A 57,671-nucleotide genomic window follows, 5' to 3' on the forward strand; every position below is an offset into this window, starting at 1 on the left:
CATGCTATAAGATTTATCGCTGGATGATGCGAGAAGACGGTTGTAGGAGTTGTCCTTATCTGCAGTTGATAGAGTATACCGGTCTCTTGATACTGCTTGCTTTGGTGGTATCAGCGTTTGTGACACCCTATTTGGGGTGCTTGTTTGCGGCATTGTAGGTATCAAAAAAAGACATGTTATGAATGGACTCATAACATGTCTTTTTGCTTTTATCTATCTTTATCGTTTCATCTTGGCCTGTCGGGCAAACTCGAATAGTTCGATAGGCAGGTGACAATAGCCTTGCGGATTTTTGTCTAGGTAATCTTGATGGTATTCCTCTGCCTTATAAAACATCTGTAGTGGCTCCACTTCTACGGCAAGCGGTTCGTCGTATTTGGCTTGGATGTCGTCGTAGACCTTACGTATCACCGGTAGTTCTTCGGCCTTGGTGTAGTAGATTCCGGTACGATAACGTGTGCCGACGTCGTGTCCTTGTTGGTTTACGCTGACCGGATCGATGGCCGCAAAGAACATCAGCGTGAGGAATTCGAGACTTACTACTTCAGGATTATAGACGATGTGCACGGCTTCGGCGTAGCCTGTTGAGTCGGTATATACCTCTTTGTACGATGGGTTGACGATGGTCTTGTCGCCATTGGCAAATCCAACTTCGGTGTCGATGACACCTTCTATCTGTTTAAAGAAGTGTTCGGCTCCCCAAAAACAACCGCCTGCTACATATAAATCTTGTGTCATATACGGAATATAATCATTATTTATTGATGTGTTTCAAGCGGTTGACAGTCTTCAAAGCCTCATTTCTTACTTCGGGTTTGAGACTGTTGTCGCGGCTCATCTCGTCGGCACATTTGTCTATGGCAGGCACTTGATAAGACAGCGTGTGCCATCCCAGCATTTCGAGCAAAGCCACTTGAGCATCGGGTTGAGCCTGTGTGCGGAGGTAGTTGAGTATCTCCGGGATACGATGGTGAGGACAGTAGTTACGCAATCCGCGTATGGCGCTGAGACGTTTTTTGGCGGTTGTGTTAGGTGAAACAGCCATGTCTACATACTCGCTCCACTTCTCTGTGGCTGCTACAATGAGGTTCTCATATCGCTTACCAGTCTTCTCTTTGTCGATTAAGCGAAGAGATGGGGCGTTGAACTGGCGTTGGAATTCGGCCAACAGTTTGTCTTTGGGGAAGAGGGTGAGAGCATTCATCGCGTTGAAACGGCAACGCTCGGATAGGCTGTTGGTCATATTTGCCGCGATAATAGTGGGGATTAAAGCATCGTTTCCGCTCTCTCCAATCAGGTGAAGTGCCGTGCGTTGTACCAATTCATAGCTATCGTTGGCAGCCAATTTCAATGCTTCGATGAAGTTGGCATCGTCGTGTTCGGCCAGAGAATAGAGTGCTTGGAGGCGTACGAGAGCCTCGTCCGAGTTACGGAAGATGGCTAATAGCTCGGCAGAAGTCATCTTATTATCTCTGTTTAAGCGGTCTATGGCTATACATTTCACATCGGCATGGGCATCGGTCTTGAGCAGTTTGCGCCACGCAGCATCGTTATTACCAGCTAATAGAGCTGAGATGTCGGCCGATTTTTGCGATGGTATGAACGTAAAAGTCGGATCGCCGATGACGTGCGACTCCATATAATAAGAGAAACGAGCCAATTCGCCTACGCTGGCACCAAGCCCTAATAAGCCCATATAGCGGTCGCTCCATTTGTTTTGCAGCACGTTGACGGTGTTGGCAATGACAGCTACGGTACGTCCGGGGCTGAAAATATACTCGTCGGCAATGCAATCTTCGCGATGGAACGAGCCGTTGAAGCAGGCATCAATCATGATAACGCGACAATTCGGAGTGTAGTTGTATTTGGCAAAGTCGGTAGTATGCAGGTCGAGCAAGTCGTTGTCGAGTGAATCTTTGGCCACAATCTTCGGGTCGAAAGTATTCTCTAACCACGTATGAGGAATATCCAGACGCTTCTCGAAAGCTGCCATCACGCTGTCGGCATTCTGTCCTCTGTCCTTGGCATCGCGTGTCTTGCTGCGGAAGAATTGCTGAATGAAGGTCTTAGCCTCGTTCACATTGTTCGGTGAAGGGATTCCGTTGAGGTACTCAGTGTTCCATGCGCCGTGGTGATGGAGTATCGCGAAGTCGAGATCTTGGCGCATAAGTTCGTTCATCAGTTTGAATTTGACGTTGCGGTATTGCAAATGACTGAGGTAACTGATGCCATTTTGTTGGCGTTTCAACCATGGGAAGTGTTCGTAAAGTCCTTCTTTCTCGTCGACACGGGCAACAAATGACTGCGAGATATAGCCATGTCCTTCAAAATAGAACATCTTGTTGAGGCTGCCGGCAGCACGCTTTTCGCGCACAACCTTGGTCAGATAGTTGCGCAACTTGACGTATCTAGACGTCCCACCAACGTCTGTTGGGCGGATACGGCCACTATATAGCGTCGGATTTAGTATTTGTGGCGACTCCGCAGTGAGCGAATAATAGTAGTATGGAGCATCGTTGTCGTGTCCAAGTGGCTTGAATTTCAGGTTGAAATCATCGTAATAGCGGTCTGAAGGGATAGACGATTGCTTGCGATTGGCCTTTTGGTTCATCTTAAAAGCACTCGTGAAATGCTGTGCATCGCGTATCATTGCTATCGGAATATCGCCTATAAAGACAGCTCCTTCGATAGGATTTTGGCGCAAAGCATGTAGACGTTGCAGTTCTGTACGAATGGAATCGGGCACTCCCCAACGATCGATGACGGTGTAGACGTGCAGGTGTTGCATGTCTTCGATGGCCTTGGCATAGGCTTGAATTTCGTTTTTCGCCTCGTTATAGCTCTTTTTATCTACGACGATAGCGAAGCCGCGACCTGCCAATGCCTGCATGGTTGACAGCAGGCAGAGGCTTATCATTACTAAAATTTTCTTCATAACTCTTGTATAATATGATTGTTTAATAACTAGAATTTGAGACTTACGCCGGCGTTGATGGCTGTCCTAGACCTCGAATCAAACATCTTTGAGTAGACGGATTCTTCGTTGTAGAATTTGCAAGCAACGTTGGCAAAGAGCCCAAACCATGTATTTGTCCCATAAAGTTTTACCGGGAAATCGGCTGATAAGTGTGCTTTGAAACCTGAACTCTTGGCTGATAAGTATTCGAAATAGGGGGCAGCGTATGATTCACGAGTCGATGCTTGAATGAAATCGGCCTGCTTATCACCAATGCCGAAGCTGGTATAGCCATCTAATATGCCCTGCATGCGACAGCTGCCTAGCATCCAATACTTGCCAATTTCAAGGTCGATGGTGCCTGTAGTGTACTTCTGTTCGGCCATCTTGGCTTGATATTGTTTGATACGCATGCCGTTGATGCCGGTCGAAACTTTCACGGTAAAGTCGGGAAGTCCATTCTTGAGCATGTCGAATCGGTAGCTCGCACCGCCTTCATAGTACGAAGCGTCGTGCACTTTCGACTCGTTTAATATCTCGTAATAGCTGATGTTACCATGTTCGGTATCGGTCTTTTTGCGTTGGTCGTACCAATATCCCTTGCCTTTATAGTAGCTGAAGTTAGCCGTAATATTATGTACGAAGCGGTCGGATGATGCCAAACGCAATCTATCGGCAATGCTTATACCGCGCTTATCGTAGTCTCCAGCCTTGAAAGTGTAGGCTGCTCCGCCGTCTTCCGCATTTTCATTAATGGACGATAGTTCCACTTCAAAGATATTGGAGAGGCTCGATGATGCCGGTGCATACACCCATTGAAGAGCTCCTTTCAACGTATTACCGCTGTAGTCGCGCGGATATCCGGCCAAATCGCTGTTGGTTCGCGTGATATAATCGCCTGAACCTTTCATCAAGAAGTACATGTAATTGGTGTAACTATTGATGACTGTGTGGGTCAGTTCGGAATTAAAGAGAGCCAATGTGGCCGAGAAGCCAAGTCGATGTGCGCTTCCCAATCTAAGCTCTACGCCCGGATTGATAACAAATCGAGACGAGTTGACCTTCGGACGAGGGTCGGTTTGGTCGGCACTGCTGCCTACTTTGTAGGCCAACTTAATGGCTCCAACGAAGAGAGGATTCCATTCATAGGCTGCTCCTACAGACATATTGAACAGTTCGGTGGTTACATCACTGGCGATAGAGTCGCCAATTACGAATGGATTGGAGCGAGTCAAGAAGAGCGTAGAGTTCCATTTACGGTTGTAGTCTTTGCAGTTTACATAGCCAATTTGGCCTTCCAGACTGAGTTTCTTGAATCGTTGTAGACCGTAGAGCGATGCATTCAAGCTGTTATTTTTGCTTCCGGCATCGACTTGGTGGAATGCTCCGCGCTCGAAATGTCTGAATACCGAAGCGTCGGTTACGGTGCCTACGCGGTTGTAAGCTAACCCTACAGGTGTAGACATGCCTTGATATAGGTTGTCGATATAATTGTATTCCTTGTAGAAGAAATGCTCGTTGGTTTTGTCCATCTTGCTCTGTGCAAGGACGGTACCGGTGCTGATGGCAGCCAAAATCAGCAGCGCCACTCGCTTACCTATTATATAATGGTGTGTCATTCTTAACATCTTAGCGTTCTGTTTATTCATTATTGATCTACTGAAGTGGGAGTCTGACCCGGCGTAAGTTCCTGATTGTTCAAGAAATCATTGGCCGAATTGTTGGTATCTTGGTAGTAAGCACGCCCGTCGACAATCTTCGTTACCTTGCGACGGATACACTTTCCGGCATTCGCAGTGCTTGCCAAGATACCTTGTGCATCGTCTTTTGGCAAGAAAGTACCATAATTATTGGTTCTCTTATTATTCCATATGTCTACGGCATCCAGCACATATTTGCTTGGAATCATGAGATATTGAGTCTTTGAAAGAGTTCCCGGCATAGTCATGATGTTCTTGGGATCGGCTGCAAACTGCTCCGGAGTCATGCCGTTGGGACACTTAGCTATGAGGTAGGAACGCCCATTGACTCCTATACCAAAGGCTCTAATTCTAGTGTTGTTTGTAAATATTACCTTCACATTAGGAGTTGGATAATCTACCTCTCCTTTGACATTCTTGATATAAATTTCCCAATCTGCTTTCGAAAGATCAGGGCAGTGGTTGCCTTTCTTGGCTTCCGTAGAATGATTGATAGGGTCGTTGGCCAGCACAATGCTTTGTCCCGGTTGCAATGGATGTTCTTTTCCAGAGCCGGGAAAGGCTATTACCAGTCCTTGTCCGCATGCGTAGAGGTCGGGATAACCATTGGCTTGCCATGCATTCTCTTTTGTTTGTCCACCGGCAGGAGCAGATAATATCAGGCCATCTAGATATTGTACCTCGTCAGAGTTGTTTACTATCTCAAAGTATTGGTCTAAGATATAACCCTGCTGTCCGCCTGTTGTGTAGATAGACTTGAAGATAATGGGTGACTTTATAATCTTTGATAGGTTGATAGTTGATGTAGTATTGGCGAAGAGGATAGTCTCTGTATTACCTGAAACATAGGCAGCGGCCTCATCTGTCACTTTTCCCGACAGTACTAAAGTGTACTGTCCTTGCAACAAATTGATAGTAGTATCGCCCGAAAGAGTAAACTCTTGTGATGTTCCATTGTCGTTGGTGGCCACCAACTTCAACTTTGATAGTTTGCTGCCGACTAAGGCTTCCTCCGGATTCAAGGCTATCTTCAGGTTGTAATATTGCGGTATGCTTGCTTCGTCTCCGCATGATACCATGAATATTGCGGCTGTGAAGAGCAGTAGATTGATTATCTTTTTCATCTTATATCTTTTGTTTCGTTTAGAATTTGAATTTCACTTCGGCTCCGAAATAGTTGTCGGGATAGATTTGCGACTTCGCCAACGTATTTCGATTCACGTGCCATCTTGATGTATTCAAGAAGTTATTAGCGGTGAACGATAGCTCGCATATCTTTCCAAGTTCCTTGGTGAAGCGGAAGTTGAGCATGACCCAAGGGTTCACATGGTCGCTGTTGAAAGCGTAAAGTTTGTATTGGTCAACCATCAGACTGTACTTATTGTCCTTAGCATAGTCCGGTTTCCACTCCGTATAGCTACCGTTGTTGCTATAGAAGCCTAACGGTTGCACTTCGTAAGTCTTACCGTCGGCCGACAATGTGTACTTGCTACTGCCGTCGGGGGTCTCGTATACGGCACGTGTATTCTCATACCAAACCACCTGTACCGTCGTGGTAAATATCATCTTTACGGCAGGTATGTGGGTGATGAAGCGGAAATTAGTGTTCACACGGTCGCTGATGGTACCGTATCCGGCTGGCATCATGGGCACATAATCGTATGTAGAACTGATGTAGTTCAGGTAGTTTTTCTCGTTGATACGCTTGATGTGGAACCATGCACCATCGATATTGAGTGATGTACGCAATGGTTTGAACACGCCAAGATCCAAAGAATACTCGATACCGTGCTTGTTACTGCGCGATGTATTGTCGGGCATCGACCACAGTGCATTCTGTGTGGCGATGGTAGAGGTAGCAGTCTGCTTCTTGCCATTGAGCGTATAAGACAGTTGTGAACCGTCGAAAGCCAAATCGGCTGCACCATGTGGTACGTTGAAACGAGGATACTGCATACCAAGGAATACTGATGAGAAACCATATTCGTGGCGGTTGCTCTCGTTGAAATAATTTACATAGCCTTTCACACGACCGATCTTGAAGTTCACGCCTACCTCCCATTTGCGGTTGTTGGTGGGCTTGATGTTTGGGTTTTGTGTGTTGGTGATGGCTTGAGTCTGGATGAGTGCCAGTGAAGATTGTTCTCCGATGTAACTCAAACTCACGTTGTCGAAGTAGGCATTATCGGGATAGAGGTAGAGCAGGGTAGGCATCTTGTTGGAGATACCGAAGCCACCGCTGATGCTCAATTGGTCGAAGAGACTGTTGTTGTGCTTGTCTAATAGGTTGTATTCTGCATTGATACGTGGCTCGGCAACGAATATATTGCTACGTCCACTCTTGCTTTTGTTCAAGAACATATTGCTCACACGGACACCCGCAACGAGGTTTAACCATGTCTTACCGATGCTTACTCGTGTGTTGTCTTCGATGAAAGCGGAGAGATTATTGAGTGCCGGGATAGAGCTAAATGAGCGTGGACGCAAGGTTTGAGAGCTACTCGATTTCGGCGGATTGTTCATGTTGAACGTTAAACCTTTGCCTGCATTGTCGTCGAAACGATAGTCTACACCAGCTTTGATATTGGTGTAGTCTAGATCGTTCAGCTGGATATACTTGTTGGCCTTGACTTGAGCGAAGATGTTAATGGGCACCCCTTCTATCTTATAATCGCTGAAATAAGCCTTGGTGAGGAATTGAGCCTGAGCTATTCCGGTCTTCATGTTGTCGGTAACGACGCCGTCTGGGGTTGCAATCCAGTTGTGATGCGTATCCACAGTGCGTGAAATCTGAGCCGAGAAGTCGTAGTTGATGGCCGTAAGCCAATTGTTCATGCGTATGTTTCCGTTTATCGAGAGGCGTCCACCGGTGTTCTTGTTCTTGTAGTTCAGCTCCAATTCCGACATCTGTGGGTCGGTCTTGCGATTGTTCACGTTCGAGTAAAGCGAGCTGCGGAGATTGAATGTGATCGGATGGGCTCCTTTTGCGTTGAATACATTCGAATATCCCAGCGATAGGGTGAGTCGGTCGTAGCCCATATAGTGGCGACGTGTGTCGGAATAAGATTGTGACCAATCGAGTCCAAGGTTCAATGCGCCACCATGACTGAAGTTGAATCCCTTGCCCACGTAAGCCAACTTAGAATAGGGATCGGCTTTGAATTTTACTTCGAGCGGAGTGTGTCCGGCTTTGGTCTTGACAATAACGACACCCGAAGTCAAGTTGCCATATTCCACAGAGGGGATGCCTCGAATCACTTCTACCGATGCGATATTGTCTACACCGATGGTTCTTAGGTCGCTACCTTTGCCGGCTGTGGTCTGATTGCGCATGTCGTCGGCGTTCGACGACGAACTATTTCCGTTTCTTGTGGGCGACAATGCCTGCAGGTTACCGTCGTTGCTGAGGGGGGAGCCATCGAGAATGACGCTTGTACCCAGCGCATTGTTGTGGTCACTACCAATCTCTCTAAGATTGGCTTGTGCCAAACTGTTGAGGGTAGGATTGGTTGTTATGTTGCCCGGTAAGAGTTGTAAGATATCTGAAACGCTCTTGGGTTGGATGTGACGGATGGCGTCTTGCCCGATTTCCGACTTTGAACCAATGGCCGATTGGCGTGCCGTTACGGTGACTTCTTTCAATGTCAACGCTTGTTCGTGGAGCTTAATGACCAGTCGTTCGCTGCCCGTGGATACCTTGAAGCGACCTTTAGCAGTCTCAAACCCGATGCAAGAAGCCGTATATTCGAACTCACCTGCCTTGACATTGCGCAGTTGGAACTCTCCTTTCTCGTTGCTCATGGCCGTAATGGCATTGTTGAACGAGATGTAGGCTACGTCGATGGGCTTACCATTGTCATCGGTGACAGTACCTTTAATGGTGAAAGAACCGTCCGAAGTCTGGGCTATAGCCGGAGAAAATACGGTCAACGCCACTACGAGCGTGACCCAAATGAAATTTATTCTTTTTGGTTTCATAATCTAATGATGCCTATTTTTTAATACCTTATTATATATATGGTGGTGGAAGCAGTATAGTCTCTGTTTGCTGCAATGGTTTCGCAAGTTTGCTGTCTAGTCTAGGCAGCGTTGCTGACCGGACTTAGCAGCATCGTTGCAAGGGCTTTGCAGTGCCCTGTCGGAAAAACACTTGATTTTCTACTTAAATATATGAACACTGCAAAATTAATGATTTTTAAGTACATGATCAATACCCTAATGTTGGTATTTTTAGGTTATTTTAGATATTTTCTTTACTTATAATTTGTCTATAAAATCGGAATTAGATATTCGGATAGTAATTGTCGTAGCTTCTAAAGTTGTAAATTAGTATCTTTTGTTGCATAAAACAGGAATAAAACACAAATCTTTGCAAAAAATAGAAAATTCATTGGAGAAAATTATGAAGTTTGAAATTGATTTCGTAACTTTGCCTGTGTAAAACTTTAAGAGTTGGTTGAGTCCACTCTTTTTTACAATGGAATAGAATTATAGTTATGTCCAGATAGATTATAAATTTTGAGTTAATTACTGTTTTGTAGGGGGAATGGTTTCGTGAGAAAGTGTTCTCTCTTTTTTTATACTTTTTTCTGAACATATTTTTATTGCCCGATAGGTTTAGTATTCTATTTATTCCGTATCTTTGCACATATAAGAATCGAAAGAGTAGACAATGATAATGGCAGATGAGTGAATCGGCCTGAAACTCTTACCGACAGCAAACAAATCTACATTATTACAAATCAAACATTTCAGACATGGAGAATAAGAAGTATGGGCACTTTGATGATGCCAACCGAGAGTATGTCATTACCGACCCAAAGACACCGTGGCCGTGGATCAACTATCTTGGCAATGAAGATTTCTTTTCGCTTATTTCCAATACAGCCGGGGGCTACAGCTTCTACAAAGATGCTAAGTTCCGTCGCTTAACGCGTTATCGTTACAATGGTGTACCGATGGATGCGGGCGGTCGCTATTTCTATTTGAAAGATGGAGATACGGTGTGGAATCCCGGATGGAAGCCTTGTAAGACATCTCTCGACTTCTATGAATGCCGCCACGGTATGAGCTATACGCGTATTATGGGGCGTAAAAACGATATTGAGGCCAGCGTGCTTTTCTTTGTTCCGCTGCATACTTGGGGTGAGGTGCAGAAACTTTCGCTGACCAACCATTCTACAGAGACGCGTCGACTGAAGCTCTTCTCGCTGGCAGAGTGGTGTTTGTGGAATGCTGCTACCGACATGGAAAACTTCCAGCGTAACTTCTCTACAGGCGAAGTAGAGGTGGAAGGAAGCACACTTTATCATAAGACGGAGTACCGCGAGCGTCGCAACCACTATGCTTTCTACCATGTGAATGCGCCTATAGATGGGTATGATACCGACCGGGAGACGTTTGTAGGGCTCTATAATGGGTTTGACGAGCCTGAAGCCGTGACTGAGGGAAAGGCACGCAACAGCTTCGCTCATGGCTGGAGTCCGATAGCTTCGCATTATATAGAGGTGGAGTTGCAGCCCGGAGAGAGTCGCGACTTTGTCTTCCTTTTGGGGTATGTGGAGAACGAACAAGCTGATAAGTTCTTGGCTCCACAAGTAATCAATAAGCAGAAAGCACACGACTTGATAGCCCGCTTCGACACTGTGGACAAGGTGGATGCCGCTTTTACAGAACTCAAGAACTATTGGGAGCGTCTGTTATCGGTGTTTGTATCGCATACCGGAAACGATAAACTCGACCGTATGGTCAACATTTGGAATCAATACCAGTGTATGGTGACATTTAACATGTCGCGTTCGGCGAGCTTCTTTGAGAGTGGTATCGGGCGTGGTATGGGATTTCGCGATTCCAACCAAGACTTGATAGGTTTCGTACATCTGATACCTGAGCGTGCCCGTGAGCGTATTATCGACATCGCTTCCACGCAGTTTGCCGATGGTGGATGCTATCATCAATACCAACCGCTGTCTAAACGCGGCAATAATGATATTGGTGGAGGATTCAACGATGACCCCTGTTGGCTGATATTCGGTACGGTGGCTTATATCAAAGAAACGGGCGACTTTTCTATTCTTGATGAGATGGTGCCATTTGATAACCAAGTGGGTACGGAGGTTACGCTACTAGAACACCTGCGTGTGAGTTTCAACCACGTGGTAGAAAATCTCGGTCCGCACGGATTACCGCTTATCGGGCGTGCCGACTGGAACGACTGTCTGAATCTGAACTGCTTCAGTTGGGATCCCAACGAGAGTTTCCAAACCACCGAGAACAAGACAGAAGGCTCGAAGGCAGAGTCGCTGATGATAGCCGGACTGTTCGTTGTGACCGGTCGAGACTATGCTGAACTGTGCCGACGTATCGGTAAGGACGATGAGGCCGAGCGTGCTTTGAAGCATGTGGCCGATATGGTGGAGGCTGTAAAGCATCATGGTTGGGATGGCGAATGGTTCTTACGAGCTTACGACTTCTATGGAAATAAGATAGGTAGTGATGAAAATGAGGAAGGCAAGATATTCATTGAGTCGCAAGGATGGTGCACGATGGCGGGTATCGGACAGGAAGACGGACTCGTGGACAAGGCACTGGACAGTGTGAAAGAACGTATGGATACCGAGTTTGGTATCGTGTTGAACAATCCGGCCTTTACTACTTATCATGTGGAATATGGCGAGATAAGTTCTTATCCGGAGGGTTATAAGGAGAATGCAGGCATCTTCTGTCACAATAATCCGTGGGTGGTTATAGGCGAAACGGTAGCCGGTCGCGGTGACGATGCGTGGAACCACTATACCAAGATACTGCCTTCTTATGTGGAAGAGCGTTACAGCCTGTTGCACAAAGTAGAGCCCTACGTGAATTGTCAGATGGTTGCGGGTAAGGATGCAGCGCGTCCCGGTGAGGGAAAAAACTCTTGGCTCACGGGTACGGCGGCTTGGATGTGGTATACGGTATCGGAGTTTATTCTTGGTATCAAGCCCGATTACGATGGTCTGCTCATTGACCCATGTCTGCCATCTACAGCTAGAGAGTATACGGTAAGTCGTAAATTCCGCAATGGTATGTATCAGATAACGGTGAAAAACCTTGATGGACGTGCTAAAGGTGTGCGCCAAATCACGGTTGACGGTAAAAAAATAAGTGGCACTGTAGTACCACTTATGGAAGGAAATCACATGGTGGAAGTCACCATGTGATATGACTTGAATCTCTTATACCAATGTTGCGACAATCTCCTCACGTGTGCCCGGAAGCATATCGATGACGGGGATTTCGGGCATGGTGTAGCATCCGGGTTGCAAGCGGAACGATGCACGAGCCACATTGACCAATACCTGTGCCGTAAGAGCAGGGTTGTTGATGCTCATATTGAACTCAAGACGCTGGTTGGGAGTCTGTCCGCTTACGCCCTTACGAACGAGATTAACACCATGACCCATGTCGCGAACATCGTCTACCGATGCTACTGCGAACACGTGGGTCTCATCATGAGCGAAGTAGGGGTCTGCTTTGATTTCAGCAGTTACATCTTCTAACTTTGCATCCTCTTCCAGTTCGATGTAGACCATGCGGCGATGAATGCCTTCGCCCAATGGAATGGTGACAGAAAGTGCATTTTTTACACCCTTCTTACCGCGTGCACAAACAGAGTGTCCCATTGACATGCCGGGGCCAAAGTTGGTATAGGTGAGTCCCTTGGGAGCAAGGCTCTGCATGAGGACACGTACGATAGAATCGGATCCCGGATCCCATCCGGCTGCGATGACACTCACTTTGCCTGCCTTGACACAATTCTCGGTTTGCTGTTTGCGGTATTCCAAGATGGAGGTATGGATGTCGAAGCTGTCTACTGTATTGATGCCAAGAGCTACAATGCGGGCAGCATATTCCGGACAAGAGCGTGTAGGAGTGGCCAAGATAGCTACATCTACATCTTTGAGTTTGGTTATATCGTCTACTACTTCGTAGTTGGTAAGTTCTAGTGGTTTGTCTTGTGCTCCGTTACGACGCACGATTCCTGCGATTTCAAAGTCGGGTGCAGCTTCTAAAGCCTGCACTGTGTAATGACCAATGTTGCCAAAACCGACAACGGCTGCTCTAATTTTCTTCATAATCCTGATATTTACTATTTGTTCAAACTTTTATTGTTGTACGTTGCAAAAATACACTTTTCCAACCAAATCAAACTTTTTTGACTATATTTTTTGCATTAAATAATGAAAAAATGAATTTAGGTCAAGAGGGGGATAGATTCTTAATAGAATGTGTCGTTGGGACAAAATGGATGCCTGATCGTAAAACCGTAAGCTAATATTGAGAAAATTAGATAGTTGATTCTGTATCATAATTAGTATAAAACTTGTTGAAGTCGTATAAAAATCTTATTTTTGCAACAAACAATATAAGCTATGGCAACTCTCTTTCCGGTACCAATTTCTAAGCCTTTTGACCCTTCTACATTGAAGATAGAAGTGAGGAATACAACTGTTTCAGCTCTCTGTGAAATGTTGAAGAATGATTTTATAGACTTACAACCGGACTTTCAGCGCCATGCAGATTTATGGAACAAGAAAGAAAAAAGTTGTTTGATAGAGTCTATTATTCTTGGAATTCCATTGCCGAGTTTTTATTTTTATAAGGATGAGAAAGCTAAAAGATGGGTTGTCATCGATGGTTTGCAGAGACTATGCTCGCTTAGAGACTTCATGGTAGAGAAAAAAATGAAGTTGGAAGGGCTTGAGTTGTTGGCAGATACACATGAGGGTTTGATGTTTGAAGATTTCAGCTTTTACGATCAAGTAGAGATGGTAATGCGTACAGTAACCCTAAATATTATTATGGGGGACAGCCTACAAGAAGCGAAATATACCATCTTTCAGCGTATCAACTCAAAAGGAACGCCACTTCAACCAGCTGAGATAAGGAATGCCCTCTTTCATGGCAAGTCGATGGACTTGGTTAAGAAGTTGGCGCAAAGCGAATGTTTTAAGGAAGCAACGCTCAATGGTGTGTCGGAAAAAAGGTTGTTGCATTTTGATTTTGTAGCCCGATTTATAGCCTTCTATTTGCAAGGCTATGAAGCATATCAGAACATAAGGCAACTTCGGAAAGGTTCAAAAATGGCCAATGACACTACTATGGATATTTATATTGGTAATGCATTGGAGACACTGAATGGGGTAGATGATGAGAAGGTCTTTGTGGAATTGGAAGCAGTATTCTATCGTTCTTTGACTCTTTGTCATGCGCTATTGGATAATCAGGTGTTCAGTAATCCTAGACGAGACAATAGGCGAGAGAAGATTTCCATAACTCTATTTGAGGCAACAATGTGTGCTGTGGCTAACTTGACTAAGGCAGAAGCTAACTTGATGATAGAACGAAAGGATACTTTCCGACGCCATTATGAAGAATTGTTCTACAATGAAAGGTTTTTAAGAGCTCTCTCTAACGGTACGAATCAATATGTTTCGGTGAAGACGAGATTTGAATGTTTAGCCTCTATAGTAATAAAAACACTTAACGATACGGATAAATGATACAGCGATATACTATCAATAATTTTAAGAATCATGCCCATTCGATATTCGAGTTTAGCAATTTGAACATTTTGACAGGTATTAATGGAATGGGTAAATCGTCTGTTATGCAGTCGATGTTGTTGCTTCGTGACTCTTTCTCACGCAACCAAATGATGGATAGATTGTTCTTAGATGGAATTTCATTTAAATTAGGTGGAAGTGTGGAACTGCTGAATCGAAATGTAGAAGAAGAGCCAGATAAATTGTGTTTGTGTATTGATACGGAAAATAAAGAGCTTAATTTTCGCTATGTTTATCCTCTGGTTGACTCTTCGGAATTGGAGATTGATGGTGAAAATCCTACTATAGAGGATTTGAAAGAAATCTCATTGTTCAACGATAATTTTCAATATTTGAGTGCTTTTAGATCGGGACCACAAGATTTTTATGACTCTGATGCGAGTTTGGTAGATAGGCATCGGCAAGTATCTAAGAATATGGGAGCTGGTGAATTGGCGGTATATTACTTGAATAAGTTTGGAAATGAAGATATTGTTATTAGTGAACTGCGCCATCTAGATACCGTCTCCTTGTCTCTTTATTCACAAGTTGAAGGATGGATGAAGGAGATTTCTAATGGTATTCAACTCAAGATAGACCAGAAAGATAAGCGCATAGAACTGAGCTTTGGATATGAAAGACCGGGGCGTTCAACGACATATCATCGTGCAATGAATACCGGATATGGAATCTCTTTTGTGCTTCCGATTATAGTGGCAATACTGTCTGCCAAGCCCGGTGCCTTGATATTAATAGAGAATCCTGAAGCTCATATCCATCCATCTGGGCAAGCTGCACTGATGAGATTGATTACGCTGGCAGCTGAACATGGTGTACAAATCTTAATAGAAACACATAGCGACCATATTATTAATGGTGCATTGGTGAATGTAAAACAAAATAATCTATCGAAAGAAGCACTCGCTATTTATTATTTTGACCATGATGAAGAGTTGAATGCAAGTCCTGTGAAATTGAATATAGGGCACAGTGGTCGTATTCAAGATGCTCCTAAAGGATTCTTTGACCAAATGAGTATTGACCTAAAAGTGTTGTATGGGCTGTAGAGTAAAATACCATGAACAGATTGTTTCTATTATTTCCGGCAGCAACGGAGGAGAGTGCTGGTGCGGATGTGGCCTATCTTAGAGTATTGGGAGAGGTTACCAGCGAACACATTATCAATCTTTTTAGTCTCATAAATCGAAGTAGAGGGATGATAACAGAAGAAGATGTGGTCTCGTATTATGATGAGAGGCATCTTCAGGCATTGTTCTCTAAGGTGGAAGAAAATTGTGAAATGCCACAGCTAGAGAATTTATTGTCGACATTGACTGACGTAGATTCTATTCAAAATGCAGGGTTGAAAAATGAAATGTTGACGATTAATGGCATTCAAATAGAAAGTGGACTTTTGAATTCTTGGGCAGCTTCTAGTGAAAAGGAGTTTGATGCATTGGTAGATTTGGACGCTTTAAACTCTAAAATAAGAGATATAGATGCAAGGAAGGAGTCGGGGGAGAAACTTGATGTAGTGGTGTTACCTGCTGTGGAAGAAGATGTCTATAAATGGTTGGTGGATAGACGGAATCCCCCAAGAGTATTGGATGCCGATTATGAAAAGCATACCCAAGTTGAGAAAATAGGTAAAAAAGGTGTGAAGATCTCTGCAATGAATTATCCGAAAGAGCGAGTAGAGGATTTCTTAAAGCGAGCAGTGCCTGCTAAAAAAGGTTTGAGAGAACTCTATTTTAAAGATATTGAGGAAAATAAAATCATTATCTTTTTTGATGAGAACTTGTCTACACCAACGTATCATTGTTTTGAAGTGTCTGCCGATGATGCTTTAGAGTTGCATAAGATAAGCCAGCGAGGTGGAAGAAATTTGCAAGAGAGAATAGAAAAAAGCGCTCGTATCGTGTAGTCTATACTATAACTCATATTGCTTCTACTAAAATCCAACAGCTTCATCACAATAAAATATTTCTATTATTCGTTATATTTTATAAAAGAGAATCATTATTATAAAATAGTCTATGATAGAATATATTAAGGGTGAATTGACCGATTTAACCCCCGTACAGGCTGTTGTGGAAGCCGGAGGAGTAGGATATGCAATGAATATTTCGCTGACTACATACAGTGCAATACAAGGGAAGAAAGAGGTAAAACTATATATCCACGAGTCGTTGGTGACAGGCGGACGAGATGATAGCTACACTTTCTTCGGCTTTGCAACGAAGCAGGAGCGCGAACTTTACCGTATGTTGATTACCGTTTCGGGCGTGGGAGCCAATACAGCTCGCATGATGTTGTCATCAATGTCGCCATCCGAGTTGTGTAATGCCATTGCCAATGGCGATGATAAGATGATTAAGAACGTCAAAGGAATTGGGTTGAAAACGGCTCAACGTGTCATCGTCGACTTGAAAGATAAGATTGTTGCCAGTGGAATAGCAAATGAATTCCACGTTTCAGCCAGTGCTAAGGAGACGCTGGTCAACTCTCCTGTGAAAGACGAAGCACTGGGTGCCCTTACCATGTTGGGCTTTTCGCCTGCACCAACAGCCAAGATTGTCGTAGCCATATTGACCGAAGATCCATCGCTCAGCGTCGAAGCTGTGGTGAAAGAAGCATTGCGAAGGATTAAATAAGTAGCGTGTGAGAATAACGAATCGTCTGCAAACGATGTTCATAGGGATGCTGACTGCTACGGCGGTCAGCTATGCTATGTCGTTGCCTATGATGCAAGATGATTCTAAACGCAGCAAGAAGCAATCGCCAAAAGCGCAAAAGATAGACGTGATAGGGCAGCCGATATTGGACGAAGATACCGTTCCGGACAGCTTACTTCATCCGCGTTGGCGCATTCAGCGTACTATGCCCATTACCATTTCCGACCTTGATAGCAGTGCACTCGACCTGAAAACACCCGATAATGTGCGGCAAACTGTGGAGTACAATGACTCTTTGAACTTATATATAATAGGTAAAAAGATGGGCGGAACATATATCTCTGCTCCTATTATGATGACTCCGGAGGAATATCGGGCATGGAGTGAGAAGCAAATGCGCTATAAATATTATCGTGTTAAGAACGATGCTATCTATCAAGCGAAAGGAAAAGAGAAGTTTGACTTCTCTGATATGCACTTCGATTTAGGACCGGCTGAGAAGATATTCGGGCCGGGGGGCGTACGCATTCGTACACAGGGAACGGCTGAACTTAAGTTTGGTGGGACGCTGAAGAATGTGGATAACCCCTCACTTCCTATCCGAAACCGGAAGACAACGACCATGGATTTCGATGAAAAGGTGAACTTGAACGTCAATGGAAAGGTGGGCGACAAGGTCAACTTCGACTTGAACTATAATACAGATGCCACGTTTGACTTCGATGCACAGAACATGAAGCTGAAGTACGACGGCAAAGAAGACGAGATAATCAAACTCGTTGAGGGTGGTAATGTGTCGTTTCCATCTAACTCTTCGTTGATACGTGGAGCCAGTTCGCTATTTGGTTTGCGCACAGATATGCAATTTGGGAAACTGAAATTGCAGTTGGTAGCATCGCAAAAGAAGACAGCAAGTACCAGCGTTTCGAGTAAGGGAGGGGTGCAATTGAAGCCCTTTGAGATAGGAGCAGCGGACTATGAAGAGAATCGTCATTTTTTCCTTTCTCAGTATTTCCGGGACCATTACAATGCCGGTATGCGAACATTGCCCAATATGATGACCGGTGTACAGGTAAATCGCGTGGAGATTTGGGTAACGAACAAGACCGGAACGACAACCAATACGCGTAATATCGTGGCATTGACCGATCTTGGTGAATGTACGAAAATATCCAATTCGAGGTGGACAGCAAGTGGTATTGTACCGGAGAATGGGGCTAATAGTGAGTATGGAGAAATGGTTGGTGCCTACAATAGTGCCCGCGATATAAACCAAACATCAACGGTGCTTGATGGTGCAGGACTTATTGGAGGTACCGACTATGAGAAGTTGGAGAGTGCCCGATTGCTCTCTTCAAGTGAATACACGCTGAATACGGCACTCGGTTACGTCTCATTGAGAAGTTCGGTACAGACCGATCAAGTGGTGGCCGTGGCTTTTGAGTACACTTATGGAGGTGTAACTTATCAGGTAGGTGAGTTCGCCGGTGATCAAACAGATACCGGGAAAGCTCTGTTTGTGAAGTCTTTGAAGAATACAAGTAACCATCCCAAGCAAGGCAACTGGGATTTGATGATGAAGAATGTGTACTATTTGGCTTCGAATGTAGAGAAGGCTAAGTTCCGTTTAGACGTCAAATATCAAAGCGATACCACCGGTGTTTACCTGAATTATATACCGGAAAGCCAGGTTAAAGGCACTCCTATTATCAAGTTGTTGGGGGCAGATAGGCTTGATAACAACAACAAACCCAACAGCAACGGATACTTCGATTACGTGGATGGATATACGGTAAGCGGTGGTAGAGTGTTTTTCCCGGTGACCGAACCCTTCGGTTCTTACCTGTATGATTATCTTGTTGGCAAGGGTGTACCAGCTACTGAAGCGGCTAAATATGCTTTTACGGAACTGTATAATTCTACCAAAACCGTAGCCAAACAGACTGCGGAGAAAGATAAGTACCAATTGGTTGGACAGTTCAAAGGAACTTCTGCTAATGTCATATCACTTGGAGCATTCAACGTTCCACAAGGTTCGGTGGTGGTTACAGCGGGTGGAATGGTACTTAAAGAAGGCTCCGATTACAGCGTGGATTATAGTGCTGGTGAGGTAACCATCCTCAATCAAAGCATCTTGGATGCCGGTACGAATATCAAAGTCTCACTTGAAAGTAACACCGACTACGCACAGATGCGGAAGACAATGTTCGGTATGAATTGGGAATATGACTTCTCTAAGAACTTTCAATTGAGCGGAACAATACAGCATTTATCCGAACAAGCACTCACCACGAAGGTGAATATGGGAGCTGAACCGCTCAATAATACCTTGTGGGGTGTCAACTTGAACTGGAAGAAAGAGAGTCAATGGCTCACCAATATGCTCAATAAGATACCGCTGTTGCACCTCACTCAACCTTCCAATATATCCTTAACGGCCGAGTTTGCACAGCTGATTGCTGGGCAAGCCGGGGGCACACAAGACCATGCTTCTTATTTAGATGACTTCGAAAATACCAAGAGTACCATTGATGTATCGACTCCTACATCGTGGATTATATCCAGTGTTCCGAGCTTATTTCCCGAACATAGCGACAAGACTGGGTTGACCAGTGGGTTCAATCGCAGTTTGTTGGCATGGTATAATATAGATCCTTTGTTCACTCGAAGAAGCAGTTCGTATACGCCGGGACATATCAGGAGCGACCTCGATCAATTGAGTAATCAATATGTTCGAGAAGTTCCTACGACCGAACTTTTCCCTAATCGCAACGTAACCAGCTACACCGGAACCACCTCAATACTCAATATCCTCAATCTAGCATACTATCCTAATGAGCGCGGACCTTATAATTTCAATCCCGGCCTAGATGTGAATGGTAAGCTACCTAACCCTGCTCAACACTGGGGAGGAATGATGCGAAAGCTTGATACTAATGATTTTGATGCCGCAAATATCGAATATATTGAGTTTTGGTTGATGGATCCGTTTATCTATACCAACAAGCAAGCCGATGCATCTGACTATGGTGGCGACTTCTACATCAATCTTGGAGAGGTGAGCGAAGACATTCTGCACGACGGTCGGAAGTTCTATGAGAGCGGAATGCCGGTCGATGGATCGGCCAACTATACCACTACACAGTGGGGAAAAATACCCACATCCTCGAATATAACCTATGCTTTTGCCACATCAAAGGGTGCTCGTGCCTTGCAAGATGTGGGCTATAATGGCCTTAACGATACCGAAGAACAGCAATTTCCTACTTATCAAAGTTTCTTGACTGCCCTTCAGGGACACGTGAATCCTGCCGTGTGGGATTCTATTTGGAACGACCCTGCCAACGACGATTATCATTATTTTCGTGGAACAGACTACGATGAGATGCAGGCAAGCATCTTACGACGCTATAAATACATCAACAATCCGCAGGGGAACTCGCCCGATTCGGAGAATCAAAGAGAGAGTTATAATACATCATACAAGACCACTCCCGATGTAGAAGACATTAATCAAGACTATACTCTCAACGAGTATGAGAAGTATTTCCAGTATCGTGTGTCAATGCGTCCGGCGGATTTGGTAGTCGGCCACAACTATATCGTAGACAAACGTGAGGTAGAGCCGAAACTCAGAAACGGCAGTTCGGAACGCGTAACATGGTATCAATTTCGTATACCTGTCGACGAATACGAGCGTAGAGTGGGCAGTATATCCGACTTTTCCAGCATTCGATTCATGCGAATGTTCCTCACCGGCTTCAAACATCCGATAGTATTACGCTTTGGAACGCTCGACTTGGTGCGTGGGGAGTGGCGTGTCTATACACAATCATTGGGAAATTCGTCGGGTACGGGAACCATGTCGGTTGGCGCAGTGAGCATCGAAGAGAACAATGATAAGACTCCGGTGAACTACGTTTTGCCTCCTCGTATACAGCGCGGACAAGACCCTACGCAGCCACAGTTGGTAGAGGATAACGAGCAGGCATTGGCAATGACGTTAGACAAATTGTCTACCGGTCAGTCGAAGGCTGTGTATAAGAACACATCGGTAGACTTGCGACAATATAAGACGATGCAGTTGTTTGCCCATGCCAACGCTTTCGAGCAAAACACCACGGCTCTCGTCGACAATCAGTTGGCTTTGTTTGTGCGCTTAGGCTCAGACTATCGTAATAATTACTACGAATATGAGATACCCTTAAAACTTACTGCTCCGGGGAGATACGACAATAATTCCACAGCAAGTCGTACCATGGTGTGGCCTGAAGAGAATATGCTTAACATCCCGTTAAGTCTCTTTACCAAGTTGAAAAAGATGCGCAATAAGTCGCGTGGGCTTGGTGCTGCCTCCTATACATCGGCCTTTAGCGACTACGATGAGGCCAATCCGTCGAATAAAGTTACCATCATGGGTAATCCGACATTGGGCAATGTGAAGGTTATGATGATTGGTGTGCGTAACAAATCAGACAATCCCAAGAGTGGAGAGGTATGGGTTAACGAACTTCGGCTCAAAGGTTATAACAACTCAGGTGGTTGGGCTGCCAATGGAGTCCTCAATATGCAACTGTCTGATTTGGGAACGGTTAATATGCAAGGCAAGTATATTAGCGATGGCTTCGGTGGTTTGGAAGATGGTGTTCAAGCCCGCTCGCAAGAGACGTATAAGACCTATTCCGTCACGACAACTTTGGAACTAGGTAAGTTTTTCCCGGAGAAAGCCAAAGTTTCTGCACCACTTTATTATTCGGTATCGAAAGAAATATCCAGCCCTAGATACAATCCACTTGATACGGACATGAAGTTGGACGACGCATTATCATCGGTTGCCAATAAGCAAGAGCGCGACTCGATAGAACGTATTGCCGTGACTAAACGACTCAACACCAACTTCTCGTTGTCCAATGTACGTATAGGAATCCAGACTAAACGCCACCCTATGCCTTACGATCCGGCCAATTTCTCTTTCTCTTATAGTCATTCGCACAGCCATTCGGCCGGTGAGACTACTGTATATGAGAATGAAGACAATTGGCGAGGGGCTTTTAATTACAATTGGATACCTGTTTATCGGGCGTGGGAACCTTTTAGTAAGTGGAAGAATAAATCAAAATGGCTTGACATTCTCAAACGTTTCGGGCTTAATTGGCTGCCACAGAATGTAGCATTCAATACCGAATTAACTCGCAATTACTATGAATTGCAAGAGCGAGATATGGATGCTGTGGGGGGGGCAAAGCTTCCTGTGACTTTTAGTTCGGCTTTCTTGTGGAATCGCGAGTTCACTCTTAGGTGGGATTTTACACGAAATCTGCACATGAATTTCCAAAGTGCCACCCATGCAGAGATTGAACAGCCTTACGCTCCAATCAATAAAGACCTTTATCCCGACCAATATAGTGCGTGGAAAGATTCTGTATGGACCAGTATCAAGCACTTAGGTTCGCCACTTAATTACAACCAATCGTTCAGTCTATCGTATCAGTTGCCGCTCTATCTCATTCCGGTTCTCGATTGGATTACGGGTAATAGCACCTATAATGCTACCTATAACTGGGTTCGTGGTACCAATCTTGAGAATGGAGCACCGCTGGGTAATACCGTTGTCAACAATCGGGAGTTGAGTATCAACACCACGTTCAACATGGAGAAGTTATACAATCATATCCCATTTTTGAAAGCGACGAACGAACGTTTCAACCGTGAAGCGATGACCAATACATCTTCTCGCCGGCGTCCAAAGGTCATTAAGCATCAGAATACAAACAAGGAAGTGGACAAGCAGAGGCAGGCTTTACCACTCAACAAGAAAAGTTTTGAGCAAGAAATCACCCTTTTGCCCGATACCATATTGGATATTACACATAGCAAAAAGTCTAAACGGCTCGTAGTCAATGCCCGCACTGCCGATGGTAAACAGTATAAATTGCATTTCAAACGGCTCGACGACAACCGTATCCGTATTATGAATAAGGTGGATTCGGCATTAAAACTCAAGATAACCGTGACACCAAAAGCTCCATTGGAGAATCAGAAATGGTATCGAACAGCGCAGAGTGTGGCGCGTGTCATGATGATGGTACGAAACGTAATGGTTAACTATCGCAACCAATACTCCATGTCTCTGCCCGGTTTCATGCCTAATGTGGGTGATGCTTTCGGACAAAGTCGTGGCACCAATGCACTGGCTCCGGGACTCGGATTTGCTTTCGGACTCACCGATGACTCGTTTATTGACAAAGCACTCGACCGCGACTGGCTGCTCATCAACGACTCTATAGCCACACCGGCAGCCACCAATCAGACCGAGGATTTGCGGATACATATGTCGCTGATGCCTTTCCGCAATATGAATATTGAGCTTACGGCCAGTCGTAATCAGACCACCGCGCGTAGCATACAATATATGTATGAAGGGCGACCCACTACGCAGAGTGGTACGTTCACGATGTCTACTATCTCCATCGGCACGGCTTTTGAGAATATGGGTAATGCCAACAATGGCTTTTATAGCAAGAGTTTTGAGAAATTCTGCCGTTCGCTCGATGGTTTTCGTGACCGTGTGGAAGCCCAATATGCCCATGCTGTGTATCCCAGTGGTAGTAGACTGGCGGGTGGGACATTTGATGCTGCTAATGGAGCGGTGGACAAATATAGTGCCGATGTGATGATTCCTGCTTTCCTCTCCACTTATACGAGCATGGGAGGAAACTCGCTCAGCATCTTCCCATCTATCACCCGACTGCTTCCTAATTGGACTATGCGCTACACGGGGCTTAGTAAACTGCCTTGGTTCCGCGATATTTTCAAGAGCGTTAACCTTAACCATGCCTATCGGAGCATCTATGCCGTGGGTGCCTATAGTAGTTTTAGCACTTTTATGGAATACATGAACGGGCTTGGTTTTATTACCAATACACAGACCGGAAATCCTGTTCCAAGTAGCATGTACAATGTTTCGACGGTCAGTATCAACGAGAGCTTCTCGCCGTTGCTGGGTATTGATATGACTTTCAACAACGACCTCACGGCTAAACTGGAGTATCGTACCACGCGAGTGCTATCGTTGAGTATGACAAGCGTACAACTCAATGAGGCCATCAGTCGCGATTGGGTACTGGGATTGGCTTATAAATTGAATAATATCGACCTGTTTGGAGGACGTAACTATCGTAAAATAAAGGCCAAAGCTAAAGGTAATCTGTCGAATACCAACAAGCAAAATGCAACTCAAACAAATGGGAATAGTAGTGTAGGTCGCTCGAAGAGCGGTGTCAACCACGACTTGAATGTTCGTCTCGACGTCAGTTTTCGTCGGCAAGCATCCATTAGTCGCGACATTGCCAACATGACTTCTATGGCCAGCAGTGGCAACAATGCGTTCAAACTCTCCCTTGCTGCCGATTACACCCTATCTAGAATGTTGTCCATGACATTCTATTACGATCGCCAAAGCAATACTCCTTTGCTCTCGGCCAATAGTTATCCCACGACCACACAAGATTTTGGAGTGAGCATCAAGTTCTCGTTGACGAGGTAGAGTAGGGCTGTTTGTGTGGTGTTTTTGATGATGAAACTATTAAGATTATCCTCTTTTTACATGTCAACTCGTTTACTTGTCTACTTGTTTACTTGCCCACTAAAATACTGCTACAGCCTTGCAACATTACTGTATCGCCTGTTCAGGAATACAGAAAAGCCCTCGCAGCAATACTGCGAAGGCTTAGCAGTAATCTCATTCCGGTTCTCTTCCAAGGAGAGGGAGAATATATAGAGTTGCCAGATAGCCGAGATGTTCGTTTAAAAGTATTCGTCTTGCGAGGGCAACTCTATGCTATGTCGTCAAAATAGGGCTGTTTAGTCGTTGTCGTCGGCAAACAATGGGTCTTCAGGAACAACCATGATTGGTTTTTGCTGTTCCAATTTCAAGATGTTTTCAGGGACATATTTCTTGTCGACGACAAGGCGAAACATGTACTCATTAAACCACCGGTTGGTCATGATGTAATACCCTTGTCGACCACTATCGGTTCCCCAACTGTTTTCAACCTTCCATTTCAATGGGTTACCCTGTGCGTCGAGGTCTACGGCTGTGAGCGTCATGGCATGGGTACTACCGCTATCGAAGGTGCTTATACGGTCGGCCTTGTTCATTCCAAACGTCGTACCAAGCAAGCTAGCATAGTCAAAATTCTCGGTATCGAGGAATCCGCGCTTACGGTCGAGTTGCTTTCCTACATCGTAAGAAGAGTACATCTTGCGGCCATCTTTGAGCGAGGCGATAGCCATTTTGGCTATATCTTCTACCGGAAGGTTGATATATTTCCAGTTATGTCCGTCGTAAGTGTGGCGGTCTAGTTCCACTTCGTAAGTCTTATAATAGGGACGTCGCGGGTCGTTCATGGCCATGATGAACGTTCCGTTGATGGGGCTGCCTATCGTTTCTTTGTAGAATGAAAGCGGTGTATAGGTCTTGTTTTCGCCTACGGCCTTTCCATCCTTGTCGCGGAATGTGTATGTGAACTCCTTCACGGGTTCGCCCAAGGTGAGTGTCAGGATATGATATACGGTACCAAGCATCTCGGTCTTGCGAGCCTTGATGGCCGATGCCGACTTCTTCTGAGACACCATGGTGCGTAGTTCAAGGCCGAATTCGCGCAGTTTGCTGGACAGTAGCTTGCCCATACTACGTGTATTTTCGCTGGAGAATGTTTCGGGTTGTGCGCTCATCGGTACGAGTCCGTACTTCTCTACTAAGTCGGCCACACCGCAGAATGTACCACCATCGCCGATGGGTTGCTTGAAGAAGAATTGTACGCGTGGGTCGTCGATGGGCTTGTTGGCGCAGTCTATGACCCCTTGCAACATGAGATTGGATTTCTCTAATTGATCCCAGAAGAAGAGATAGTCGTGTGAAAATTCCACGATACGCTTTTGCTCATCGCGCAAAGCGAACATGCTACGCAACGTGTTTAGTCCGGAAAACATCCAACAACGGCCCGAACTCTTTTGATTGTGAATGCTCTGTTTAGGCGTCTCAACGCTAAAATGCGTATCAAACTCGCCTAAATTGGCATGGTTCTTGGCGATGTCTTCGATGTTATTAGAGGCTATCGCATTGAAGATAGCTTTGTTGATTGCAGCCGCCGGCTGCGATTTTTGAATTTGTTGCAGCATCTGTGATGAGATACCTCCATCTTTGGTTTGTGCCCCAACGGCTAGAGATGCTGCTATACACATACTCATGAGTACAGTTCTTTTGTTCATAATAGATAATGATTAATACTACAAAGTTAAATATTAAAAATGAAAATAAGGAGCAAAACAGCTAAAATGGTAGAAATAAGGCGTTGAGCTTACGAAAGTTTTTAGTATCTTTGCATAGTTAATCATACTATAAGTATTGATGGATAAAAGCAAATTCGGCCTGTTAGGCAACATTAAATATCCGCAAGATTTACGCAAGTTGACCGTAGACCAACTATCGGAGGTGTGCAAAGAACTTCGTGAAGACATAATCGAAGAGGTGAGTGTAAACCCCGGCCACTTCGCATCGAGTCTCGGTGTGGTAGAGTTGACGGTGGCTTTACACTATGTTTTTAATACGCCGGAAGACCGTATTGTGTGGGACGTAGGCCATCAAGCCTATGGACATAAGATACTGACGGGACGTAGAGATGTGTTTTGTACCAATCGAAAGTTGCATGGTGTTCGTCCGTTCCCGTCGCCACTGGAGAGCGAGTACGATACTTTCACGTGTGGACACGCCAGTAATAGCATCTCTGCAGCATTAGGTATGGCTGTGGCTGCGAAGAAAATGGGGATAGATAATCGCCATGTGGTGGCCGTGATAGGCGATGGTGCTATGAGTGGTGGACTGGCTTTCGAAGGCTTGAACAACGTCTCATCTACACCTAACGATCTCTTGATCATCCTTAATGATAACGACATGTCGATTGATCGTGCCGTGGGTGGTATGGAGAAGTATCTTTTGAATCTCGATACCAATGCAACTTATAACAAGTTACGCTTTAAGGCTAGCCAGTGGTTGAACCGCAAAGGGTATCTGAACGAGGAACGCCGAAAGGGTATTATTCGTTTGAATAATGCGCTGAAGAGTGCCCTTAGTCATCAGCAGAATATATTTGAAGGACTCAATATTCGTTATTTCGGCCCGTTCGATGGGAATGATATTCAAGAAGTAGTGCGACTATTGAGACAGTTGAAAGACATGCGAGGCCCGAAACTATTGCACTTGCATACGGTCAAAGGCAAAGGATATGAGCCAGCGGAGAAGTCGGCTACGGTGTGGCATGCCCCCGGTAAGTTCGATCCGGAGACGGGCGAACGCCTTATTAGCGACTGTGCCGACGAGCCAATGAAATATCAGGATGTCTTCGGTGAGACGCTGTTGGAGCTTGCTCGCAAGAATAATAAGGTATATGGAGTAACTCCTGCTATGCCTTCGGGATGTTCTATGAATATCCTTTCAAAAGAGATGCCCGACCGAATGTTTGACGTAGGTATAGCCGAAGGGCATGCCGTGACGTTCTCAGGAGGTATGGCGAAAGACGGATTGATACCGTTCTGCAACATTTATAGTTCGTTTGCGCAGCGTGCTTATGATAACATCATCCACGATTTGGCAATCTTGAATCTGCCGGTGGTGCTATGTTTAGACCGCGCCGGACTCGTGGGAGAAGACGGACCGACGCATCATGGTGTGTTTGATATGGCAGCTTTGCGCCCCATACCGAATTTGACCATTGCCTCACCGATGAATGAACATGAATTACGTAAGCTCATGTTTACGGCTCAGTTGCCCGATAAGGGACTGTTTGTGATACGTTATCCTAGAGGGAAAGGTGTGTTGAAAGACTGGAAATGCGAATTGGAGGAGATGCCGGTGGGTAAAGGCCGTAAACTACGCAATGGTCATCAAGTAGCCGTATTGACCATCGGTCCGATGGGAAATGATGCTGTGGAGGCTATCAATCGAGTGATGGCAGCGTATCCTAATGCCAGTATTGCCCACTACGATATGCGTTTCTTGAAACCTCTAGACGAGGATTTATTGCAAGAAGTGGCCGAACTGAAGTGCCCGATTGTGACTGTTGAAGACGGAATACGAACCGGAGGAATGGGCAGTGCAGTGATGGAATGGATGGCAGACCATGGATATACGCCTCGTATTGTGCGTCTAGGAGTTCCCGATAGCTTTGTGGAACACGGAGAAGTGGATGAATTAAAGGCATTATGCGGACTTGATATAGGCAGCATCGTAGCCGAAATTAGTGGTTTGTTGCAGCAAGAAGAAACAATAAACTAAGCGTATGAAGATAATCATTGCCGGTGCTTGTACCATTGGAACTTATTTGGCTAAGTTTCTTTCGCGTAACAATCAAGATATTATCTTGATAGATGAGGATCAGGAAAAGCTGGAGAATATCAGCTCGGATTATGATTTGATGACTTTGAACGAGTCGTGTACAAGCATCAAAGCACTCAAAGAAGCCGGTGTAAGTAGTGCTGACCTCTTTATAGCTGTGACCGATGACGAGAGTCGAAATGTGACGAGTTGTACGTTGGCCAAGGCTTTAGGCACGAAGAAAACAGTAGCAAAAGTTGATAACTACGAATATGTAGACCCTGAATTGCAAGGCTTCTTCAATGGACTTGGTATCAGTTCGATTATCTATCCCGAAATGCTGGCAGCGCAAGATATTAACAATGGGTTGAAAATGTCGTGGGTCAGACAGCGTTGGGATGTACATGGAGGTGCGCTCGTGATGCTCGGTATCAAGCTACGTGAGACATGTGAGGTGCTCAATCAGCCTTTAAAGGATATTTGTGGACCCGATGATCCATATCATGTGGTGGCTATTAAGCGCGATGACGAGACGATTATTCCTAGCGGTAACGACGTGTTGAAGCTCTACGATATGGCATATTTCATGACAACCAAGCAATATATACCCTATGTGCGCAAAGTTGTGGGCAAGGAACATTACGTAGATGTGCGAGATGTAATGATTATGGGAGGCGGTCGTACGGCTGTACGTGCGGTGAAAACCATGCCCGAATACATGAACGCCAAGATTATTGAGATAGACGAAGCACGCTGTGAACAATTGAACAACCTGCTTGATAACGACAGTACACTGGTGATTAATGGCGATGGAAGAGACATTCCGCTGCTACAAGATGAAGGTCTCAGGAGCACACAAGCGTTTGTTGCGTTGACTGGTAATGCTGAAACTAATATATTAGCTTGTCTTACTGCCAAACGAATGGGAGTACGTAAGACGGTGGCCATGGTCGAAAACATCGACTATGTACGTATGGCTGAGAGCTTGGATATAGGTACTATCATCAATAAACAGGCCATTGCGGCCAGCCACATCTACCAAATGATGCTCGATGCCAATGTGCATAATGTGCGGTTTTTGATGACTGCGAATGCCGATGTGGCCGAGTTTATCCCACAAGAGGGGGCGAAGGTGACTCGCAAACCTGTGAAAGACCTTGGCTTACCCAATGGTGTTACCATCGGAGGACTGGTTAGAAAAGGTGTAGGATTCCTTGTTTCGGGTAATACAATGATTGAGGCTGGCGACTCAGTGATGGTGTTCTGCCATAATGTAAACATGAAAAAGATAGAGAATCTATTCAATTAATGATTGATTGGAAGACTATATATAAGGTATTAGGATCGCTACTTTTCATTGAAGTAGCACTTATGCTGTGTTGCATGGGAGTGGCTTTTGGCTATCATGAAGACGACTCCATGGCCTTTTTGGTAAGTATTATTATCACCTCGTTAGCTGGTTTGATACTGAAATTCTTTGGTCGTAAATCAGACAATTCATTGTCTCGGCGAGATGCTTACCTTGTGGTGACACTGTCGTGGGTAGTCTTTAGCTTTTTCGGTACGACTCCGTTTCTGATTAGTGGATACCTTACAAGCTTTACTGATGCTTATTTTGAGTGTATGTCGGGGTTCACAACGACCGGTGCTACCATCATAGACGATGTAGAAGCACTGCCACATGGACTCCTCTTTTGGCGTTCGTTGACTCAGTGGATAGGCGGTTTGGGCATTGTTTTCTTTACAATAGCCCTCTTACCGTCGCTTGTTGGCGGGTCGGTTAAGGTTTTTGCGGCCGAAGCTACGGGGCCTATCAAGTCTAAACTTCATCCTCGTCTCTCCACCAGTGCAAAGTGGATATGGGTTATTTACCTGATTATTACAGCCGGATGTATAGCTTCTTATTATGCTTGTGGTATGGGATGGTTCGACAGTATTAACTATTCGATGACTACGACGGCTACAGGTGGCTTCGCTACACACAATGAGAGTATTGGTTTTTTCCACTCTCCGAGTTTGGAATATAGTTGTACGCTCTTTACATTCTTGTCTGGAGTGAACTTTACATTGCTCTATGCTGCCATCATGAAGTTTAAGGTTAAGCAGTTGTTTAAGAGCAGTGAGTTCCGCTTTTACCTCTTTATTGTATTGGCATTTGCAGGTTTTATCATGTTTGAATTGATGCTACACAATCATTATGATGTAGAACATGCGTTCCGGAGTGGTATCTTTCAAGTGGTGTCTTTCATTACTACGACCGGTCTTTTCAATGATGATGCAAGCAAATGGCCGCATGTTACGTGGGTGATATTGGCTGTTTGCATGTCTTTGGGAGCCTGTTCGGGGTCGACAAGTGGTGGTTTGAAGTGTATCAGAGGAACGATGTTGCTCAAGATAGTGCGCAATGAATTCCGCCAAATATTGCATCCCAATGCCGTGTTACCGATGAAAGTGGACGGTGTGAATGTACCTTTACAACCGCGAGTGACGTTACTTTCGTTTCTCACCGTGTACCTTTTGCTGTGCATCTTCATTTCGTTTTCGATGATAGTGATGGGCATTGACAATACCAATGCTATCACTATAACCCTGAGTAGTATCGGTAATGTGGGACCAACATTGGGTACCGAGATTGGTCCGACGATGTCTTGGAGCATGTTACCCGACTTGGCAAAGTGGGAGTGTTCGCTCATGATGCTTATCGGTCGATTGGAAATATTCACTGTCCTCGTCATTTTTACACCCGAATTTTGGCGTAGGAACTAATGTTTAAAGTAACTATTATATATAAGGAGTAAATATATGAAACCATTAAAGTTTAACGCATTACTGAAAACAACACTATGGGGTGGTGATAAAATCATCCCATTCAAACATCTCAACGAACATCTCGACAACGTAGGTGAGAGTTGGGAGATATCCGGAGTCAAGGATAATGAGACCATTGTAAGCGACGGTGAGTTTGCAGGAAAAAGCTTGAATGCCGTCGTTGAGACGCTGAAAGGCGAGTTGGTGGGCGAGGATAACTATCGCCGTTTTGGCAATGAGTTCCCACTCTTGATTAAATTCATAGATGCACGCGACCAATTGTCTATCCAAGTGCATCCCACTGATGAGATAGCACAGCGCCAAGGACGTGGCAATCGTGGCAAAACCGAGATGTGGTACATTATGGATAGTGCGCCCGATGCAAAGCTTCGCAGTGGTCTTAGCAAGGAGATTACCCCTGAAGAATACAAAGAAATGGTGGCTAACGATACCATCACAGATGCCCTGTGTGAGTATAATGTGAAGGAAGGGGATTGCTTCTTCTTGCCAGCTGGTCGTATCCATAGTATCGGTACAGGTTGTTTCTTAGCCGAAATTCAGCAAACTAGCGATGTAACCTATCGTATCTACGACTTCAAACGTAAGGATAAGAATGGCAATGAGCGCCAGTTACACACCAAGGAAGCGGCTGAAAGCATCGACTATCATGTAGAGCCTGATTATCGTACAGCCTATACTCCGATGAAGAATCAAGGGGTAAGTCTTGTTCATTGTCCCTATTTCAATACGGCAGTGTACGACTTGAACGAGCCCATGACATTGGATTATAGCGAGTTGGACAGCTTTGTTATTCTGATAGGAATCAAAGGTGAGGGTACTATTAAAGATGATGAAGGCAACGAACTCAGCTTTACAGAGGGCGAAAGCATCCTCGTTCCGGCTACAACGAAGACTGTCAAAGTGAGCGGAACTATCAAGTTCTTGGAGACATACGTATAATCTGTATTCTTCCGACATACATTAAAAGGAACAATCCTGCTTCTGTCTATACCGACTAGAGGCAGGATTGTTTATTTAGAGGGCATTGCGGATACCCTCATGATAGCTGAATCAACTTATTTAGTTGTCAAACCGGCAATGAAATTCTTCATCATCGGAGTCTTTTCAACTACACAATGATAGAGTTTCAATTGGTTTCGAGTGCGGTCAAGATTATGTGTCGGATACTTAATCTTGTAATAAGTATCGCCGTTGATGTAGTCGGCTAAGAAGCGAACGCACTGCATATAGGGGAAGAGAGCCACAGCATAAGGCAATAACTCGATTTCCAACGGTGTCAAGAATACGCTGGCCGATTCCAAATAACCACGTGTGAAAGCCTTGAACACTTCCTCGTCGAACGCCACGTTTTCCAAGTTTGGATCGTCCTCGGCGGTCTTGTTGGCACTTGTACGTAGGAAGTCACCGTAGTCGGAGAATACAAAACTAGGCATTACAGTGTCGAGGTCGATGACACAGAGTACGCGTCCTTCTTCGTCGAACATCATGTTGTTGACCTTTGTATCGCAGTGACAAATGCGTTTAGGCAACTTCCCTTCGCGATAAAGACGCTCTGCCTGACACATGGTATCGGCGTTAGCTTCAAGCTCGTCTACTATCTCTTGTACCTCTGCCAGTCTTCCTGCCGGGTTGGCAGCGACTGCTTCGCGCAACTGACGAATACGTAATTCCATGTTATGGAAGTCGGGTATGGTCTCACCGAGTTGTTCGGGGAGGTCGGTCAGCATACTCTCGAACTCTCCGAAAGCCTTACCAGCAAAGTAAGCATAGTCGGGTGTCACGGCTTCGAAAGTCTTTGCGCGAGGTATAAACACCATCACGCGCCAATAACGACCCTCTTCATCCTGTGTATAAGTATTGCCGTTGTCGGCTTTTACGAATGTCAATACCTTACGATCAATATCGTCTGCACCTGTTTTTTCGAGTTTTGCACGGATATGACCGGTCACCGTTTCTATGTTGTGTTGCAACAGTTCCACGTCTTGGAACACGGCATTATTGATATGCTGTAACACATAATCGGGACAATCTGCCTCCTCTGTCGTCACCTTATAGGTGTCGTTGATGAGTCCGTTGCCTAACGGAGCAATCTTTTCGACCGTTCCTTTGAGCTCAAAATGAGAAATAATCTGGTTAAGAGTTTCTTCTTTCATGATATAATATAGTTGTTTGGTTCTGTCTGTAAAGGTAGTAAGAAACTACCAAACGAGCGTCGCCATTCGCTTTCTTTTTAGTTATTTTCAGATTTTATGGACAATGTCTGAAGAGTAATTTTCTTTTTTCGTACTTTTGTAGATACGAAACCAAATACAGATATGAGAAAATACACTTTCGCACTATTAAGTTTTTTCATGGCAGCCACGGTTCTTACGACTTCTTGTAGACAGTTGCATCGAGAGGAAAATATGGGTGATACGGTAGCGGCCAGTCTGTTTGAGCCGGCCGATACGAGCATCGCTCAAGCTAAGACGGCCAAGAAGAAGGTGGTTGTCAGGGATAGTGTAGGCCTCTATTATATCGGTTTCGGTTCTACTCATGAGCTACTCCAGCTCGTCAGTTATCCTTCTCGTCGTGATACATTGGTTTTCAGTAAGGCTCGCCATTTGCGAGTTAACGGTAATGCAGACTACGACCACATTGTTCATCCCACGTTCTTTGTCCTGAAGACCGGCGATAGTATCGTCTCTCGATTGGACGAATGGAAGCCCATCCAACCCTAACCTATATATAATAGGTGTAACTATTGCATGGGATATTGCTGATAAACCTTGAGCCCAAATTCCGGTACGAGGGCATAAATGCGTTCCATAAGGTCGGCTTGGGCATGCTCGAAATCGGTCCAAACCGTCGTAGCGATAAAGAAATAAAACTCTATGGGCAAGCCCGATACTGTTGGTTCCAGTTGCCTAACCATCAATGTCATGTCCGCGTTTACCTCTTTTGATTCGCTTAACATCTTTTCCATGTATGCTCGGAAAAGTGTCAAGTTCACCACATTTTCGTCTTTCAACTGTTCTTCGGTAACTAAATGGTGCTGTCGAAGATGCTCTTTCAGCGTTTCATCTGCTATCTTGATACTGCGAAAATCGAAGAAGAGCTTGCGCTTCACACGTCTCCCGGCTCCTTCTTGCATGGTTTTCCAGTTCTGAAACGACCCATTGACAAGTGTCAATGGCGACACGGTGGTGATGCTATTGTCGAAGTTTCTCACTTTGACAGTGGTCAATGTCATTTCGTCCACCGTTCCGTCGGCACCTGCCGAAGCCACTGTAATCCATTCACCTTTATGCAACATCTCGTTGCTTGTGAGCCGAATACCGGCTACAAGTCCCTCTATCGTATCTTTAAACACCAGCATCAGGATGGCCGAAGTGGCTCCCAAACCGGCAAACAAAGTGCTCGGATTCTTGTCGAGGATAATTGCTGCCACGATAATCACGGCAATGAAGATGACAATAATCTTCAGTACGCCACAGAATGATTGCAAGTATTGGCGGGCACTACTACTATGTGCTGTGTTCAACTGTTGTACACTGGTGAGTAAAGCCGTTACCATGCGCACCGACATAATCGTGATATAGATGTCGGTGAGACGTTCCAAGATGTCTCGTACGATGGGGAATTGGTAGAAAACCATGGGCAACAGCCATCTGATGACCAATGCCGGGATGATACGACAGGCCGAACGAAGTACTCGATCATTGAATATTTGGTCGTCCCATTGTGCTGCTGTATGAGCTGTTATCTTATGAATTAGGGGGATAAGGAGGTGTCGCCCCAAATGACCGCAGCTCCATGCAAGCAAGACAGCTACGATAACGAGGGCTATGTGGCGCACGATGGGTACGGCACTGCCCGTTATTCCAGTTAGTTGGATGAGTGACTCTACGAAGATACGGATTGTTTCCATAAGGTGGCAGGTTTTTTAATTGGGGTTACAAAGTATCGAACAAATGCGGTCTTGGAACGCTCTAGCCTTGCGATGACTTAATATTCCTTGATTCAAGATAGCGAAACAAAGCCGATGCCCATTGTAAGCTGTGCAGTAACCGGCTAAACTACTGACGCCTTTCACGGTGCCGGTCTTGGCTATGACGTTCTCTTTGGTGTACGTACCTTTCATGCGTGAGCGCAGCGTACCGTCGAGCCCGGCTATAGGTAGTGCCTTGTTCAGGTGGATAAAGATATTGTTGTTGTGGAAAGCATAGCGCAACAACATCGTCTCCAGTTCGGCCGATACATAGTTATAGAGTGATAGTCCCGAACCGTCGGCAAAGTAATAGTCGGCTGGGTTGAGCCCAATCTTCGACACCAATCGCCTGATGACGTTGCGCGAACCTTTGGCTGTGGCCGGTTGTTCGCCCATGAATGCCGACAATTGGTAGAACATTGATTCGGCATAGAGGTTGTCACTCTCTTTGAGCATGCGCATCAATATCTGGTCGATAGTGTGGAATCGCGTGCAGATACAGTAGGCTCCTGCTGGTCGTTTGGCTGTTGCCACGAATGCATCTACCACAATACTGTCGGCACGCAGTTCTCTTACAAACCTGTCCATGAACTGGTCTTTGCGCGAAAGGAGCAGGGGAGTGAGGTTGGGATTATCATCATCCCAGCACCAACCCTCTCCGTAGATGTCTCGTGTCTTCATAGACTGGTCGGCATAGAGGTGCCCTCGGATAGTGTCTATACCCATCTTGCGCAGGCTTTCCACAAATGCTTTCAGGTCGTCGGTACCGAATCGCGGGTCCAAACCGCCCACACAGTAAACGTCTCCGGTCAATGTGCGGTTCTCTATGTTGCCTGTATAGCACAGTTCGGTGCGAAAACGGTAGTCTCCACCGAGCTTGTCGATGGCCGTAATGGCCGTGATGACCTTCATTGTGCTGGCTGGCCGCATGGTTTGGCGCTCGTTATAGCGGTAGAGTACGGAGTCGGCTGTAAGGTCATATACCATCAATCCTAGTTGCGAAGTCTTCAGCATGTCGCTTTGTAGCAGTATGTCTAGATGGTGTTGTACGTATTGTGGCCACGGCAATGCTATAGAGTCTTTGTCCAAACTCGCAAAAGCAGTGGAGTCGGTGGCGCTGGATAGTTCGTCGTCTTCGGTGTTGTGGTCATCTGTCTGTGCCTGTAGGGGCAGGCAAGCAGCAAATGTTATGAAAAGCAGAAATAACTTTCCGACAGCTTTTCTATTGAATTTCGTCATGTTGTTTTAGTCTCTTGTTCAGTTCGTTTCGGAAAGTTTCCTCGTTGTCGGGTTGTAAACTGGTCAGGTGACCGTTCCCATATTCTAGCAATAAGTAGTGTGATAAGCCAAAAGCTGAAGTCATTTGTGTGACACGCACGACTTCACTCACCCTTATGGTGATGGTTTTTGAAAAACGCCCATGATTTATTTGCAACACGTCATCGACTCCCTGCATGTCGAAAATGTAGACAGTGTGGAGCAAACGTTCGGTCATCAGCACGATGGCAATGGCTGTAAGAAATCCCGGAATGGGCATTTTGAGCCAGAAAAAATAAAAAGCCAACAATGCAAAGATGATGATGGAACAGACTGAGATAGGCGTGAGACGCTGATGGAACACTCTCCTCATAATCCTCTTTGATAATGATTGTCTGCAAATTTACGAAAAAGACGGAATATATCAAAGACTTACAGACAATTTAGCACAATGCTCCTTGTACGGTATTTAGACGTAAATGCAGAAGTAATCTTGTCTACTTGTCAACTCGTAAACTTGTAAACCAGCTGTCTGCAAGGCCGCAGCAATCTTGCTGTCTCGGCTAGACAGCGATGCTGAAAAGGCTAGCCAGTAATGCTGTCTCGACCTTGCAGCAGCCTCATCCCGATTTCCTTTAAAGGGGGAAGTCGGAATTTTAGAGTGAAGAATGATATTTTTTACACCTTCGATTGGTATGCTTTGAGCAGCCATGCCTGCTGTTCGGCTATGGTCATGTGGCTGTTGTCCAGTTCGATAGCGTCGTCGGCCTTGCGCAGCGGACTTACTTCGCGGTGCGAATCAATGTAGTCGCGCTCCTGAACATTACGGAGTATCTCATCGAAATCGACAGGCATACCTTTTTGTTTCAACTCGTCGAAGCGACGTTGGGCACGTACTTCGGCCGAAGCTGTGACGAAAATCTTGAGTTCTGCATCCGGAAATACGGTGGTACCGATGTCGCGTCCGTCCATTACGATGCCTTTCTCCTGTCCCATTTTCTGCTGTTGAGCCACGAGAGCTTGGCGCACGAAGGGAATAGCTGCGATGGGACTGACGTGGCTACTCACCTCAATGGTGCGGATGTCGCGCTCTACCAGTTCACCGTTGAGATATGTATCGGGTGCACCGGTGGCTTGATTGAATTTAAAAGAGATGTTGATTTGAGGTATCAGTTGCTCCAAACGTGCCGTATCGATGCTTCCGTCGGTTGCAAAAAGGCCATTGCGAAGGGCAAAAAGCGTGACGGCTCGGTACATAGCACCCGTATCTACATAGATATAACCTATCTCTTTGGCCAGATTCTTGGCCATGGTACTTTTGCCGCAAGATGAAAAACCGTCAATGGCGATGGTGATTTTATTCATTGTTTTTTATTTTATTCGATAGTTCGAGTAATTGATTGCTTGATGATTTATAAGCTGTAAGCCACGTTTATCGTGATAGAATTGCTGCTCACATGATATTTGCCATAGGCCAAATTGAGCTTGAAGCGTTCCAAATTAAGACCTGCGCCTAGACTCCAACCGGCTCCATGACTGCTTTCCTCGCGTTTGGTGTTGATGATTTTCATCTCGTTGGCACGTCTGAAATTGTAGCCGGCGCCCACCCAAATATTGTCACTGAGAAGCAATTCGGCACCCATCACGGCATGATAAAGGAGTTTGTAGTCCCAATGGTTCAGGTCTACGAGTGTGGCAGAGAGACGCAGTGGTGCGTTGAGGAATCGCTTACTTACGCCCAATTGCACGTCGATGGGCATGTGTTCGTAGATGTTATCGTAGGCTTTCAGCTGTCCGCCAAGGTTTTTAACCACGAATGATGCCGACCAGTCTCGGTCGCTATCGTAGTAATTGAGGCCCAAGTCTACACCCATGGCTATCGAGTTGTAGTCGCCGATGTACGATGTAATGAACTTGGCAGCGATGCCACCGGCTATCCGATCGGTCAACATATAAGAGAAATATCCGGTCATGGCGATGTCTCGTGCGCCGAATTCACCAGTCTGGATGTTGTTCTCGTCTACCTGTTTCATCTTCCCGTAGTCGATATATTGCCCTGAAACGGCCCATGAGGCACGCTCGCCAATATTGCGATTGAAGGCAGCCGAGGACGTATTGACGCCCGACATGTAACTCATAAAATTGAAATTAATGGTCTTATCGGTGACCGATGAAAGTAAAGCGGGATTGCTGAAAATGAACGATTCGTCGTCTTCGATGATGGAGATGTTGTCTCCACCGAGGGCAGCAGCATGTGCGCCGACGGGCAGTCGGAGGAAGTTGTACCCCGTCAAGCTCTCTTGTGCAAAGGCTTGAAAGGCTGCGATGCTGAGTAAAAAAGCGAAAGCGACTCTTTTCATTGAATTTTTTCCTAATTATTTGGCAAAGATACTGCTTTTCCAAATATAAGAAGTAACTTTGCGTTGTTTAATCAGTATTGTAACGTTGAAAGGTGGATATTATTGCCATACTGCTTAGCAAGACTACCAATAGGAAACCTAACAGCATGTGAAGTACCTCGCCCCACAGTGTTATGACGACTAGTCGCTTTGGAAGAAAAGAAATCATATAAGGCCAATTTGGAGGACAAACGTCTTACAATGTTCCTCATCGGACTCGTATTGGTGCTGTCTGTGTGCTTCGTAGCATTGGAATATACCGCCACGACAAACACGGATAGTGCCAAGAGTTTGATAGATGATGATGCCCAAGACGACTTGGAGTTGATGTCGGCCATAGACCGTCAAGATATGATTTCGGCTGCTCCGACACAGGTTTCACGTAGTGTGACCAATCGGGTGAAGCCTGTTGAACATGTGACGGAGGTTCCCGATAGGCTCAATCCTAATACGGGTGAGGCCGAACAAGATGCCAATGCAGCCGGAGCACAGGTAAAAAGCGACGAGACAGAGACTCAAACACCGCCCACGGTAGTGGCTTTGAGCCAGAACGATGAGCCGGTGAGCTTCCGAATCGTACAGCAATTGCCTGAATATCCGGGTGGCATGGTGGAGTTTATGAAGTGGTTGACGCGGAATTTGAAATATCCTGTGTCGGCTCAACAGGCTAGAATACAAGGTAAGGTGGTCGTTTCGTTCATCATCAACAAGGATGGTTCGATTGCTGATGCGCATATAGACAAATCTGTACATCCCTTGCTTGACCGCGAAGCACTGCGTGTGGTGGGAATGATGCCGAAGTGGAAGCCCGGTATTATGTATAATAAACCTTGTCGAACCATGTTTGCCATACCCATCAACTTTAACCTATAGAAATAAAAGAATACTATTCACATGAACCAAACAACTCAAGATATGATATTAACAGCAGACGAGATATTGGCAAAAGTCAATACCTATTTAGACCAATTGCCGTATGATAGAAAGCCCACAGTGCTCTACGACCCCGTGAAATATGTTCTTTCCATTGGTGGAAAGCGTATCCGTCCCACGCTCATGCTGTTGGCTTACAATCTTTATAAAGACCATCCGGAAGACATACTTTCCTCGGCTTGTGCACTGGAAACATACCATAACTATACGTTATTGCATGATGATTTGATGGATGAGGCCGAAGTTCGTCGTGGCAAAGAGACTGTTCATAAGCGTTGGAGTGCGAATGCTGCCATCCTTTCGGGCGACTCTATGCTTGTCTTGGCTTATGAACACATGCTTCAATGTGGCGAGAAGCATTTGAAAGAGGTACTTGACCTGTTCACCGAAACGGCTTTGGAGATAGGCGAGGGACAGCAGTACGATATGGATTTTGAGACTCGTAACGACGTCACGGAAGCCGAATATATTGAAATGATACGCTTGAAGACGAGCGTGTTGTTGGCTTGTGCGATGAAGATAGGAGCTATTTTGGCAGATGCTTCGGCCGAAGATGCCGACAATCTGTATCGCTTCGGTGAGCAAATAGGGTTGGCATTCCAGTTGCAAGACGACTTCTTGGATGTGTACGGAGACCCTGAAGTGTTCGGTAAAGCGATTGGTGGAGACATTATAAGCAATAAGAAAACTTATATGTTGATTAATGCTTTCAACAAAGCGGATGCTCGCCAGCATGCCGAACTCACTAAATGGGTGAAAGCAAAAGAGTTTGATAAGAAGGAGAAAGTGGCTGCCGTGACCCAACTCTATAATGAAATGGGTATCGATAAGTTGGCACTTGAGAAGATAGAATATTATTTTTCACAGAGCGAGAAATACTTGGAAGCCGTGAAAGTACCGGCTGAACGCAAGGCAGAATTGGCGGCTTACGCTCGTAGAATGATGAAGCGTCAAAGTTAAAACAGAGTTTGTGATATGCCCTACAGACGTTTGCCGAAAACCGATACAGCCCGCCTAAAAGCATTGAAGACCTTGTTGGACTGCAATGATATATACACTGTGCGCAATCGCTTCGTTGATTGGAAGACCATCAATGATTCACAGACGATGTACGAACAGTTGTTGACGGCCAACTCGCAGTATCAGCTGTGCTTCCAAGCGCAAACTCGTCAGACGGCAAAAGTGGATAAGGTGCAACGCAAGGCTTTCATGTATCTGAGTCATTTTGTACAGGTATTGCTTATGTCAGTGGAACGTGGAGAAATTAAACGGCAACGATTGCTACTCTATGGACTGTCTGTAGATACGTCATCTCTGCCCGATATGAAGACTGGTGATAATCTTATCACATGGGGAAGTAAGGTGATTGAAGGCGAAAAAGCGCGTATCAAGGCTGGTGGACGGCCTATCTATAATCCAACGATAGGCATGGTGGCCACGCATTATGATATTTATCGTGATGTCTATGAGCGTCAACAGCAAGCTCAAGCTCGCACGCAAGAGGCACGAGAACGCTTGAAAGAGCTTCGTCCGAAGGTGGATGAAGTGCTTCTAGACTTATGGAATCAGATAGAGAAGCATTATGAGAACGAGCCACCAGAAGTGAGATATGTCGCGTGTAGGAAGTTAGGAGTAGTGTATTATTATCGTCGTCACGAGGAACATCTTTATTAATTTATGGCTTATACATTTATAGATACCCATACACATTTGGATGGTGAGGAGTTCAAAGAAGATCTTTCGGCTGTGATGCAACGTGCTCAAGCGACTGGAGTATCCAAAGTTTTCATTCCCGCAATAGACTTAAAGTCGGTCGATACGGTGTTGGCGGTGTGCCAATCGTATCCCGGTTTCGCTTATCCTATGATAGGATTGCATCCCGAAGAAGTGAAGACCGACTGGCGAGAGGTGCTCAGCGAGATGAAGAAACGCCTTTCCCAACCCCATCCTTTCATTGCTGTTGGCGAGGTGGGATTGGATTATTATTGGACTCGCGATTATGAAATGGAGCAGTTGGAATGCTTCGAAGAGCAGGTGAAATGGTCGATAGAATATCGCTTACCATTGATGATTCATTGTCGAAAGGCACAAAACGAGATGGTGAATCTGTTGAAGAAATACGACAAAGAACTGCCTGGTGGCGTGTTCCATTGCTTCACCGGCAACGCCAAAGAGGCTGAACAACTGTTACAGTTCGATAAATTCGTGCTTGGAATTGGTGGTGTGCTGACCTTTAAAAGTAGTCATCTGCGCGAAGATTTGCCTGCAATGGTGCCTTTGGATAGAATCGTTTTAGAAACCGACAGCCCTTATATGGCACCCGTTCCGCATCGTGGAGAGCGCAATGAAAGTGCTTTTGTGAAGCTTGTATTGCAACAATTGGCTATTAGTTATGGTGTTTCCGAGGAGCAGGTTGCCATCCAAACCAATGCCAATGTGAAGCGCATATTCGGCATCGAATAATCTTTTATCTATTTTTGAAGTAAAAATAAGGTTTTATTTTCTTATTTCCATGTTATTTATTAAGTTTGCAATCGAATTTTAAACAGATATCATGACAACATTAACCATTGCAATTGTCATTACGTTCGTTATAGGTTATTTCTTCATAGCCATTGAAAGCGTAGCAAAAGTAAATAAGGCTGCCATCGCATTATTGATGTTTGTAGCTTGTTGGACACTCTTTATGCTCGATCCGGGAAGTTACATTACCGGTCTTAGTGGGCAAGCATTGATAGACGCTGTAGGCACTGCTATCGAGCATCATCTAGGTAGTACGTCCACAACTCTCTTCTTTTTGATGGGTGCCATGACCATTGTAGAGATTGTAGATCAAAACGGTGGTTTTAATTTTGTGCGCGATAAACTACGCTCAAAGACCAAACGTGGGTTGCTATGGAAGATCGTTGTGATGACATTTTTCCTTTCCGCAATCCTCGATAACCTCACGACGAGCATCGTTATGATTATGATTTTGCGCAAGTTAGTGCATAACAAGAAAGACAGAATGATATATGCTTCGTTGGTTATCATCGCTGCTAACTCTGGTGGAGCGTTCTCTCCAATAGGCGATGTCACTACGATTATGCTGTGGAACAAGGGAGTTATCACTGCATTAGGGGTTATCTCGGAAGTTTTCATACCGTCCGTTGTATCGGTGATAGTTCCTGCTTTGTTGTTACAAATTATGTTGAAAGGGCAGTTGGAAGACACTGATGCCAAGGTGAAGTCTGATTATGAGGTGCTCGACTTCAATAGCTCGCAGCGCAAGATGATTTTCATCATCGGTGTAGGTGGCTTGGTATTTGTTCCCATCTTCCGTTATCTGACAGATCTCCCTCCCTTTGTGGGCATCCTGTTGGTACTCGGTGTGCTGTGGACAACAACCGAAGTATTTTATCGTAAGCTGGGTTCCGGACATGAAGGAATGCAAAAACGTGTCACCAATTTGTTGAGTCGTATTGATATGTCGACCATTTTGTTCTTCTTAGGTATCCTCATGGCCGTTGCATGTTTGGAAGAAATAGGCGTTCTAACGGCTTTGGGACAAGGTTTGAATGTGGCATTCGATGGCAACCATTACGCTGTAACGGGTATTATTGGTGTGCTTTCAAGTATCGTAGACAATGTGCCTTTAGTGGCAGGATGTATGGGTATGTACCCTGTAACACCTACAGGTGATATGGCTATTGATGGTATCTTCTGGCAGTTGTTGGCTTACTGTGCTGGTGTTGGAGGCTCAATGCTCATCATTGGAAGTGCAGCCGGGGTCGTTGTCATGGGGTTAGAGAAAATTACTTTTGGCTGGTATATGAAGCATATCTCATGGATTGCATTCGCAGGATATATTGCTGGAATCTTCTCTTATTGGTTGCTTCGCACCTTTATTCTTGTAACTCCTATCTAAAGAATATCGCTCCGAGTTATCCTTTCGGGGATACTCGGAAAGTCAGATGTCTCATCTGATGACCTCCCCATGCTGAATCGTTGGCGTATTGGAATCCCACTCGCTTGTAAAGATGTTCAGCATGGGGATTTCCTTTGTCTACCAATAGTCCCACCAAAGGTATCTCCAAACTCTTGGCTCGGTCGATAGCGGCCTTTAATAGTAGGGTGGCGATACCTTGACCGCGATATTCTTGTCGCACACAGAGGCTGTCAATATAGAGCTCGCCAGATTCTGTCTCATCGTCCATATTACTGAAATCGCGACCAAAAGCATCTTTCGCCGCTTGTATAAAAGCCTTTCTTAACGAGTGGAGTTGTCCACCATCGTATGTAATACAAACTCCAATGATTTCCTCTTGAGCTGTAACAGCCACCAGCGCGTTGCGATAACTGTATTGACTATCGTCTCGTCGGATGAGCGAAATCATCATTTCTCTGAAATCATCGAGTGTATGTTCCGGTCCCGCAAAGTATTGACAACATTCAGTATTCATTGCTTCCATGATGAGTGGAGCTATCTGTGGTGCCATATCGGGGTTTGCTTGGTGTATCTGTATCATATTATAATAGGTGTATCAAAGTTATATCCATTTTTAGGATAAGCAAAGATACGAAAAAAAAGCGAGCCCTGTCAATAGGTACTCGCTTTTATTATAAAAGTCTCTGAATGTTTTTTCTTATAGAGGATATTCCTCGAAAGCGTAGAGAACGGTCGATAAATAGCGCTCTCCCGTGTCTGGTAACAGGGCTACGATGGTCTTACCTGCATTCTCCGGACGCTTGGCTATTTGTGCGGCAGCATAGGCAGCGGCTCCCGAAGAGATTCCTACGAGCAGACCGTCTTGCTGTGCTAGCTGTCTTCCGGTGCGGATAGCGTTGTCGTTTTCCACTTGGAACACCTCGTCAATGACTGCGGCGTTGTAGGTATCTGGGATGAAACCGGCACCTATACCTTGAATCTTATGAGGGCCGGGAGCACCTCCGCTCAGTACCGGAGAGTCTGTTGGTTCTACGGCTATCACCTTGACGTTGGGATTATGTTCCTTCAATCGCTTGCCAATACCCGATATAGTACCGCCTGTTCCCACGCCGGCTACGAATATATCCACCTTTCCGTCGGTCTGATTCCAAATCTCTTCACCCGTCGTCTCATAATGTTTCTGTGGGTTGGCAGGATTGATGAACTGGCCAAGAATTACAGCTCCCTCTATTGAATCGCGCAGTTCCTCGGCTCTCTTGATAGCCCCTTTCATACCATCCTTTCCACTGGTGAGTTCTACTTTGGCACCGTAAGCCTTCACGAGGTTGCGACGTTCCACACTCATCGTTTCGGGCATGGTGAGGATAAGTTTGTATCCTTTCACGGCAGATACCAATGCCAAGCCCACACCGGTGTTTCCACTGGTTGGTTCGATGATGGTTGCACCGGGTTTCAAGATACCTTTCTTCTCGGCATCTTCAATCATGGCGAATGCTATACGGTCTTTTACACTGCCGCCGGGATTGAAAGATTCTACCTTGGCAATGATGGGATTGCCGAGTCCGTTGGCTGTTGAAAACTTGTTAAGTTGTACAAGTGGAGTCTGACCGATAAGGTCAGTTATTTGTTTTACGATGTTTGACATAATGCTGTATTTTAATTGTTGTGATATTCTTATAACGTTGTTTTGTTGTATTATTGTATTTTGCAGAGAGTCATTTGGAGTTTCTTTATTCGACTCTCTAGCGATTTCTTGTCTTATTTTATCCTACGTAGTCGAACGCTTCGTCCAGTGCATCGATGAGATCTTCCACATGTTCGGTACCGATACTGAGTCGGATGGTCGATGGATAGATGTGCTGTTCGTTCAATTCCTGTTCCGATAGTTGTGAATGGGTGGTTGTTGCTGGGTGGATTACGAGCGATTTCACGTCAGCCACATTGGCTAGTAGCGAGAAAATACGCAGATGGTCAATAAAAGCCCAAGCCGCTTCTTGTCCGCCCTTTATCTCGAATGTGAAGATAGAACCGCCTCCATAGGGGAATAACTTTGTATAGAGTGTGTGGTCGGGATGGCTTTCCAGCGCTGGATGGTTGACGCGTTCTACCTTCGGATGAGTTGCTAAATACTCCACAATCTTCTTTGTATTGTAGGTGTGGCGCTCCACACGAAGACTCAACGTTTCCAATCCTTGCAATAGAATCCATGCGTTGAATGGCGAGATAGCTGCTCCGGTGTCGCGTAAGAGCACTGCCCGGATGCGAGTAACAAAAGCTGCTGTACCGGCTACGTCGGCAAATACGGCTCCATGATAGCTGGGATCGGGCTTGCCCAGTGATGGGTATTTGTCGGCATTGCTTTTCCAGTCGAATCTTCCACCGTCTACAATGACACCTCCAAGCGAACTTCCATGTCCACCGATAAATTTCGTTGCTGAGTGCACCACGATGTCGGCACCGTGCTCAAGCGGACGAATTAAGTAGGGCGTTCCGAACGTATTGTCTACGATAACCACTGTGTTATGCTTGTGAGCTATTTTGCTGATACGGTCGATGTCGGTGACGCTGGCATTTGGATTGCCGAAAGTTTCGAGGATTATGGCTTTGGTATTCTCCTTGAAAGCGGCATCTATCTCTTCTAAGTTCGATGGGTCGACCACTGTAGCCGATACACCTTGCGTGCTCAGCGTGTGCTGAATCAAGTTGAATGTTCCGCCGTAGAGGTTGTTGGCTGCTATGATATGGTCGCCATTACGAGCTATATTTTGCAGTGAGTAAGCGATGGCTGCTGCTCCCGATGCTACTGCCAATCCTGCCACACCACCTTCGAGTGCTGCCACACGAGCCTCGAAAACTCCTTGGGTAGAATTGGTGAGACGACCATAGATGTTTCCGGCATCGCGCAAACCGAAACGGTCGGCTGCATGCTGTGCATCGTGGAACACGTAAGAAGTTGTCTGGTAGATTGGCACAGCGCGTGAGTCGGTCACGGGGTCGGCCTGTTCTTGGCCTACATGCAGTTGCAATGTCTCAAAGTGTAGTCTCTTCTCGTTGCTCATAATAGCTTCCTTTCTTTTGTTAGTTACTTTTGTATTTATCCAACACCAAGAGCTCGACTTCGGCACAAACTCCTCAAGACATGAAATACGGTGGTATAGAGAGTTTAAGAGGCGGATATTGTCAAATATTCACTCCAATCCCAACCATGTACATCTTGCCAACATTGGCCGTGATCGGTGTCTTTATGGCAGTCTCGATCGTTATCTTTCCCAATCTCGTACCTAATCCGTATGCTATATAGTTATCTTCGTCTCCCCAATGGGTACCCATTCTTAAGCTAAGATAACGGCATACGCTGTAGGCTGCGCCCATCGAGAAGATGTAGCTGCTTTTGACGCGTCCATTGCCCACATAGGCTCCAGATTCTACAGCGACAGTAAGTTTTTGGTTGCCCCATGTTGGTAAAGAGATGTTTCCGCCTATATATACGAGTGGGGTAAGCATTTTGGTGGTGTTCTGATAGCTGTAAAAGCCAACGTCTCGGATTCCCAAGGCGGCGGTATATGCCATGTTGTGCCAATGTGAGGAGTAGGCTGCACCTGTGCTCAGCGCACAGCCATTTGTAGTCAACAATGTCCTCTCGCTCATCAGTGCCGCCGTGGCATATACGGACAGGCTGCTGTTTAGTTGCAAGGCGTATCCCATGTCGAATGAGAAGCTACGCATGCATTTCCCGTTTCCAGGCACCTGGTTCATGTCTTTATCCACGTTTTGTTCCAACTTGCCCATGTCAAGGTATCGCATTCCTACGCATATAGCCTGTTTTTCACGTCGCCAAGTCATGGTGAGCGTGTGCCATGTGTAGTTGTTGACATGCTCGGCATTGTCAATGTAACCAAATTGATAGTCAGCTCTCATAGACGTGTCTTCCGTCATGAAAATATTGGATGGCTGTGTGTAGACGTAGCAACCGCCATCTCGCAAAGTTGTAGTCCCGCCCATACTAAGGGAGTGGGGTGATGAGGGTAGGTCTGTGATGGGAAAAGGTCGGCCTTGCGCCATCGCGTGGCATGAGACGAGGCATCCGACTACGATGAGGAGATATTTATTCATGGAGTTAGTTTTTAACGAACATTTCTTGGTAGGTCTTGCCTTGGCAGGTTATGTAGAGCGTGTATTGCCCCACCGTGAGGCTTGACACATCCATTGAATAAGTGCGCTTGTCGGCATCTAATGAAGAAGTGTCAAAAGCGTTAGCTTTAACCAGTTTACCCGCCACATTCCTTATTTCCCACTTTACATGGCCATCAATGGTATCTCCCACCTTGAGATATAACGTTCCAGTGGTCATCGTGGGAAACAAACTGTATATACCTTCGTTCCGATATACAAACACGTCGAAGGTCATCGTGCAGCTCTGTCCGTGCTTGTCAGTGGCTTTTATGTGTATTTGTCGCTGTCCCCACGTGGAGCCCATCACGTTCATACGACCATCTTTGACGGAGATATCTGTTCCCTGGTCTTCACTGTTCATTAGTTCGTATCGAACTGAGTTCACGTCTTCGTCGTCCGTTATTTCGCGTAAATCAATTTGCGTGCACTCACCCAACCGCAGTCGTATTTTCTGCGCCTGACTCTTCATCGAGGGGACTTTATCTGCCACCACCTCTATGATGAATTGATAGGAACTCTTGGCGCCAAACTCGTCTCTTGCGCTGACAATGACTGGATAAACGCCCGGCATGTAATGTTTGGCCTCTATGCGTATATTTACCCCGGATTTAGTATGGACGATGCGCAATCTATCAACAGTACTGAAGGCCACAGTCCATTTATGGTTCTCAGGGTCTTCGATGCGCAGCGTGATGTCTTTGGTGTCATTGCCGGCTAACGTTATGCGCTCGCTTTCGATGTCTGGCGTGATTTGTGGTGGTGTATTGTTGAGCGTCGCAATGCTGTTTGGCAACACAGTCAAAGTCGATTGGTGTCCATTCCTCGCCTCTGCCAATATGCCAAAATAATATTTTGTGTTGTTATCCAAATGCGTGATGGCATATTGAAACACTTGGTTGTCTGTGGCAAATTGGGCAGGAATGTTGTACGCTTGGACATCCTTGTTGGTGTAATTGGCTGTTGTAATGGGATTTTTGGAACAGTAGAGCACATATTTTTGTAATGAGCCATCAGCCCCATTGTTTTTTGATGTCCACGCCAGCCTTATTTTACCATAATCGGGTGTAGCCTGATTGACAAGGAAAAAGGGTGCTGCGGGAGTTGTGTCGTGGTCGTAATCGGCCAGTGCCATGAGTGCGTCGGCATAGCCACTGCCCATGGAGTTGCGATATGTCTCGGTTAAATACTTGTTGTAATCTATTGGGCGAACACCTGTCAATAGTCTTTCCCTAAGTTGTTTGGCGGTGAAATGCCCGTTGCCGTATTTAGAAACGATAAGTGCCGCAATGGCCGACACGTGTGGTGTGGCCATTGACGTGCCTTGCATATAGGCATAGCCTCCATTGGGATGAGCCGTGGTGGCAGGCACGGTGCTCAATATGGCAGACGTGGGCTGGCCGTCCTGCAACGGATAAAGCCCATTTACTGGTTTTGAACCACCTGGTGCCGAGATGTCGGTCCACGAACCATAGTTGGTGTACCAAGATGCACTAAAATCGGGGTTGAAAGATGATACCGACACCACGGACGATTCCGCCGAAGGCATGCTGGGGGCGGATGTGGCATCGTTACCGGCAGCAAATACCACCAATCCACCTTGCATCAATGGTTTGTCGGTCTTGTCGCCACCTGCGTAGGTGTTAAAATAATGGATGGCATCTTTAATAACTTGTGGCGTTTGTTTCATAATGCGATCGTATCCCCATGAGTTTTGGCTGATTATTGCTCCGTTATTGGCACCATATACTATCGCCGCCGCTTCGCGGTTGCGGTCTCCCGTGCCGATGGTTTCCGAGGAGTGTTTGTCAGATGGGTCGTAATTGGGATTGTTTCTGAATATCTGACAGCACATCAGTCTGACCCCCGTGTCGGGATTACCATTGCCTCCTGCTATGCCGCTGATGCCCTTTGCGTTGTTGTTGCGAGCGGCGATAATCCCCGCGACATGCGTAGCGTGTCGCGTGGGAGTAATGAGCGCACTGTCTTCCGTAAAGTTATAACCGTACACATCGTCTATATATCCATTATTATCGTCGTCAATGCCATTGCCTGGTATTTCATTTTTGTTAATCCAAATGCTTCCTTGCAAATCTTCATGATGAATGTCTATGCCACCATCCACAACGGCAACGACCACTGACGGGTCGCCGGTTGTTTGCCGCCAAGCCGCTTCGGCATTGATGTCGGCATGTGTAATACTACTTGTGATGCGCTTTCCCGTACCGTCGGTATAATTCCCTATATTGCCATTGTTATGTAGATTCCACTGTTTGTCGTACAAGGGGTCGTTAAAATATGTGCTCTCGTTTGCTTGTGTCTGAGAGTTGTCATCGCTTGGTATGTATTCAGAGTTTTCCAAAACAGCATGGTAAGCAGGCTCGGTATAGTCTGCGATAGATTCTAATTGATTTTGGGTAGCAGCCCTTGTTCCACACATTTTGGTGCTGTCCATGGCGACGGAGTACCATGTGTTGAGCGCGGCGGCTCGTTGCCTATGCTCATCCTTTCCGACAAAGGGAAAGATACGATCTATCTTATTGGCTCCGACATCATGCAAATATTTATCCAGCAAGTCACTTCCTGTTGGTGTGGACAGCGTGTTTTTTGAGTTATCTATTTGCTGTATGATACATGCTTTTAGCTTGATATTAAGCCTATTAGGTATTATAGAGACATTACGCGATTCCGTTTGACTTGTCAGATCGGTGTTAGTTATCGTGTCGGTGCATGCCGTAAAGGCGACAATGGCTGTTGCTGCCAATAACTGTTGGGCAATATGAAAGCTGTATGTTATGCTGTTTGAGAACATGATACAAGTATAAGAATTAGAAGAAGTAGAACAAACTACAGTGCATTGCTGTTATTTTTCGATAGTCAGAGCGCATGTAGGACAAGGTTGTTTTGATGCCGAACCATTGCCTTCCTTTTAGGTTTCGGGCATAGCCCATACGCATCGAAAAACGTTGTGCGTTCTCTCCACGCAGCAAATAGGGTGTGTAGGCATGGGCATTGACAAACTTGTCGAAAGGAATGGGCACCGAATAATAATTTTTTATTCCCTGCCGCATGTCGAGAAGAAAGTCTGCCACAAGACTGTTTCTAGTGTTGCTCATAGCATAGCCGGTGCCAAGCGATGGAGAAAATGAGTGATTGGTTATCTTCATTCGTGGCGAAACATAACTCTCTTGGTAACCATAATAGTTAGCTGCCGCCATCATGTATACCTGATGCTTTATGGACAAAGGCAGAATGTACTTGGCACGTAGGTCTACAGACTGGCTCCGAGCTTTATATAGCTGTCCGCTTCCCACTTTTTTCGCATCATAAATGTATTGCTCTTTATTTTGTATTTGGTTTTCGTAGATATTTTCCACACCTTTTTTGATATTTTCGTTGCCCATCAATTGTATGTGCAAGGATGAGCTTTCGAACCGTCTGTCCAGTACTACTTGTTGGCTGAACCTGTGGGTGTGAAGTTCGAATAGGTTTTTGAACGAAGTCTCCTCAGTGCAGGCGTGGCGGTAATTGTATGACAGATGGGTGGCAACGGCCCATTCGTCTTCAGTTTTCCCGTCTCTTTGCCAGAGCATTTCGGTCGTAACCCCTTCTGTCTTTTGTGTCCTTCCGTATGCCAACGTGCCTTTGCTCTCCTGACGATGCCATTGCCCAAATCCATAAAACTGGAAAAAACGTATGCCATCTGACACCGTGTTGGCCGATATGGACTGCCTGTTTAGCTCGGGCGTTACTTTGATGGCGTAAAGATTTTGGCGGTGAACGTATGCCATGTTTAGTCCCAATGTTAACCAATAAGAGTAATTTGACTGCTTGGGGTTGTCCGGACGTGACTGCGCAATGCCTTCATATAGGGCATCGATGCCATAGTAGAGCCTGCCCAATCGGAAGCCGTAGCCACCTTTAAGATAATAAACTTCTTGGCGCAGCCATCCCTTGGACAGAGTGTCACCTACAAAATAGGGTTTGTAAAGTTCTGGTTGGGTGGCATAATTATATGTCACACCGTCTTTGCCACGGTATATGTAAGTCGCGTTTCCGAATATGGTACCATGATTGGTGCGGTATGTTCCTGATGCAGCAATGTCTCCATCAAAGAGTTTGCATCCATTGTACGACAGGTATTTACCCGATGTATTGACATGGTTAATGCTTGATTTGAGTATATTGACATTATCGCGACGGCAGCTTTTAAAGTAAGTGCTGCTATCGTTGAGCGATTGCATAAATTGAAAGAGCGCGGCATTCTCACGCATAAGATATACAGCGCTGTTCTCAATATCAGTATTATGAAATGGCATTGGCTCAACATAGGGGGAACTGGCCAACCTGTCTCCACTCAACAGATAGGTTAAGTTGTTCTGCGCGAAAATATTTTGAACGCTAATAGATAGCAACAAGCCGATAATGTAAATAGGTATTCTCATATTGCTTAAAAAAAGTTGACCGTGAGTTCTGCGCCAAAGAATGGTTTGTGCCAGCTTCTCGTCGTTTGATAATATGCATTTACATATTTAGGATTAATCTGTATAATATTGTTGGCGAAGAACGAAAGTTTGAACGAGCGCCCCATCTCCTTTGTCAATTTTATATTCCATAGAAGCGAGACGGGAGCCTTGTTTACGTTGTACCGAGCACCTGTAAATTCGCGTTTGAGCGATTGGAGTATTGGATTTCGTTCCAATTCTTCATAGCGAAAACGATGAATGACACCATCACAATCGAGGTAATTTGCCGGATATATATCGACATCCTTACCTAATCTGCTTTTAGTGAACCATACGGTCTGTATAAAATTGGTAAAGATGAGTTTCCATTGGGGTAGCCTTGTGTTAATCCACATGTTGGTATTGAGGCTTGAAGCATATTTTTTCTCAAATCCATCGTACAGTCCCACGTAGGGATAAGGCTTGTCGTCATGGATAGTGCCTGGCCAATACATGACAGGAACACCATCGGTATAGATGGTATGATAGTAAGCGCCATTGACCTCTATGTCTGACTTTATTGCAGTTAGGGTGGGAATGTGTATTCGGTATTCCAATCCTTTTTTGATTACTTTCGCGCTGTTTTTGGGCATTCGATTAGATAAAAAAGAGTGCATGGTCCGAGAGAGGAAGTCTTGGCGCGAGGGTTTTGTGCTAATAGGATGTTTCAATTGATAATAATAGGTATATGTCACTGGCTCGTATTGCGTGAAGTATTCGATGCCATCGCTTATCTCTTCATGAAACGCCGACAGGTTTATTTTCCATCCATGACAAGAAAAGTCGTAGCCTATTTCCCACTTTTTGTTTTTGTTTTCATGCAGATGCGGATTGGAGGGGTCGGCCATATGCGTGTCAAGTATGAGACGTCGCTTGCTCTCGTCATTGAAGTAGGCGTTCATAACCATCAAATCATGGTATACCTTATCAGGGTACAGATAGTCGGCAGAGGGCAGCTTGTTTTCAACTCCATATCCTATGCGAAACGTGTTTTGCGTATGATGAGACCCTGCTATGGTATAAGCCAATTGTATGCGAGGCTCTAACAAAGGTTTGCCGTGCAGGTCATAATATTGTGGAAGATTGAGCATCATGGCCTCTCTAACGCCTATGCGCATGTTAACCTCGTTGCGTCGTGCCTGAAAACGCAATGTCATCTCTGCAAACGCAGCCTGATTGACCAATGCGGGGATGTCGCTGTTCTTGCGCGGACGTATGAAACTGCTTGTTGGAAATGGAGGACGTTGAGGGTTCATAATCGTTCCGTCTCCTAAGTTTTTGGTATAATTCAGAGAGGACCCGAGTAACAGGTTGTAGTTTAGGTGTTTGCTCCACTTACCAAATTTTTGTCCACAAAGTTGTGCGAATGTATTGATAGGACGATTGATAATTTCATAATATGTGTCGTAGGTAGATGGCAGGAAGATTCCGTCGTGCTCACCTTCGCCATAAGACTGTGGCATGGGAGTGACAGAGTGGTTGACAACATGCTTGTGATGTTCCAATTTGTTGTTGGTATAGTCTGTCGACGTCACCAATTCTATATAGTCAATCCATGGTAGTTCGAGAGCCATCTTCAGTTTGGCAGAGAAGTCAAGGCGTTGGTATAAAGTGTTATATTTCTCCTGATAAGCCTTAATCAACGCATCTGTCTTGTCGTTGTTGAATGATGTCACACAGCTTCCGCGCATGTTTAAGTCTATGGTTTTGCCCCACCACTGACGTTTGTTGTTATAATTGAGTTGTGTTGTGACGCGGTTGTACGCTCCGCGCGTGTCGGCAATATCTGCGGCAGACTGCACAATATCTGCGCCAATATATAGCGTTCCCAACTGTTCCGACAACAAAAAGCCCTTGCCAACATATGCCAATTTGTTTAAAGGGTCAAACTTAGCTCTTATCCTTAATGGGCTTTTGCCTTGCTTCAAATCTATTTTGATAGCTCCAGAGCTAAGGTTGCCTTCTTTGGCCGACGATATTCCTCGTGTTACCGTGATGCGTTCGATATGGTCTGTGGATATGGTTCGCAGGTCTATCCCGGTGTTGGCAGTCACATTGCCGTTAGGGTCAGCCATGGAAGATCCTGTCAGTCCGCTCAGCTGTATACGCATGCCATCATTTTGTATGGGCACTCCATTGATAGAAACGCCCATTCCAAAGGCCGTGGCAAGGTCTGTTCCCACCTGCCGAGAGCTGATAAGTGTGTTGTTTTGAATGTTGTTGCTGCCTATCTTTCCACCTGGTAACAATACAAAAATATCATTCAAAGACGTGGGTTGTATGTATTCTAAGGCTTCTTGGTTGATTGTGGCCTCACTTCCAATTTTGCTATTATATTTGGCGGTGACAGTAAAGTCGCGTAGCGTGACACTTTGCTCGAGCATCGCAACATTCAGAGACGTGGTGCCAGCCTTGACGCTTATCTCTTGTGTGGCATAGCCCATGCATGAAATCCTGATTCGGTAATCACCGCTAAAAGTGTGGCGAAAGATATACTGCCCCTGTACGTCGGCCATAACGCCCTTGCCAATATCTATAGCGTAGACGCTGGCAAAACTCACGGGTTGCATGGTCTTGGTATCGTATATTTTGCCTTGTAGGATGTTTTGTGCTAGTGAAACAGACGCGATACTTAACTGAAGCACAAGGGAAAGAAGCAATTTGTAACGCATAAAGATTAGAAACAATATATGAAAACGACACTAAGACGTATGCGTAATGCACCTTAGTGTCGTCGTTTAGTGCAGCAGATAAAGGGTTGCACGCTCTATCAGATGTCTATTTTTTGATATAGTTTTTCTGTCCATTGACTATAACAACAAAGTCGTCAGTGCTGTTGTTGGTATCTTGCAGATAACCTTTTTCGACCGTTTTACGTTGTACGAACAGACCTTTGAAACCGCCCATCATGCCCGGTGTGTCGTCAATCAATACGGCACCGCGATCAATGTTATTTGGCAGAGCCTTGTGAACGAGCGATCCTTTAGCACCAATCTCAACACCATCGATGATCGTATTGGTCGGAAGAATAACATAATCTTGCTTTTTTGGCATATAAGCATTGGGGTTGTTCATTGCCACCTTGTTCCCATTGCAATATTGAGTAGCATCTTCTTTTGTTTTTACAAGCATAATAGAGATGTCTCCTCCATACCCCCATTGAAAGGCTTGGAATGTAGAGAAGTTTACAATCATATTGTCTACCTCTGGATTGTCAACCGTCGTGGCATATTGGTGGGGAACAAAAATCTCGAAGTTGGCTCCTGTCAGATTACGCGCTTTCGCTTTCTTACCACCTTCGCTATGGTCTACGGCCGAGTGCGCAATGACTATACTTTGGCCGGGCTGCACGAGGTGTTCACGCCCTTTGCCGGGAATAGTGTAAAGCTGGCTGATGACAATTTTGTCCTTTTTAAGGTATTCGGCCATTTCTCCTGCTTCTGAATCATTAGGATCCGCGGCAATCGCAACACTTAGACCGTCTGCGTATAATGGTTGGTTGCTGATATTTTTAATGGTGAGATATTCTTCATAATAGTTTCGGTCGTATGCTCCATCGTTTGAGGAACAGTTGAAAAACAGTTCGTCCAAGACAAAGGTCTTAGCCAAAGTCTCAAAAATTGGTTTAACGGCAAGTTTCAGCTCTGCGTTCTTTTGGCTAAGAGTATAGTTGTCTACTGCACCATACATGGTACAGGCACCATTCTCCGCATCTTCGACTACCACTTTGTATGTACCCTGTGGCAGTGTTGTCGTGGCAATCCCTTTGTCGTTGACGGTAGCCGTAGTCATTGCTCCCGATTTTTGTTCGGTTAGTTTAACCTGAAACTTAGCGTACATGGAAGCGTCATTTACGCCTTCAATTTGTATGGATAGCGCACACAACTGATCTTGCTCATCTTCCGAACATGAATATAGCGTAATAAAGGAAAGTATGGCAATGAACATCCATAATAGCTTTTTCATTCTTAAATAATTTTAAAGGTTTGAATATGTATGACAAAATATTGCTTACAAAGATATAAGTAATAACTCTCTGCTACAATACCTAATAATAGGTATTTACTAATATTACTGTCCGCTAAACATAAAAAACCTCATCCCAACTCATTGATACATAGGAGTTAGGATGCTTTCAAGTTATTGACAAGCCCCCTATTCGTTTTCTGTTACCCCTGGCGGTGATTCAGCCGCTGCTTCAAGCATTAGTTTCATGTCTGCATCCGGCATATTGAAGAAATTATTCAAGTTGAGGTATTCCATAAGTACAATGCGCACCATAGTTGCCAGCCCGGAGAAACTCCACCGCCTCTGCAATGAGCTTTGCAGCAGTGACAGTAATAGATTGGCAATGAGTGTGACCCATACTTGAATCTTTATGGCGTTGGCACTCTCCCCATAGAAGTATCTAAGCGGGAAATCTTGCTTTATCTGTTTGAAGAGAGACTCTATCTGCCACCTCCTGCGGTATATGGCTACGATAGTCTCCATGGGCATGTCGAAGTCGTTGGTTAGCAAAGACACCAGTTTCGGTATCTTTCCCTTCTTGATGTCTGTTAATTCTTATTTTTCCTCTGTCACCGTGGCGTCTCGCTTGGATTTCGATTTCGTAACGAGCCAGACGCCAGTGAAGACGAGGATAACGGCTAAGCCTTGTGACCATTTAAACACGGCGATACCGGCCAAAACACTCACCGAAACCGATACTAACGGTTGCACATAGTTGTAGATACTCACCACCGTAGGGCGCAAAATGCGTTGTCCAATCATCGTTAGTATATAGCTAAAATACGTTCCGAAGAATACCACGAAGCCCACTTCCAACCATGTTTTTGTTGCTATGGCGTTCCAATCGGTTTGCATCACGTGATGACCGGAAAAAGGTAGAATCATGATAGCGGCCCATAAAAACATCCATTTGTTGATGGTGAATACTGAATATCGCTTGATAAGTGGGTTGAACAGGCTCAGATAGAGGGCAAAAGACAACTGTGCCCCCATACAAAGCAGGTCACCTCGGATGTCACCAACCTTGGAACTGGCTGCCGTCATGCTCGTTAAGATTAATATCAGAGCACCAATACACCCCAGTAACACACCTCCAACCTTTTTAGGAGTGATAGGCTCGTGCAGGATAACGAATGAGAGTATCATGGCAAAGATGGGCATTGAGGTGGTCATGATGCTGGCATTGCTGGGCGAAGTGATGCTTAATCCGATGGTGTAGCAGCATTGATTGCACACCAAACCGAACAATCCGGCACCTGCAAACCGCAGGATGTCGCGCAAGGGCACGTGTTCGTATGTCGTAAACAAGGATGTTATCCAAAACAAGATGGCTCCGCCCAATACACGGAAAGATACCAAATCTATTCCATCTATCCCATGTAG

At 45.4% G+C, this 57,671-nt stretch carries 38 protein-coding genes and 1 pseudogene (1 of these 39 running past the window's edge); 16 read left to right on the forward strand and 23 right to left on the reverse strand.

Annotated elements, in window-relative coordinates; all coding sequences use genetic code 11:
* Positions 1-219: 219 nt before the first annotated feature.
* From msrA to HMPREF0671_RS04900, 5 genes are read right to left on the reverse strand one after another with little or no spacing between them, the layout of a single operon-like run.
* On the reverse strand, positions 220-738 hold the full coding sequence (gene msrA, locus HMPREF0671_RS04880; protein WP_036897394.1) for a peptide-methionine (S)-S-oxide reductase MsrA: 519 nt from the start codon (positions 736-738) through the stop codon (positions 220-222).
* A gap of 16 nt (positions 739-754) precedes the next feature.
* Complete coding sequence (locus HMPREF0671_RS04885) at positions 755-2,935, reverse strand: HEAT repeat domain-containing protein (RefSeq protein ID WP_036897397.1); 2,181 nt, start codon at positions 2,933-2,935, stop codon at positions 755-757.
* A 29-nt stretch (positions 2,936-2,964) separates the two neighbouring features.
* Entirely contained in the window at positions 2,965-4,605 is a 1,641-nt protein-coding gene (locus HMPREF0671_RS04890; RefSeq protein WP_036897400.1) for a DUF6850 family outer membrane beta-barrel protein, read from the reverse strand.
* Entirely contained in the window at positions 4,605-5,780 is a 1,176-nt protein-coding gene (locus HMPREF0671_RS04895; RefSeq protein ID WP_036897402.1) for a DUF4876 domain-containing protein, read from the reverse strand. Before HMPREF0671_RS04895 ends, HMPREF0671_RS04890 begins: the two co-directional genes overlap by 1 nt.
* A gap of 19 nt (positions 5,781-5,799) precedes the next feature.
* Positions 5,800-8,634, reverse strand: coding sequence for a carboxypeptidase-like regulatory domain-containing protein (locus HMPREF0671_RS04900; RefSeq protein ID WP_052052850.1), 2,835 nt, complete (start codon positions 8,632-8,634; stop codon positions 5,800-5,802).
* A 779-nt stretch (positions 8,635-9,413) separates the two neighbouring features.
* On the opposite strand from HMPREF0671_RS04900, the gene HMPREF0671_RS04905 reads away from it, so the two are divergent.
* Positions 9,414-11,855, forward strand: a complete 2,442-nt coding sequence (locus HMPREF0671_RS04905; RefSeq protein ID WP_036897405.1) for a GH36-type glycosyl hydrolase domain-containing protein — start codon at positions 9,414-9,416, stop codon at positions 11,853-11,855.
* Positions 11,856-11,870: 15 nt separating this feature from the next.
* Here HMPREF0671_RS04905 and HMPREF0671_RS04910 read toward each other — a convergent pair whose 3' ends face one another.
* The gene (locus HMPREF0671_RS04910; RefSeq protein ID WP_036897408.1) at positions 11,871-12,770 is read right to left on the reverse strand and encodes a diaminopimelate dehydrogenase; all 900 of its coding nucleotides are present in this window, start codon (positions 12,768-12,770) and stop codon (positions 11,871-11,873) included.
* A 297-nt stretch (positions 12,771-13,067) separates the two neighbouring features.
* On the opposite strand from HMPREF0671_RS04910, the gene HMPREF0671_RS11755 reads away from it, so the two are divergent.
* The 5 genes from HMPREF0671_RS11755 (at position 13,068) to sprA (ending at position 24,461) form a co-directional block, all read left to right on the forward strand.
* Positions 13,068-14,198, forward strand: coding sequence for a DUF262 domain-containing protein (locus tag HMPREF0671_RS11755; protein ID WP_052052852.1), 1,131 nt, complete (start codon positions 13,068-13,070; stop codon positions 14,196-14,198).
* Positions 14,195-15,307: a DUF3696 domain-containing protein gene (locus tag HMPREF0671_RS04920; RefSeq protein ID WP_036897411.1), complete on the forward strand. Its 1,113-nt coding sequence runs from the start codon at positions 14,195-14,197 to the stop codon at positions 15,305-15,307. The genes HMPREF0671_RS11755 and HMPREF0671_RS04920 overlap by 4 nt, the downstream gene beginning before the upstream one ends.
* Positions 15,308-15,318: 11 nt before the next feature.
* The gene (locus HMPREF0671_RS04925; protein ID WP_036897414.1) at positions 15,319-16,164 is read left to right on the forward strand and encodes a hypothetical protein; all 846 of its coding nucleotides are present in this window, start codon (positions 15,319-15,321) and stop codon (positions 16,162-16,164) included.
* Between the two features lie 112 nt (positions 16,165-16,276).
* Positions 16,277-16,894, forward strand: a complete 618-nt coding sequence (gene ruvA, locus HMPREF0671_RS04930) for a Holliday junction branch migration protein RuvA (protein ID WP_036897415.1) — start codon at positions 16,277-16,279, stop codon at positions 16,892-16,894.
* A gap of 34 nt (positions 16,895-16,928) precedes the next feature.
* The gene (sprA, locus tag HMPREF0671_RS04935) at positions 16,929-24,461 is read left to right on the forward strand and encodes a cell surface protein SprA (RefSeq protein WP_036897418.1); all 7,533 of its coding nucleotides are present in this window, start codon (positions 16,929-16,931) and stop codon (positions 24,459-24,461) included.
* A gap of 317 nt (positions 24,462-24,778) precedes the next feature.
* Here sprA and HMPREF0671_RS04940 read toward each other — a convergent pair whose 3' ends face one another.
* Entirely contained in the window at positions 24,779-26,188 is a 1,410-nt protein-coding gene (locus HMPREF0671_RS04940; protein ID WP_036897421.1) for an aminopeptidase C, read from the reverse strand.
* A 139-nt stretch (positions 26,189-26,327) separates the two neighbouring features.
* On the opposite strand from HMPREF0671_RS04940, the gene dxs reads away from it, so the two are divergent.
* The 4 genes from dxs to HMPREF0671_RS04960 are packed head-to-tail and all read left to right on the forward strand — an operon-like array spanning position 26,328 to position 32,057.
* Positions 26,328-28,250, forward strand: a complete 1,923-nt coding sequence (gene dxs / locus HMPREF0671_RS04945; protein WP_036897424.1) for a 1-deoxy-D-xylulose-5-phosphate synthase — start codon at positions 26,328-26,330, stop codon at positions 28,248-28,250.
* 4 nt (positions 28,251-28,254) lie between these two features.
* On the forward strand, positions 28,255-29,598 hold the full coding sequence (gene trkA, locus HMPREF0671_RS04950) for a Trk system potassium transporter TrkA (protein WP_036897427.1): 1,344 nt from the start codon (positions 28,255-28,257) through the stop codon (positions 29,596-29,598).
* The gene (locus HMPREF0671_RS04955; protein ID WP_036897430.1) at positions 29,598-31,055 is read left to right on the forward strand and encodes a TrkH family potassium uptake protein; all 1,458 of its coding nucleotides are present in this window, start codon (positions 29,598-29,600) and stop codon (positions 31,053-31,055) included. The genes trkA and HMPREF0671_RS04955 overlap by 1 nt, the downstream gene beginning before the upstream one ends.
* A 36-nt stretch (positions 31,056-31,091) precedes the next feature.
* Entirely contained in the window at positions 31,092-32,057 is a 966-nt protein-coding gene (locus HMPREF0671_RS04960) for a type I phosphomannose isomerase catalytic subunit (RefSeq protein ID WP_036897434.1), read from the forward strand.
* Between the two features lie 116 nt (positions 32,058-32,173).
* Here HMPREF0671_RS04960 and HMPREF0671_RS04965 read toward each other — a convergent pair whose 3' ends face one another.
* Positions 32,174-33,271, reverse strand: a complete 1,098-nt coding sequence (locus HMPREF0671_RS04965) for a phosphotransferase enzyme family protein (RefSeq protein ID WP_036897437.1) — start codon at positions 33,269-33,271, stop codon at positions 32,174-32,176.
* Between the two features lie 162 nt (positions 33,272-33,433).
* On the opposite strand from HMPREF0671_RS04965, the gene HMPREF0671_RS04970 reads away from it, so the two are divergent.
* Positions 33,434-33,838: a hypothetical protein gene (locus HMPREF0671_RS04970; RefSeq protein WP_036897440.1), complete on the forward strand. Its 405-nt coding sequence runs from the start codon at positions 33,434-33,436 to the stop codon at positions 33,836-33,838.
* A 20-nt stretch (positions 33,839-33,858) separates the two neighbouring features.
* Here the strand turns inward: HMPREF0671_RS04970 and HMPREF0671_RS04975 are convergent, their stop codons facing one another.
* From HMPREF0671_RS04975 to porQ, 5 genes are all read right to left on the reverse strand, one after another.
* Entirely contained in the window at positions 33,859-35,028 is a 1,170-nt protein-coding gene (locus tag HMPREF0671_RS04975) for a mechanosensitive ion channel family protein (RefSeq protein ID WP_036897443.1), read from the reverse strand.
* Positions 35,029-35,043: 15 nt separating this feature from the next.
* Positions 35,044-36,327 carry a D-alanyl-D-alanine carboxypeptidase/D-alanyl-D-alanine-endopeptidase gene (gene dacB, locus HMPREF0671_RS04980; RefSeq protein WP_036897446.1) on the reverse strand — a complete coding sequence of 428 codons (1,284 nt, stop codon included), beginning with the start codon at positions 36,325-36,327 and terminating at the stop codon, positions 35,044-35,046.
* Complete coding sequence (locus HMPREF0671_RS04985; RefSeq protein WP_036897449.1) at positions 36,311-36,718, reverse strand: PH domain-containing protein; 408 nt, start codon at positions 36,716-36,718, stop codon at positions 36,311-36,313. The genes dacB and HMPREF0671_RS04985 overlap by 17 nt, the downstream gene beginning before the upstream one ends.
* A 305-nt stretch (positions 36,719-37,023) precedes the next feature.
* A complete protein-coding gene (gene cmk / locus HMPREF0671_RS04990; RefSeq protein WP_036897452.1) occupies positions 37,024-37,710 on the reverse strand; it encodes a (d)CMP kinase in 687 nt (228 codons plus the stop codon).
* 47 nt (positions 37,711-37,757) lie between these two features.
* A complete protein-coding gene (gene porQ / locus HMPREF0671_RS04995) occupies positions 37,758-38,705 on the reverse strand; it encodes a type IX secretion system protein PorQ (protein WP_036897455.1) in 948 nt (315 codons plus the stop codon).
* Positions 38,706-38,894: 189 nt separating this feature from the next.
* Between porQ and HMPREF0671_RS05000 the strand changes: the two genes are divergently transcribed.
* The 5 genes from HMPREF0671_RS05000 to nhaD all read left to right on the forward strand — a co-directional run bounded on the left by HMPREF0671_RS05000 (position 38,895) and on the right by nhaD (position 43,584).
* Positions 38,895-39,617 (forward strand): energy transducer TonB, encoded by a 723-nt coding sequence (locus HMPREF0671_RS05000; protein ID WP_036897457.1) that lies wholly within the window; start codon positions 38,895-38,897, stop codon positions 39,615-39,617.
* Between the two features lie 45 nt (positions 39,618-39,662).
* Complete coding sequence (locus HMPREF0671_RS05005) at positions 39,663-40,637, forward strand: polyprenyl synthetase family protein (RefSeq protein WP_197421768.1); 975 nt, start codon at positions 39,663-39,665, stop codon at positions 40,635-40,637.
* 15 nt (positions 40,638-40,652) lie between these two features.
* Complete coding sequence (locus HMPREF0671_RS05010; protein WP_036897460.1) at positions 40,653-41,351, forward strand: hypothetical protein; 699 nt, start codon at positions 40,653-40,655, stop codon at positions 41,349-41,351.
* 3 nt (positions 41,352-41,354) lie between these two features.
* Complete coding sequence (locus HMPREF0671_RS05015) at positions 41,355-42,140, forward strand: TatD family hydrolase (protein WP_036897462.1); 786 nt, start codon at positions 41,355-41,357, stop codon at positions 42,138-42,140.
* A gap of 91 nt (positions 42,141-42,231) precedes the next feature.
* Positions 42,232-43,584, forward strand: coding sequence for a sodium:proton antiporter NhaD (gene nhaD, locus HMPREF0671_RS05020; RefSeq protein WP_036897465.1), 1,353 nt, complete (start codon positions 42,232-42,234; stop codon positions 43,582-43,584).
* Between the two features lie 16 nt (positions 43,585-43,600).
* On the opposite strand, the gene HMPREF0671_RS05025 is transcribed toward nhaD, so the two are convergent.
* The 10 genes and pseudogenes from HMPREF0671_RS05025 to HMPREF0671_RS05070 form a co-directional block, all read right to left on the reverse strand.
* The gene (locus tag HMPREF0671_RS05025; protein ID WP_036897468.1) at positions 43,601-44,185 is read right to left on the reverse strand and encodes a GNAT family N-acetyltransferase; all 585 of its coding nucleotides are present in this window, start codon (positions 44,183-44,185) and stop codon (positions 43,601-43,603) included.
* Positions 44,186-44,302: 117 nt separating this feature from the next.
* Positions 44,303-45,250 (reverse strand): cysteine synthase A, encoded by a 948-nt coding sequence (gene cysK / locus HMPREF0671_RS05030; RefSeq protein WP_036897471.1) that lies wholly within the window; start codon positions 45,248-45,250, stop codon positions 44,303-44,305.
* Positions 45,251-45,368: 118 nt separating this feature from the next.
* The gene (locus tag HMPREF0671_RS05035; RefSeq protein WP_036897474.1) at positions 45,369-46,664 is read right to left on the reverse strand and encodes an O-acetylhomoserine aminocarboxypropyltransferase/cysteine synthase family protein; all 1,296 of its coding nucleotides are present in this window, start codon (positions 46,662-46,664) and stop codon (positions 45,369-45,371) included.
* Between the two features lie 121 nt (positions 46,665-46,785).
* Positions 46,786-47,718, reverse strand: coding sequence for a hypothetical protein (locus HMPREF0671_RS05040; RefSeq protein ID WP_156958365.1), 933 nt, complete (start codon positions 47,716-47,718; stop codon positions 46,786-46,788).
* Between the two features lie 4 nt (positions 47,719-47,722).
* Positions 47,723-50,587 carry a S8 family serine peptidase gene (locus HMPREF0671_RS05045; protein ID WP_036897479.1) on the reverse strand — a complete coding sequence of 955 codons (2,865 nt, stop codon included), beginning with the start codon at positions 50,585-50,587 and terminating at the stop codon, positions 47,723-47,725.
* 16 nt (positions 50,588-50,603) lie between these two features.
* Positions 50,604-52,220: a DUF6850 family outer membrane beta-barrel protein gene (locus HMPREF0671_RS05050; RefSeq protein WP_036897482.1), complete on the reverse strand. Its 1,617-nt coding sequence runs from the start codon at positions 52,218-52,220 to the stop codon at positions 50,604-50,606.
* Positions 52,221-52,225: 5 nt separating this feature from the next.
* Positions 52,226-54,952: a TonB-dependent receptor gene (locus tag HMPREF0671_RS05055; RefSeq protein WP_036897484.1), complete on the reverse strand. Its 2,727-nt coding sequence runs from the start codon at positions 54,950-54,952 to the stop codon at positions 52,226-52,228.
* 106 nt (positions 54,953-55,058) lie between these two features.
* Positions 55,059-56,246: a DUF4876 domain-containing protein gene (locus HMPREF0671_RS05060; RefSeq protein ID WP_036897486.1), complete on the reverse strand. Its 1,188-nt coding sequence runs from the start codon at positions 56,244-56,246 to the stop codon at positions 55,059-55,061.
* Positions 56,247-56,435: 189 nt separating this feature from the next.
* Positions 56,436-56,828: pseudogene (locus tag HMPREF0671_RS05065) on the reverse strand (transposase); the annotation flags it as partial.
* 15 nt (positions 56,829-56,843) lie between these two features.
* Positions 56,844-57,671, reverse strand: partial view of a DMT family transporter gene (locus tag HMPREF0671_RS05070; protein ID WP_036897489.1) — the 3' portion only. It continues 93 nt past the right edge of the window; 828 of the gene's 921 nt are visible here — the last part of the coding sequence; its start codon lies off the right edge, out of view; its stop codon occupies positions 56,844-56,846.

The organism is Prevotella sp. S7 MS 2 (assembly GCF_000762865.1).
In the GTDB taxonomy this organism is placed as follows: domain Bacteria; phylum Bacteroidota; class Bacteroidia; order Bacteroidales; family Bacteroidaceae; genus Prevotella.

Excerpts from the sequence above, each read along its gene's own strand:
- msrA (WP_036897394.1), bottom strand. The coding sequence starts at position 738 with ATGACACAAGATTTATATGTAGCAGGCGGTTGTTTTTGGGGAGCCGAA.
- HMPREF0671_RS04885 (WP_036897397.1), bottom strand. The coding sequence starts at position 2,935 with ATGAAGAAAATTTTAGTAATGATAAGCCTCTGCCTGCTGTCAACCATG.
- HMPREF0671_RS04890 (WP_036897400.1), bottom strand. The coding sequence starts at position 4,605 with ATGAATAAACAGAACGCTAAGATGTTAAGAATGACACACCATTATATA.
- HMPREF0671_RS04895 (WP_036897402.1), bottom strand. The coding sequence starts at position 5,780 with ATGAAAAAGATAATCAATCTACTGCTCTTCACAGCCGCAATATTCATG.
- HMPREF0671_RS04900 (WP_052052850.1), bottom strand. The coding sequence starts at position 8,634 with ATGAAACCAAAAAGAATAAATTTCATTTGGGTCACGCTCGTAGTGGCG.
- HMPREF0671_RS04905 (WP_036897405.1), top strand. The coding sequence starts at position 9,414 with ATGGAGAATAAGAAGTATGGGCACTTTGATGATGCCAACCGAGAGTAT.
- HMPREF0671_RS04910 (WP_036897408.1), bottom strand. The coding sequence starts at position 12,770 with ATGAAGAAAATTAGAGCAGCCGTTGTCGGTTTTGGCAACATTGGTCAT.
- HMPREF0671_RS11755 (WP_052052852.1), top strand. The coding sequence starts at position 13,068 with ATGGCAACTCTCTTTCCGGTACCAATTTCTAAGCCTTTTGACCCTTCT.
- HMPREF0671_RS04920 (WP_036897411.1), top strand. The coding sequence starts at position 14,195 with ATGATACAGCGATATACTATCAATAATTTTAAGAATCATGCCCATTCG.
- HMPREF0671_RS04925 (WP_036897414.1), top strand. The coding sequence starts at position 15,319 with ATGAACAGATTGTTTCTATTATTTCCGGCAGCAACGGAGGAGAGTGCT.
- ruvA (WP_036897415.1), top strand. The coding sequence starts at position 16,277 with ATGATAGAATATATTAAGGGTGAATTGACCGATTTAACCCCCGTACAG.
- sprA (WP_036897418.1), top strand. The coding sequence starts at position 16,929 with ATGTTCATAGGGATGCTGACTGCTACGGCGGTCAGCTATGCTATGTCG.
- HMPREF0671_RS04940 (WP_036897421.1), bottom strand. The coding sequence starts at position 26,188 with ATGAACAAAAGAACTGTACTCATGAGTATGTGTATAGCAGCATCTCTA.
- dxs (WP_036897424.1), top strand. The coding sequence starts at position 26,328 with ATGGATAAAAGCAAATTCGGCCTGTTAGGCAACATTAAATATCCGCAA.
- trkA (WP_036897427.1), top strand. The coding sequence starts at position 28,255 with ATGAAGATAATCATTGCCGGTGCTTGTACCATTGGAACTTATTTGGCT.
- HMPREF0671_RS04955 (WP_036897430.1), top strand. The coding sequence starts at position 29,598 with ATGATTGATTGGAAGACTATATATAAGGTATTAGGATCGCTACTTTTC.
- HMPREF0671_RS04960 (WP_036897434.1), top strand. The coding sequence starts at position 31,092 with ATGAAACCATTAAAGTTTAACGCATTACTGAAAACAACACTATGGGGT.
- HMPREF0671_RS04965 (WP_036897437.1), bottom strand. The coding sequence starts at position 33,271 with ATGAAAGAAGAAACTCTTAACCAGATTATTTCTCATTTTGAGCTCAAA.
- HMPREF0671_RS04970 (WP_036897440.1), top strand. The coding sequence starts at position 33,434 with ATGAGAAAATACACTTTCGCACTATTAAGTTTTTTCATGGCAGCCACG.
- HMPREF0671_RS04975 (WP_036897443.1), bottom strand. The coding sequence starts at position 35,028 with ATGGAAACAATCCGTATCTTCGTAGAGTCACTCATCCAACTAACTGGA.
- dacB (WP_036897446.1), bottom strand. The coding sequence starts at position 36,327 with ATGACGAAATTCAATAGAAAAGCTGTCGGAAAGTTATTTCTGCTTTTC.
- HMPREF0671_RS04985 (WP_036897449.1), bottom strand. The coding sequence starts at position 36,718 with ATGAGGAGAGTGTTCCATCAGCGTCTCACGCCTATCTCAGTCTGTTCC.
- cmk (WP_036897452.1), bottom strand. The coding sequence starts at position 37,710 with ATGAATAAAATCACCATCGCCATTGACGGTTTTTCATCTTGCGGCAAA.
- porQ (WP_036897455.1), bottom strand. The coding sequence starts at position 38,705 with ATGAAAAGAGTCGCTTTCGCTTTTTTACTCAGCATCGCAGCCTTTCAA.
- HMPREF0671_RS05010 (WP_036897460.1), top strand. The coding sequence starts at position 40,653 with ATGCCCTACAGACGTTTGCCGAAAACCGATACAGCCCGCCTAAAAGCA.
- HMPREF0671_RS05015 (WP_036897462.1), top strand. The coding sequence starts at position 41,355 with ATGGCTTATACATTTATAGATACCCATACACATTTGGATGGTGAGGAG.
- nhaD (WP_036897465.1), top strand. The coding sequence starts at position 42,232 with ATGACAACATTAACCATTGCAATTGTCATTACGTTCGTTATAGGTTAT.
- HMPREF0671_RS05025 (WP_036897468.1), bottom strand. The coding sequence starts at position 44,185 with ATGATACAGATACACCAAGCAAACCCCGATATGGCACCACAGATAGCT.
- cysK (WP_036897471.1), bottom strand. The coding sequence starts at position 45,250 with ATGTCAAACATCGTAAAACAAATAACTGACCTTATCGGTCAGACTCCA.
- HMPREF0671_RS05035 (WP_036897474.1), bottom strand. The coding sequence starts at position 46,664 with ATGAGCAACGAGAAGAGACTACACTTTGAGACATTGCAACTGCATGTA.
- HMPREF0671_RS05040 (WP_156958365.1), bottom strand. The coding sequence starts at position 47,718 with ATGAATAAATATCTCCTCATCGTAGTCGGATGCCTCGTCTCATGCCAC.
- HMPREF0671_RS05045 (WP_036897479.1), bottom strand. The coding sequence starts at position 50,587 with ATGTTCTCAAACAGCATAACATACAGCTTTCATATTGCCCAACAGTTA.
- HMPREF0671_RS05050 (WP_036897482.1), bottom strand. The coding sequence starts at position 52,220 with ATGAGAATACCTATTTACATTATCGGCTTGTTGCTATCTATTAGCGTT.
- HMPREF0671_RS05055 (WP_036897484.1), bottom strand. The coding sequence starts at position 54,952 with ATGCGTTACAAATTGCTTCTTTCCCTTGTGCTTCAGTTAAGTATCGCG.
- HMPREF0671_RS05060 (WP_036897486.1), bottom strand. The coding sequence starts at position 56,246 with ATGAAAAAGCTATTATGGATGTTCATTGCCATACTTTCCTTTATTACG.